This is a genomic window from Streptomyces sp. NPDC054783, assembly GCF_053611725.1.
Genome location: NZ_JBSHAY010000006.1, coordinates 57,672 through 115,342, shown reverse-complemented (window position 1 = coordinate 115,342; position 57,671 = coordinate 57,672). Strand labels below are relative to the sequence as shown.

28 protein-coding genes (2 of these 28 cut by a window edge) are annotated in these 57,671 nt (G+C 71.9%); 15 read left to right on the top strand and 13 right to left on the bottom strand.

Features of this window, described 5'->3' with window-relative positions; translation table 11 throughout:
- On the top strand, positions 1-133 hold the final stretch of the coding sequence (locus ACWGJ5_RS13660) for an MFS transporter (protein WP_453309923.1). The gene continues 1,061 nt to the left of window position 1, outside the view; only the last 133 of its 1,194 coding nucleotides appear in the window; its start codon lies beyond the left edge, outside the window; it ends in the stop codon at positions 131-133.
- Positions 134-171: 38 nt separating this feature from the next.
- On the opposite strand, the gene ACWGJ5_RS13655 is transcribed toward ACWGJ5_RS13660, so the two are convergent.
- From ACWGJ5_RS13655 to ACWGJ5_RS13640, 4 genes are all read right to left on the bottom strand, one after another.
- On the bottom strand, positions 172-1,062 hold the full coding sequence (locus tag ACWGJ5_RS13655; RefSeq protein WP_453309922.1) for a hypothetical protein: 891 nt from the start codon (positions 1,060-1,062) through the stop codon (positions 172-174).
- A complete protein-coding gene (locus tag ACWGJ5_RS13650) occupies positions 1,059-2,411 on the bottom strand; it encodes a CHAT domain-containing protein (protein ID WP_453309921.1) in 1,353 nt (450 codons plus the stop codon). Before ACWGJ5_RS13650 ends, ACWGJ5_RS13655 begins: the two co-directional genes overlap by 4 nt.
- A 3-nt stretch (positions 2,412-2,414) precedes the next feature.
- Entirely contained in the window at positions 2,415-6,026 is a 3,612-nt protein-coding gene (locus ACWGJ5_RS13645; RefSeq protein WP_453309920.1) for a tetratricopeptide repeat protein, read from the bottom strand.
- Between the two features lie 79 nt (positions 6,027-6,105).
- Positions 6,106-6,363 carry a hypothetical protein gene (locus ACWGJ5_RS13640; RefSeq protein ID WP_453309919.1) on the bottom strand — a complete coding sequence of 86 codons (258 nt, stop codon included), beginning with the start codon at positions 6,361-6,363 and terminating at the stop codon, positions 6,106-6,108.
- Positions 6,364-6,612: 249 nt separating this feature from the next.
- On the opposite strand from ACWGJ5_RS13640, the gene ACWGJ5_RS13635 reads away from it, so the two are divergent.
- From ACWGJ5_RS13635 to ACWGJ5_RS13615, 5 genes are all read left to right on the top strand, one after another.
- Positions 6,613-8,340 (top strand): fatty acyl-AMP ligase, encoded by a 1,728-nt coding sequence (locus tag ACWGJ5_RS13635; RefSeq protein WP_453309918.1) that lies wholly within the window; start codon positions 6,613-6,615, stop codon positions 8,338-8,340.
- Between the two features lie 165 nt (positions 8,341-8,505).
- A complete protein-coding gene (locus tag ACWGJ5_RS13630) occupies positions 8,506-22,212 on the top strand; it encodes an SDR family NAD(P)-dependent oxidoreductase (protein ID WP_453309917.1) in 13,707 nt (4,568 codons plus the stop codon).
- A 175-nt stretch (positions 22,213-22,387) separates the two neighbouring features.
- On the top strand, positions 22,388-24,826 hold the full coding sequence (locus ACWGJ5_RS13625; protein WP_453309916.1) for a thioester reductase domain-containing protein: 2,439 nt from the start codon (positions 22,388-22,390) through the stop codon (positions 24,824-24,826).
- The gene (locus tag ACWGJ5_RS13620; RefSeq protein ID WP_453309915.1) at positions 24,823-25,962 is read left to right on the top strand and encodes an alpha/beta hydrolase; all 1,140 of its coding nucleotides are present in this window, start codon (positions 24,823-24,825) and stop codon (positions 25,960-25,962) included. Before ACWGJ5_RS13625 ends, ACWGJ5_RS13620 begins: the two co-directional genes overlap by 4 nt.
- A gap of 756 nt (positions 25,963-26,718) precedes the next feature.
- Positions 26,719-28,374, top strand: coding sequence for an N-6 DNA methylase (locus ACWGJ5_RS13615; protein ID WP_453309914.1), 1,656 nt, complete (start codon positions 26,719-26,721; stop codon positions 28,372-28,374).
- 21 nt (positions 28,375-28,395) lie between these two features.
- On the opposite strand, the gene ACWGJ5_RS13610 is transcribed toward ACWGJ5_RS13615, so the two are convergent.
- From ACWGJ5_RS13610 to ACWGJ5_RS13600, 3 genes are read right to left on the bottom strand one after another with little or no spacing between them, the layout of a single operon-like run.
- Complete coding sequence (locus ACWGJ5_RS13610) at positions 28,396-30,531, bottom strand: UvrD-helicase domain-containing protein (RefSeq protein WP_453309913.1); 2,136 nt, start codon at positions 30,529-30,531, stop codon at positions 28,396-28,398.
- A gap of 36 nt (positions 30,532-30,567) precedes the next feature.
- Positions 30,568-31,815, bottom strand: a complete 1,248-nt coding sequence (locus ACWGJ5_RS13605) for an McrC family protein (RefSeq protein WP_453309912.1) — start codon at positions 31,813-31,815, stop codon at positions 30,568-30,570.
- Entirely contained in the window at positions 31,812-33,638 is a 1,827-nt protein-coding gene (locus ACWGJ5_RS13600) for a DUF4357 domain-containing protein (RefSeq protein ID WP_453309911.1), read from the bottom strand. The genes ACWGJ5_RS13605 and ACWGJ5_RS13600 overlap by 4 nt, the downstream gene beginning before the upstream one ends.
- Positions 33,639-34,214: 576 nt before the next feature.
- Between ACWGJ5_RS13600 and ACWGJ5_RS13595 the strand changes: the two genes are divergently transcribed.
- The 6 genes from ACWGJ5_RS13595 (at position 34,215) to ACWGJ5_RS13570 (ending at position 45,956) form a co-directional block, all read left to right on the top strand.
- Positions 34,215-35,426, top strand: coding sequence for a sigma-70 family RNA polymerase sigma factor (locus ACWGJ5_RS13595; protein ID WP_453309910.1), 1,212 nt, complete (start codon positions 34,215-34,217; stop codon positions 35,424-35,426).
- Between the two features lie 17 nt (positions 35,427-35,443).
- Positions 35,444-38,590, top strand: a complete 3,147-nt coding sequence (locus tag ACWGJ5_RS13590) for a helicase-related protein (RefSeq protein ID WP_453309909.1) — start codon at positions 35,444-35,446, stop codon at positions 38,588-38,590.
- Positions 38,587-40,470, top strand: a complete 1,884-nt coding sequence (gene drmB, locus ACWGJ5_RS13585; protein WP_453309908.1) for a DrmB family protein — start codon at positions 38,587-38,589, stop codon at positions 40,468-40,470. Before ACWGJ5_RS13590 ends, drmB begins: the two co-directional genes overlap by 4 nt.
- A gap of 5 nt (positions 40,471-40,475) precedes the next feature.
- Positions 40,476-41,588, top strand: a complete 1,113-nt coding sequence (locus ACWGJ5_RS13580) for an AAA family ATPase (RefSeq protein WP_453309907.1) — start codon at positions 40,476-40,478, stop codon at positions 41,586-41,588.
- Between the two features lie 45 nt (positions 41,589-41,633).
- Positions 41,634-42,947, top strand: a complete 1,314-nt coding sequence (locus tag ACWGJ5_RS13575; RefSeq protein ID WP_453309906.1) for a hypothetical protein — start codon at positions 41,634-41,636, stop codon at positions 42,945-42,947.
- 450 nt (positions 42,948-43,397) lie between these two features.
- A complete protein-coding gene (locus ACWGJ5_RS13570; protein ID WP_453309905.1) occupies positions 43,398-45,956 on the top strand; it encodes a hypothetical protein in 2,559 nt (852 codons plus the stop codon).
- Positions 45,957-46,081: 125 nt separating this feature from the next.
- On the opposite strand, the gene ACWGJ5_RS13565 is transcribed toward ACWGJ5_RS13570, so the two are convergent.
- The 4 genes from ACWGJ5_RS13565 to ACWGJ5_RS13550 all read right to left on the bottom strand — a co-directional run bounded on the left by ACWGJ5_RS13565 (position 46,082) and on the right by ACWGJ5_RS13550 (position 51,247).
- Positions 46,082-48,586, bottom strand: a complete 2,505-nt coding sequence (locus tag ACWGJ5_RS13565) for an Hsp70 family protein (RefSeq protein WP_453309904.1) — start codon at positions 48,584-48,586, stop codon at positions 46,082-46,084.
- Positions 48,587-48,654: 68 nt separating this feature from the next.
- Positions 48,655-49,290, bottom strand: coding sequence for a nucleotide exchange factor GrpE (locus ACWGJ5_RS13560; protein WP_453309903.1), 636 nt, complete (start codon positions 49,288-49,290; stop codon positions 48,655-48,657).
- Positions 49,287-49,571, bottom strand: a complete 285-nt coding sequence (locus tag ACWGJ5_RS13555) for a hypothetical protein (RefSeq protein WP_453309902.1) — start codon at positions 49,569-49,571, stop codon at positions 49,287-49,289. Before ACWGJ5_RS13555 ends, ACWGJ5_RS13560 begins: the two co-directional genes overlap by 4 nt.
- Positions 49,568-51,247, bottom strand: coding sequence for a hypothetical protein (locus tag ACWGJ5_RS13550; RefSeq protein WP_453309901.1), 1,680 nt, complete (start codon positions 51,245-51,247; stop codon positions 49,568-49,570). The genes ACWGJ5_RS13555 and ACWGJ5_RS13550 overlap by 4 nt, the downstream gene beginning before the upstream one ends.
- 357 nt (positions 51,248-51,604) lie before the next feature.
- On the opposite strand from ACWGJ5_RS13550, the gene ACWGJ5_RS13545 reads away from it, so the two are divergent.
- A complete protein-coding gene (locus ACWGJ5_RS13545) occupies positions 51,605-52,837 on the top strand; it encodes a restriction endonuclease (RefSeq protein ID WP_453309900.1) in 1,233 nt (410 codons plus the stop codon).
- Positions 52,838-52,887: 50 nt separating this feature from the next.
- On the opposite strand, the gene ACWGJ5_RS13540 is transcribed toward ACWGJ5_RS13545, so the two are convergent.
- Positions 52,888-53,337 (bottom strand): ATP-binding protein, encoded by a 450-nt coding sequence (locus ACWGJ5_RS13540; RefSeq protein ID WP_453309899.1) that lies wholly within the window; start codon positions 53,335-53,337, stop codon positions 52,888-52,890.
- A gap of 156 nt (positions 53,338-53,493) precedes the next feature.
- On the opposite strand from ACWGJ5_RS13540, the gene ACWGJ5_RS13535 reads away from it, so the two are divergent.
- Entirely contained in the window at positions 53,494-54,375 is an 882-nt protein-coding gene (locus ACWGJ5_RS13535) for a helix-turn-helix domain-containing protein (RefSeq protein ID WP_453309898.1), read from the top strand.
- Entirely contained in the window at positions 54,372-54,572 is a 201-nt protein-coding gene (locus ACWGJ5_RS13530; RefSeq protein ID WP_453309897.1) for a DUF397 domain-containing protein, read from the top strand. Before ACWGJ5_RS13535 ends, ACWGJ5_RS13530 begins: the two co-directional genes overlap by 4 nt.
- Before the next feature lie 494 nt (positions 54,573-55,066).
- Here the strand turns inward: ACWGJ5_RS13530 and ACWGJ5_RS13525 are convergent, their stop codons facing one another.
- Positions 55,067-57,671 carry the 3' portion of an Eco57I restriction-modification methylase domain-containing protein gene (locus ACWGJ5_RS13525; protein ID WP_453309896.1) on the bottom strand. Its footprint extends 1,514 nt past the window's final position, so 2,605 of the gene's 4,119 nt are visible here — the last part of the coding sequence; the start codon falls outside the window, past its right edge; it ends in the stop codon at positions 55,067-55,069.

The following is a 57,671-nucleotide window of genomic DNA, read 5'->3' as shown; positions in this document are numbered from 1 at the left end:
CCTCACCCTCGGCATGGCGACCGTCGCCGCGTCGGCCCTGATCGTGACGCTGACCGCGTTCCGGATCCCCTGGCCCGACCGCACCCCGGCACCCACGGCCGGGACTCCGCTCCCGGCACCCGAGAACGCATAGCGCGTCGCCCCACCGGGGGCATCCCACAGCAGGCCACATCACCTGGACATCGCGGCCAGGCTCAGCATGAGGTGCGCGGACTCCGGGCGGGCGAAGTCGGAGTGCGCTCCGGCCGGGGCCATCCGGGTCCGTACGCCGCCGCGGAAGAGGCGGCTGGCGTCCACGTTGACCAGTCGGTGGTCCAGGGCGACCGTCGGGTACCGCTCGTCCACGTCGAGCAGCCGGGCGTGGAACTGGGGGACCGGGGCCACGCCCGCGCCCGAGTGGCCGATGCCCGCCGTTCCCTCCGCGCGCAGATGCCAGAACCCCGTCGCACGGTCCCAGCGGGAGTGGGTGAGCACCAGCGGGCCGCGCAGCGGGGCGCCGGGCCGGCCGGCGGAGGGAAACAGCGAGGGGAACAGGCGGACGAAGGCGTCGCGCGGTGCCGCCATCTGGAACACCAGCATGCTGTCGGCGGTGAAGGGCCGGCCGGGCACCCGGGGCGAGCTCCAGCCCAGCACCCGCGGCCCGCCGGGAGACCCCGCCCACTGCACCGCCTCGCACAGGAAACGCCCCCCGAAGGAATGCCCCACCAGGTGCAGATACTGCCCGTTGCGGTTGGTGAGCACCGCCGGTGAGGCGGGATCCGGGCGTGCCGCGTCGAGATAGCCCAGTAGATGGGCCAGCACATGGGGAGCCTGCCCCCGGCCCGCCGCGCTCATCGCATGGGCCCGGTCGCGGATACGGCGGTAGCCGCCCAGCGAGGGCAGGCTGGAGGACGGCCAGCGAACCACCACCCCCCACGGCCGGTACCCCTTCTCCAGCCCGGGGTACAAGTCGGGCCGCGCGGTGTGCAGTTCGCGGGCCAGGCCGAGCAGGGCCGAGGCGCGGCGTACGGCGGCGGGCGGCGCGGTCTGCCAGCCGTGGACGTACACGTAGAGGTCCGTCACCTCGTCCGGGACGCGGAGGTGTCGTGCGAGGTGCTCCGCGACCCGGTCGCCTGGGACGGTATGACCGCTGCCGGGCGCGCGGAGCCGTCCCTGCTCGTCGAGGTCAACGGTGGTGAGGTGCACGGTGGGGTCTCCAGACGGCTGTCGATGCCGCAGTGCAGCGAGTACGTCAGGGCGAGCGGGTTGTGCAGGGTGTCGCGGAAGTGGTGGACGAGCGCCCGGCTGATCTCCCCGGCGGTCTCCCGGCCCTGCAGATACCGGCTGAGGAACGCGTGCGCGTACTCGGCGGCGAACAGCTGCGGGATCGCGATCTGCGGGCCGAGCACACCGTGCGCGCCGTGCTCGATGAGGGCCTTGCCAAGGTACTCGCGGCCCGAGGAGCCCGCGGCCTGCCCCGAGTGGCAGGCGTTGAGCAGGACGAACGGGCGGAACTCCAGCCGGTCGCGGCCCCGGTGTTCGCTGCGGGCGAGGTGGACCGTGTGCGCGCTGATGGGCAGGGAGTCGGACAGCCGGATGACCAGGGTCGGCTGCGCCGCGTCCTGGCCGTCGAAGGCGCCGTGGCACCAGAAGTACATGAGGTCCTCGCCGAAGTCCGGCCGGTCGAGCGCCGCGAGCAGCTCCTCGGAGCGGCTGCGCACCACCAGCTCGGACCCGGCCGCCAGCAGCTGGTGCACGTCCGCCGAGCGGCCCACACCGTCGAGGGCCTTGTCGTGGTTGAGGCTGGTGACCGGCCGCGGCCGGGCGGGGCGCGGCTGCTGGAAACTGGGATAGGACGCCCCGGTCTGCTCGATCTGGTGCCGGTGGCCCAGGAAGGAGTTCCACGGGGAGCCGTCGGTGTGTACGGCGAACAGCGGCCAGGGCAGGAAGAGTTCGGAGTCGAAACTGACGCGCAGCCCGTCCCGGGCCAGCTCGCCGAACAGGAAGTCGCGGAAGTTCACCAGGTCGTGGTCCTCCCCGGCGAAGACGGTGTCCAGGACCAGGCGGCCCGCCTTGGCGAGGTGGGCGATCTCGTGGTCCACCGTGCCCGCGTGCCCCCGCAGGTCCGTGGCGTCCGCGAGCGGGTACGAGCAGGTGCCCGGATCCCAGCGGCCGACGATCCGCGACTGCCACTCGCCGCGCAGCCAGGCCGCCCACTCGCTGATCTCGGCCGGCGTCGCCTTGAGCGAGGCACGGTGGGTACGGGTGTACGGGGTGCGCCGGCCGGCCGTGAACGCCGTGACGGTCACCCTTCCGCGGTCCACCCACAGCGTGACGGTCAGGTCCAGCGGCTGACCGCCGTGGTCGCCGGGGGCCTCGGTGTAGTCGTGGCACGGGTTGTGCGTGATCTGCACGTCGACGTCCTGGGGCATGGCTCACCGCCTCCCGGCCGGCTCGGGCGCCGGCACCTTGAGACCGGCTTCCAGGGTCTGCAGCACCTTGCCGTGGAAGGCGTCGTACACGGTGAACCGCAGCCGGTGCGCTCCGGGTTGCAGTGCGGTGAAGGAGAACACGGCGGCCGCGGACCCGGCGGTGTGGTCGAGGACCGGCGGTTCGAGGACCGCTGCCGAACGGGACGCCGCGACCACCCGGACGTCCAGGGCCACGGCGGCCGCGGCCGGATCGACGGGCTCCAGCCGGAACTCGACGGCGCTGGGCGCCCCCACCCGCAGCACCTCGTCCGGCACGGTGATGCGGGGCCGCAGTGCCGGGCGCGGCCCGGCGGGTACCGGGGGACCGGGCTCCCGGGCGAAACCCGCAGCCACCAGCACGGCCAGATCGTCGTACGCCCGCCGGGTCTCCGGGTGCAGGCTCGCCAGGTCGAGTTCGGCACCGGTGGCCAGATGCTCGTCGAAGGGCACCTGGACCACGCCCCGGCAGCGGTGCGCGAAGTGGCTGACGATGCGGTCGCGCCGGACCCGTGAGGCGTCCTGCACCCCGGACAGCACGACCACTGCCTGCCGTGCCGCCTCCGCGTGTCCGTGATCGGCCAGCCACTCCAGGGTCCGGTCGGCGACGTCGGCACCGTCGACGGTCGGCGTGGTGACGACGACCAGCTGGTCGGCGAGGTCCAGCACCCCTCGCATGACGTCGTGCAGCAGCCCCGTGCCCGCATCGGTGACCACGATCGGATAGGTCCGGCACAGCGCCTGGACGACCTGCCGGTACCGCTCCGGCCCGAAGGGCGCGGCGGCCATCGGCCCGGCGTCACCCGCGAGGATGTCCAGTCCGTTCGGGCCGGGCGAGGTGAAACGGCGGACGTCCTCCGGCCGCCGCAGGGGCGGCAGCGCGGCGAGCAGGTCGCGGACCGTCGGGCCGGAGCCCTCCTCCGCCCCGGGCTCCCGGCGCACTCGCTTGCCGAGCGTCCCGCCGTCCGGGGCGGCGCCGAGCGCGACGACCCCGCCCCTGCGCACTTCGGCCAGGGTCGCGCCGAGCACGGCCGCCGTCGTGGTCTTGCCCGTGCCGCCCTTCAGGCTGATCACCGCGATCCGGTGGCAGCCGGTGAGCGGGGCGCGCAGCAGCTCGTCCGCGGCCCGCGCCCGCGCCGCGGCGGGCCGGCCCTTGCCGGTGATACGGCGCAACATCCGCCTGGGCCACGGCAGTTCACGTACCAGGCGCGCCGAGGTGAGGCCCGCGTCACCGGCTGGGGCGGCGCGGTGCGGGGCGCTCTCGTACCGGCCCGCCGGAGGTGCGGCCGGAGCCGGCGGCAGGGCCTCCGACGGCGGAGGCCAGGCGCCCGCGCCGGCCGTCGCCTCGGCCGCGCTGCGCCACTGGGCCAGCTGGTCCCGGGTGCCGAGCACGGCGGGGTTGTCCGGACCCAGCACCCGCACCATGTCGTCGAGCAGGCCCCCATAGGCGTCGGCGGCACCGGCCGCGTCCCCGGCCAGACCGCGCCAGAGGGCGACGTTGTGCCGGGTGAGCAGGGTGTCGTGGTGGTCGGGTCCGAGCACCCGCAGCCGGTCCTCCAGCAGGGCCGCGTACGAGGTCGCCGCACCGGCCCGGTCACCGGCCTCGCCCTGCCAGCGGGCCAGGTTGTCGCGGACGGTGAGCACGGAGAGATGGTCGGCGCCGAGCAGCCGTACCAGGTCGGACAGCAGCCCTTGGTAGACGGCCACTGCTCCGGCCGCGTCCCGCGAGGCGCCGTACGCCGCGGCGAGCCGGCCCCGCGCGGCCAGGGTGTCGGGGTGCTCCGCGCCGAACCGGCTGTTCAGCGTGGCGTGCAGCAGCTCCCAGAACGCCTTGGCGCCGTGCACGAATCCGGCGGCGAGCAGATTGCGGCCGGTCTGGAAGAACACGGGATGGCACTGGCTGCGCCACAACTCCTCCCCGCCGTGCTCGGCGAGGCTGCCGGCGCCCGCCCGCAGCGCCCCGCACAGCGCGGAGCCCGGCTCCACCGCCGACGCCGTCCGCCACGCGGCCCGCAACGCGTCGGCCGCCGCGCCGACCAGAGCGCCGTAATCCTCGGGCGGTACGGCCGCACGCACGACGGCCTGCAGCGCACCGCTCACCCGAACGGTCGTGTACGGAGCCTCGCCCTCGCACTCCACCAGGCGCAGCCGGCGCAGTGCCTCCAGGGCGTCAGCGGCGTCCGGGACACCCACCGGCTCCGCCCCCGAGGCGGGTGACGGCGTGCGCCGTCGGGCCAGATGGGCGAGCGCCGGGCGGCTGGTGAGCGCGGCGACCGGGACGCCGTAGGGGTCGAGCAGGGCGGCGAGTTCGAGCATCGGCCGCGCCAGTCCGCCGCAGCGGCGGTCGGCCAGCTCGACGGACAGCCACCAGCACGCGGTGAGGGGATCGGCACCGGCCCTGGTCCGTTGTGCGAGCCGGTCGCGGTAGTCGGCACAACTGAGCCCGGACTCCGTCAGCCAGGCCGCCGCCCGGGACAGGGCGAGCGGCAGGCGCCCCAGGTCGGTGGCGAGCGCGTCGACCTCCCTGAGCTGCACGTACCGGCCCTGGAAGGAGAGGTCCTCGGCCAGCCGGAGCAACGCCGTCTCGTGTGGGTACGGCCCGACGGGGATGCGGGTGCTGCCGAGCGGGAGCGGGACCCCGGGCCGGGCGGTGACCAGCATCCGTCCGCCCGGCCGCTCCGGCGGCCACAGACCGTGCAGATCCCCCGGGTCGGTCAGCCCGTCGAGCACCACCAGCCAGCGCCGGTCGGTCGCCCGCAGCCAGGCCAGGAAGGCCTGCGCGGCATGCTCCGGCTGCCCGGGATAGGCTCCGGCGACCGCCACGCCGGCCGCCGCGAAGTCGCAGACGACCGCGTTGCGGGAGGCGGCGGTCACCCACACCACCAGGTCGGCGTCCCCCTCGTGCCGCAGGCGCCGCACGAAGTGCGCGGCCAGCTGTGTCTTCCCGGTGCCCGCGTCGCCGACGAGCGCCCAGGGGGCGGGCGGTGCGTCGAACAGGGCACCGAGGGCGTCGGTCTCGGGCCGCTGCTGGAAGGCGAGCGCCACGGAGGGGGCGGTGCCGACGACTGCGGGCGGCGGGACGGGCGGGGTGGGCGGAACGGCGGCCGGCGGGGCAGGTGCGGACAGTGGGCCGGGCGGGTGGAGGGGAACGGCGGGCGGCGCCAGTCCGGCAGAGGGCGACGGCGCGAGGGGCGGCCCGGGGGCGGTGAGGTTCCCGGCGCTCGCGCCGAACGGCTCGGCCAGGGCGTACGCACCCGCGCACACCCTCACCAACCGACGTAACTCAGCGGCTAGTTGTCCCTGACGGCCGGACCGCTCGGCGTCCTCCAGCAGATCCTCGAAGCGGGTCTGCCAGGCCGCTTCCGCCTGGATGCGCAGCCGCGCGTCGCCGGGTGCTTCGAGCAGCGTGGCCAGGGTGCGCTCCAGCCGCTCCCACTGCGTTCGCTCGCGCTGCTGGTCGCCCTCACCGAGAAGGCGCGCCGCCCGGGCACGCACGGTCGGCCACATCTCGGTACCGGCGGCCCGGACCACGGCGGTTCCGGCCTCCGCTGCCAGTGCGAACAACGAGTTGTCCCGCATTCAGCGTATCCCCGCCCTTCGCAACACCGCTTCGGCTCACGCCGTATCCATGGAAGCACAACCGCCGCGGCACCGAAGGTCAGCCGGCGCACTGGATCTTTGGACAGCAGCGGTTCTGCATGATGCCGAGGACGTTGCCGAAGGGGCGACGACCGCCGGGCTGCTCACCTCGGCCCCTGACCGGCCCACCGCCCCGGACGACCAGACCCGGGTACCGCAGGTGGAGTGCGGTGGCACGCTCGTCGGTGAGGGGAATCGGCGCGGTGAGGTGTTCGAGCAGCAGGGGCGGCGGGTGCGTGGACGGCGTGTCGGCCCAGCGAAGCCGACGGACAGCCAACTCCTGTTGGTCACACAGGGTTTACATGCGTTCGACCCGTCGACCGGTGGGACTTGTTATGGTGCTACTCGTTGGTAGCAAGTTGAGTGGGGGGACACGGGGAGACCTGTGGCCATCTCGCCGCCGGGCGAGTGGCGAGACGGATGACCTGGCAAGGGGGCCCGGTCAACGGCTTCTGCGCGTGCGCGTCACGCGGCCGTCGAACTCCAGTTCCCTCACCCGCTGACCCGGACAGGTGGGACTCGTCACATGGCTCGTTCCCTGGTCGAATTACTGACCGCACACGCCCAGCAACAGCCCGACCGTACCGCCTACCGGTACCTCCTCACCGGCGACTGCGACGGGGACATCCAGGAGATCTCCTACGGACAACTGGCCCACCGCTCCCGGGCGGTCGCCGCCTGGCTCCAGGACCGCGGCCTGGCCGGTTCGCGCGCCCTGCTCCTCCATCCGCCCGGCCTGGAGTTCGTCTCCGCCTTTCTGGGCTGCCTCGCCGCCGGAGTGGTCGCCGTGCCGGGCGTGCCCCCGCAGGGACGGTCGCAGAACCACCGCGCCCTCGTCCGGATGAAGCGCCTGATGGCCGACTCCGACGCCAAGGTGATCCTCGGCGGCCGTGAAGTCATCGGCGCCCTGCGCACATGGACCGAGCACCTGCCCGAACTGGACACGGTCCCCCGCGTCGCCACCGAGGACATTCCCGACGACGCGGCCGCCTCCTGGCACGCCCCCGACCTCACCGCCGACTCGGTGGCCTTCCTCCAGTACACCTCCGGCTCCACCTCCGCCCCGCGCGGCGTGGTGGTCACCCACGGCAACCTGCTGGACAACGAGCGGATCATCACCGAGCGGATGGGGCACACCCCGGACGCCCTCGCGGAGCACGGCCGCGAACTGATCCTCAGCTGGCTCCCCGTCTACCACGACATGGGCCTCATGGGCCCGGTGCTGAACACGCTGTACCTGGGCGCCACGGCCACGCTCTTCTCGCCCCTGCACTTCCTGCAGAGCCCCGATCGCTGGCTGACCGCGATCAGCCGTTACCGGCCGCACACCAGCGGCGGCCCCAACTTCGCCTACGAACTGTGCCTGAAGCACGCCACCGCCGACCTGGTCGACAGCCTCGACCTGAGCGCGTGGAAGGTCGCCTTCAACGGCGCCGAACCGGTGCGCGCGGCCACCGTGCGACGGTTCACCGAGACCTTCCGCGCGGCCGGCTTCCGCCGTGAGGCGTTCTACCCGTGCTACGGCCTGGCCGAGGCCACCTTGATGGTCACCGGCGGTGCGGTGGACGCCCCGCCCACCCTGCTGGACGCCGCCGAGACCGGCCCGCACGCCGGCGAGGCGGACGCGGCCGCCGTGGGCTGCGGCCGGCCCGGGACCGGGATCACGGTACTGATCGCCGACCCCGAACGGCAGGAGGAACTGCCCGAGGGCGAGGTCGGCGAGATCTGGGTCGCCGGCGCGAGCGTGGCCAAGGGTTACTGGCGCAACACCCTCGCCACCCGCGAGACCTTCCGCGCCACCCTGACCGGCCGTGAGGGTCGCTTCCTGCGCACGGGCGACCTCGGCTTCCTGAGTGACGGCGAACTGTTCGTCACCGGCCGCCTGAAGGACCTCGTCGTCATCGACGGGCGCAACCACTACCCGCAGGACCTGGAGCTGTCCGCGGAGTTGTCCCATCCGGCACTGCGGCCCGGCTGCACCGCGGCGTTCTCCGTGGACGCCGGCGGCATGCAGGGCGAACAGGTCGTCATGGTGGCCGAGGCGGCGCCCGACGCGGCCGGCGAGGCCGAGAAGATCACCGACCTGGTGCGCAGCGCGATCGGTGAGGCCCATGGCCTGGCGGTGCGGGACGTGGTGCTGGTCCACCCCGGAACCATCCCGAAGACGTCCAGCGGGAAGATCCAGCGCCGCGCCTCCCGGGCGGCCTACCTCGACGGCACCCTCGCCCTGGTCGGCGTGCCCGTCACGGGATGACCCCACGGCCGCCGGCGCCCGCCCGTGCCGGCGGCGGCCCGGCCGTCGCGCCGGCCGCACGTCCGCCCCCGGGCCGTACGCCACCCGATGTCAGCCGTACGCCGCTGCCGCATGCGGTCGTGCGGAATCCGCCCGCTTCACCGTTGCTTGAGGACACCTGCCCAGATGCCTGCGAACGAGCCCCGGAAGCAGTCCACCATCACGCCCCTCACCACCGCCGAGGACGTACGGGCCTGGCTGGGGTCGGCCGTCGCCGAGGCCGCCGGGCTCGACCCGCTGGCCGTCGACCCGGACCGGCCGATCGCGGAATTCGGGCTGGGATCACGTCAGTTGGTGACACTGGCCGCCGGACTCTCCGACCGGACCGGCCGGCCACTGGAGCCATCGCTCGTCTTCGACCACCCCACGATCGCCGCGCTGGCCGACGCGGTCCTCGGCGAACCACCCGCCACGGCGGCCGGCCCGGCCGGTGCCGAGGCTGCGCCGCGGGCGACGCAGGACGACATCGCCATCGTCTCCATGGCCTGCCGTTTCCCCGGCGGCGCCGACGACCCCGAAGGGCTGTGGCGGCTGCTCGCCGCCGGCGAGGACGCCATCTCCGAGGTTCCGGCGGGCCGTTGGGACACCCAGGGCCTCTACGACCCCGACCCCGAGGCCACCGGAAAGGCGTACACGCTGCGCGGCGGCTTCCTCGACGGCATCGACCGCTTCGACGCCCCCTTCTTCGGGATCTCGCCCCGCGAGGCCGACGCCATGGACCCGCAGCAGCGGCTGCTGCTGCAGACCAGCTGGGAGGCGATCGAGCGCGCCGGGATCGTCCCCGAGACGCTGCACGGCAGCTCCACGGGCGTCTACATCGGCCTGTACGACAGCGGATACCTCGCCTCGGCCTCGCTGGCCCAGCTCGACGGGCATGTCGGCACGGGCTCGGCGACCAGCGTGGCCTCCGGGCGCATCGCCTACACCCTGGGTCTGCAGGGCCCGGCGGTCACCGTCGACACCGCCTGCTCCTCCTCCCTCGTCGCCCTGCACCTGGCGGCCCGCGCGCTGGCGGCAGGTGAGTGCGACCTCGCGCTGGCGGGCGGCGTGAGCCTGCTGGTGACCCCGCGGGGACACGTGGAGTTCAGCAGGCTGCGCGGGCTGTCGCCGTCCGGGCGGTGCAGCCCCTTCTCGGCCGACGCGGACGGTGTGGTGTGGGCCGAAGGCTGTGGTGTGGTGCTGCTCAGGCGGCTCGCCGACGCCCGCCGCGACGGCGACCGGGTGCTCGCCGTGATCAAGGGCTCGGCCGTCAACCAGGACGGCCGCAGCCAGGGGCTGAGCGCCCCCAACGGCCCGGCGCAGGAACGGGTGCTGCGCGCCGCCCTCGACGCCGCCGGACTCGCACCGGACGACGTGGACCACGTCGAGGCGCACGGCACCGGCACCCCGCTCGGCGACCCCATCGAGGGCCGCGCACTGGCCGCCGTCTTCGGACCGGGCCGCCCCGCCGACCGGCCTCTCGGCCTCGGCTCGCTGAAGTCCAACATCGGTCACACCCAGGCCGCCGCGGGCATCGGCGGCGTGATCAAGACGGTGCTCGCCCTCGGGCACGAGCTCATACCGCCGTCCCTGCACGCCGAGACCCTCACGGAGCACGTCGACTGGGCGGGCAGCGGCCTGGCCGTGCACGGCAGCGCCCGGGCGTGGCCGCGCGGCGGCGACCGCGTGCGGCGGGCCGGGGTGAGCGCGTTCGGCATCAGCGGCACGAACGCGCACGTCGTGCTGGAGGAGGCACCGCAGGACGTCGACGCACCGGCCGGGCCACAGGCGGAGCCGACCGGTCCGACGCTCTTCCCGCTCTCCGCCCGCACCCTCCCCGCGCTCCAGGGGCAAGCCGACCGACTTCACGCACGTCTCGTCGCCCAGCCGGAGTTGCCGCTGCCCGCCGTAACCGCGACGCTGGCCCACCACCGCACCCACTTCGAGCACCGTGCCGTCGTCCAGGCGGCCGGCCGGGACGAGCTGCTGACCGAGCTGCGGGCCCTTGCGGAGGGCCGGCCCGACCCCGGCCCGACCGCCGGACCCCGGCGGACGCTGCCCGCGGGCAAGGTGGCCTTCGTCTTCCCGGGCCAGGGCGCCCAGTGGGCCGGCATGGCCCGCGACCTGCTCGAACGCGACCCCGTGTTCGCCGACGAACTCGACCGCTGCGACGCCGCCCTGCGACCGTTCACCGTCTGGTCCGCGGCGGCGGTCCTGCGCGGTGAGGCGGGAGCCCCGTCCCTGGACCGCGTGGACGTCGTTCAGCCGGTGCTCTTCGCGGTGATGGTGTCCCTGGCCGCGGTGTGGCGGGCCCGTGGCGTCCGGCCGGACGCCGTGATCGGGCACAGCCAGGGCGAAGTGGCCGCGGCCTGTGTCGCCGGCGCGCTCAGCCTCAACGACGCGGCAGCGGTGGTCGCCCTGCGCAGCCGGGCCCTGACCGAGCTGTCCGGCACCGGCGCCATGGCCGTCGTCGGCCTGCCGCACACCGATGTCGTCACCCGCCTCGAGGATCTCGGCGGCCGGGTCTCGGTCGCCGCCGTGAACAGCGGCCGGGCCACCGTGATCGCCGGTGACGTGGAGCCGCTGGAGGGCCTGCTCGCCGACCTCGACCGGGAACAGGTCTTCGTCCGTCGCCTCGACGTCGACTACGCCTCCCACAGCGCCCGGGTCGAGCCGGTCCGCGCGACGATCCTCGACGAGCTCGACGGCGTGACCACGTACCCCACGTCGGTCGTCTGGTACTCCACCGTCTCCGGTGAGCCGGTCACCGAGGAGCTGGACGCCGACTACTGGTACGCCAACCTGCGCGAACCCGTCCGCTTCGCGCCCGCGGTGGAGCGCATGGCGGCCGACGGCTACCGCCACTTCGTCGAACTCGGCCCGCATCCGTCCCTGCTCACCGCCCTGCACACGATCGGCGAGGACTCCGGCCACGAGCTGGTCGCCGTCGGCTCCCTCCGCCGCGACGAGGACGGACCCGCCTGCCTGGACCGCGCCGCCGCCGAACTCCACGTCCACGGACGGCGGACGGACTGGCGGCGCCTGGTCGCCGACACCGTCCGGGCGGACCTGCCGACCTACGCCTGGGACACCCGGCGCCACTGGATCGAACCCGAGTCCGCCTCGGGCGGCCCCGGCCTGTTCGACCGCGCCGCGCACCCGTTGCTCGGCGTCCAGTTGCAGTCGGCCGACGAGACCCGCTGGACCTTCCGCGACGAGTGGTCCCCGGCCACCGCCGACTGGCTGTCCGACCACACCGTGTTCGGCCGGACCGTGGTCTCCGGCACGACCCTGCTGGAGCTGTGCCGGGCCGCCCTCGCCGTGGCCCGCCCGGACGACCCGGCCGACGTGACCGACCTGCTGCTGCTCGCACCCCTCGTGCTGCCCGCCGCCGGCACCGTGGAGGTGTCCGTGGAGGTGGTCACCGCCGGCCCGGCACCGGAGATCACCGTACACAGCCGCCCGCGCGGCCAGGAGGCCACCGACTGGACGCTGCACGCCACCGCCTCGGCGGCAGCGGCGACCCCCGTGGCCGGGCGACCGCCGGTGTGGCCGGAGGCGGCGGAACCCGCCTGGAGCGCGGAGACCTATGAGCGGCTGGCCGGGCTCGGCCTCGGTTACGGTCCGGCCTTCCAGGGCGTACGGGAGGCGCTGGTGACCGGTGCGGGCGAGCTGCAGGCCCGGCTGTCACTGCCGCCCGTGGCCCGTGACCTGGCCCACCCCTACCCGGTCCACCCGGCGCTGCTGGACGCCGCGCTGCACGTCGCCGCCGCCCTCGAAGAGGGCGCCGCCTCCGACGGGCGGGTGCTCCTTCCGGTCGCCGTGGGCCGCGCCGCGCTGTCGCACGGCGGCGCCGACGACCTCACCGTGTCCGTGCGGCGCACCGGCACCGACGACACGGATCTCACGCTGGACGTGACGCTGTGGGACGCCGACGGCTTCCCCGCGGGCCGGCTGGAGGGCGTACGGCTGCGCGCCGCGAGCCCGGCGGATCTCGCCGGCGGTTCGGGCAACGGGCGGCACCTGTACGAGGTTGCCTGGACGGCCGCGCCCGAACCGCCCGTCGAGGGACCGGCCGGTGACTGGACCGTCGTCGGCGACCCGTCCGACCCGGACGTCGTGGCGGCCCTGCGCGGCCTCGAAGCCGCGGGGATCCAGTGCCGCGACACGGGTGGCGAGGTGCTCGTACGGTTCTGGCCGCGACCGGCCGAGGATGCCGAACCGGCCGCCACCGCACGGGAGATGGCGGAAGCCGCGCTGGCCGAACTGCAGACACTCGCCGCACAGGCGGAGCCACCCGCCCGGACCGTCTGGGTGACCCGCGGCGCGGTCGCGGCCGACGACCGGGACACCGTGCCGGGCCTCGCACAGTCGGTGCTGTGGGGCCTGGCCCGCAGTGCCCGTGCCGAGCATCCGGACCTCGGGCTGACGCTGCTCGACCTTGCAGACACCGATCCCGCGGCTGCCCTGCTCGCCGCCGTCGCTCACTTGGACGAGCCCGAACTCGCCGGGCGCGCGGGCAGCTTGCTCGTGCCCCGGCTCGTGCGCGCCCGCGCCGCCGACACCGGCCGCGCGCGGACACCCGTCGACGGCACCGTACTGATCACCGGAGGACTCGGCGCCGTCGGACGCCACATCGCCCGGCTCCTCGCCGAACGGGGCGTGCACCGCCTGCTGCTGACGTCCCGGCGCGGAGCCGACGACCCGCGCACGGCCGAGGTCACCGCGGAACTGACAGCGCTCGGCGCGGAGGTCGAGGTGGCGGCGTGCGACGTCGCCGACGCCGCGGCCCTGGCCGACATCGTCGGTCCCGTCGCCGACGAACTCCGCGGCGTCGTGCACTGCGCCGGCGTCCTGGACGACGGGGTGGTCGCCGAGCTGACTCCCGAACGCCTCGCGCGGGTGCTGCGCCCCAAGGTGGACGGCGCCGCCCACCTGCACCGGCTGACCGCCGACGCGCAGCTCGACCTGTTCCTGCTGGTCTCCTCCGCCGCCGGTGTCGTCGGCAACGCGGGCCAGGCCAACTACGCCGCCGCCAACGCCTTCCTCGACCAGCTCGCCCACCACCGGCGCGCCCTGGGGCTTCCCGCCGTGTCGGTCTCCTTCGGCGCCTGGGCGGGCGAGGGCCTGGCCGCCGAACATGCCGACCTGGAGCGGATGGCGCGCCTCGGCCACCGCGCCCTGACCCCGGAACAGGGCCGCGACCTCGTCGAACTCGCGCTGCGCCGGGGCGCCCCGCATCTGGTCGCCTGGGTGCTGAACCTGCCCCGGCTGCGCGAGACCACGGCCGGCGCGAGCGACAGTGCGGCTGCGCTGTGGCGCTCGCTGCTGCCCGCGCCCCGCACCGGGCGGGACGGCAAGGACGGACTGGCCAACCGCCTGGCCCGGCTGCCGGAGGCCGACCGCGCCGACCGCGCCCTCGACCTGGTCCGCGAGGAGGCCGCTCGTGCCCTCGGCCTGCAGTCGGCGGAGTCCGTCCGCCCCGACGAGCCGCTGCGCGAGCTCGGCATGGACTCGGTGACGGCGGTGGAGCTGCGCAACCGCATCGGTGCCCGCCTCGGCTGCCGGCTCCCCGCCACCCTGTTGTTCGACCACCCCACCCCGGCCCGCCTCGCCGAGCACCTGCTGGCCACCGCTCTCGCGACGAGCGGCCCCGCGGCCCGTCGTCCCGCGCCCGCCGCGCCGCACACCCGCACCGCGGCGCACGACGAGCCGGTCGCCCTGGTGGCCATGGCCTGCCGTCTGCCGGGAGGCGTCGGCGACCCGGAGGAGCTGTGGCGGCTGGTCGCCGAGGGCCGTGACGCGGTCGGCCCGTTCCCGGCCGGGCGCTGGGACGTCGAGTCGCTGTACGACCCCGACCCGGAAGCCCCGGGCAAGTCGTACGCCCGGGAAGGCGGCTTCCTGGACGACATCGAGTCCTTCGACGCGGGCTTCTTCGGCATCACCCCGAAGGAGGCCGCCGCCATGGACCCGCAGCAGCGGCTGCTGCTGGAGACCGCGTGGGAGGCGCTGGAGCGCGCCGGGATCGTGCCCGCCGAACTGGCGGGCAGCACCACAGGCGTGTACGTCGGCATGTTCGGCAGCGACTACCTGTCGGGCTCCCGGCTCGACCAGCTGGACGGTCATGTCGGCACCGGGTCGGCGCTCAGCGTGGCCTCGGGCCGGCTGGCGTACGCCCTCGGGCTGCACGGCCCGGCGCTGACGGTGGACACGGCGTGCTCGTCGTCGCTCGTCGCGGTGCACCTGGCGGCGCAGGCACTGCGGGCGGGCGAGTGCGACCTGGCGCTGGCCGGCGGCGTGACGCTCATGGTGACCCCGCAGACCTTCGTGGAGTTCAGCCGGCTGCGGGGCCTGTCCCCGACCGGCCGCTGCCGCTCCTTCTCCGACGACGCCGACGGCGCCGTCTGGGCCGAGGGTGCCGGCATGCTCGTACTGAAGCGGCTGGGCGACGCGCGGCGGGACGGCGACGAGGTGCTGGCGGTGCTGCGCGGCACGGCCGTCAACCAGGACGGCCGCAGCCAGGGCCTCTCCGCGCCCAACGGCCCGGCGCAGGAACAGGTGGTCCGGCGGGCCCTGGAGCTGTCCGGCCTCGAACCCGCCGACATCGACTACGTGGAGGCGCACGGCACGGGCACGACGCTGGGCGACCCGATCGAGGCGAACGCCCTGGCGCAGGTCTTCGGTGACTCCCGCGCCCCGCACCGACCGCTGTACCTGGGCTCGCTCAAGTCCAACCTCGGGCACACGCAGGCCGCCTCGGGCATCGCCGGGCTGATCAAGGTGGTGCAGTCGCTGCGCCACCGGATGCTGCCGGCCACCCTGCACGCCGGCACACCCAGCCGGTACGTCGAGTGGGACGGCAGCGGTCTGCACCTGCTGCAGGAGGCCGTGCCCTGGCCGGCGGCGAAGCAGCGCGTCCGGCGGGCCGGCGTCAGCGCCTTCGGGATCAGCGGGACCAACGCCCACGTGATCGTCGAGGAGGCCCCGCCGTTCGCGCCGGAGCGCGAGCCCGCAGGTGAACTGCCCTCCGGGAAGCGGCTGTTCGTCCTGTCCGGGCGGAGCGAGGTCGCGCTGCGCGGGCAGGCCGCACGGCTGGCACGGCACCTGACCGGGGACACCGTGCTGCCGGACGTCGCCCACACCCTGGCCCGGCACCGCAGCCACTTCGCCTGGCGGGCGGCGGTCACGGCGGGCGACTCGGACGAACTGCGCGCCGCGCTGGAGGCGGTGGGCAGCGGACGGGCGCAGCCGGCCACGCCGCGCGAGGACGTGACGGGCAAGGTGGCCTTCGTCTTCTCCGGGCACGGCGGCCAACGGCCGGGCATGGGCCTGGAGCTGCTGGCCGGGTCGGAGGCGTTCCGCGAGGAGCTGACCCGGATCGACGAGGCGGTGCAGCGGCACGTCGGCTGGTCGGTGCTCAACGCGCTGCGGGCGCCTGAGGAGTTCTCCCCGCTCCACCGGACCGAGTGCCTGCAACCGGTGCTGTTCGCGGTCAACGCGGCGCTGGCCGCCGCGTGGCGGCCCCTCGGCGTCGCCCCGGACGCCGTGGTCGGGCACAGCCTGGGCGAGATCGCCGCCGCGTACAGCGTGGGCGCCCTCGGCCTGGACGACGCCGTGGCCGTGGTGACCGGGCGGGCCCAGGCCGTCGTCCCGCTGGTCGGGCAGGGCGGCATGGTCGCGGTGGAGCTGCCGCGGTCGCAGGTCGAGGAACTGCTCGCCCCCTACGCGGACCGGCTGTTCGTCGCCGCGGTCAACAGCGCAGGCTCCACGGCCGTCTCCGGCGCCGCCGACGCGCTGGCCGAGCTGCGCCGCCGGCTCGAGGAGCGGGGGATCGCCGTACGACGGCTGTCGACCCCGTTCGCCTCGCACACCCCGCTGATGGAATCCCTGCGCACGGTGTTGCTCGACCGCTTCTCCGGCATCCGGGGCGCACAGGCGCCGACACCGCTGTACTCGACGGTGCTGGCCGAACCCGTCTCCGGCGACCGGCTGGACGCCGACTACTGGTACGCCAACCTCAGGCAGCCCGTCCGATTCGCCGACACCGTCCGACGGATGCTGGACGACGGCTACCGCTACTTCGTCGAGCTCAGCCCGCACCCCTCGCTGCTGTCCTCCATCGAGGCGGTCGCGGCGGAGGCCGGGATCGACGTGGCCGGCGTCGGCTCGTTGCGCCGTCAGCAGGACGGCCCCGACGTCCTGCTGCGCAGCGTCGGCGACTTGTACGTCGCGGGACACGCCCCCGACTGGCCGGCGCTGTTCCCGGAAGGCCGTCGCGTCGATCTGCCGACGTACGCCTTCGCCCGCGACCGCCACTGGCTCACGCCCGCCCCGGCCACCGCCGCGGGCTCCTCACCGCTCCTCGGCACGCACGTCGAGTCCAGCGACGAGCCCGACCGGCACCTCTTCCAGAGCGACGTCGACCTGCGGGACAGCCGCTTCGCCTATCTGGGCGACCACCGGGTGGACGGCGAGGTCTGGCTGCCCGGCGCCGCCTTCCTCGACATGGTCCTGGAGGCCGCCTCAACGGTGCAGGACGGTGGCCAAGTCCACCTGAACGAGGTCGAGTTCGTGCAGCCGTTGCGGATGGATCCCGAACGGCCCGTACGGCTGCAGCTGGTGCTGCGGCCCGCCCAGGACGGCTACCGGTCCTTCACAGTCGCCTCCACGGCCGCCGGTGAGCGGCGCCCGCGGTGGGAGCGGCACGTCGGCGGACGCGTCGCGGTGACCGGCGAGCAGCCCTCGTCCGACGTGCGGCTCGACGACGTGCGACTCGCCGCCGTGCGGGAGCGGTGCACGCAGGACGCGGACCTGCCGGCGGTGTACGCCGGGCTGAGCGCCCTCGGTATCGACTACGGCCCCGCCTTCCGGGGCCTGGAGCAGGGCCGCCGCGGCCACTCGGCGGCCCTGGGCCGGCTGGCCGCCAGGCCCGCCGCGGGTCATCTGCTGCATCCCGCGGTCCTCGACGCCGCCTTCCACACGGCCGCTTTGCCAGGGGACGCGCCCGAGGGCCGGGCGTTCGTGCCCGCCGGGGCGGGACGGCTGCGGTTCACCGGCCTGCGCACCACGCCTGCCTGGGCCGGCTGCGAACTGCGCTCCGTGTCCGGCGACACCGCCACCCTGGACATCAGGATCTGGGACGAGGACGAGCAACTAGTCCTGGAGATCGAGGAGTTCCGGCTGGCCGCGCTCTCGCCGCTGGACGGCGCCCTCTTCGAGACCCGCTGGCACCCTCGCCCGGTGGCGCAGGAACCGCCGGTGAAGGGCAGCTGGCTGATCCTGGCCGACGACACGGGGGTGGCGGACGCGCTCGGCGAGCGGCTCGGCTCCTCGGTGCCGCACGTCGTCGCCCGCAGGGGCAGCGCCTTCGTCGCCGAGGGGCCCGGCCGCTACGCCCTCGATCCGGCCGACCCGCACCACCTGGCCCGGCTGCTGGAGGAGGCCTTCGCGGGCGGGCAGCCCGAGCAGGTGGTCCAGCTGACCGCCCTCGACGCCCCGGCGATCGGCGACGCCGGATCGGCCGGGCAGGCGGCGCGGCTGTGCTGCCTGAGCACCCTGCACCTGGTGCGCGCCCTCGCCGGCCGTCCGCAGGGCCGGGCTCCGCGCCTGTTCGTGGTCGTACGCGGCAGCCAGGCCGCCGGTGACAGCACCGGGGTGACCAACCCGCAGCAGGCGCTCGCCTGGGGCTTCGGGCTCGCGGTGGCGCAGGAGTACCCGGAGCTGTCGACCACGCTGATCGACCTGCCGCCCACCGACGGCGTCGACGCCCTGTGGAACCAGCTCAGGCACGCCGACGACGAACGGCTCGTCGCGCTGCGCGGGACCGGCCGCCTGGTGCCGCGCCTGGCCCGCACCCGCCCGGACGACGGCGGCCACGGCGAGACCGCCGTGGCCGGCGTGCACCTGATCACCGGCGGTCTGGGCGGCCTCGGCCGCGTCGTCGCCGAGCGGCTGGTCCGCCGCGGTGCCCGCCGACTGGCCCTCATGAGCCGGGGCACGCCCGACGCGGAGACCGGGAACTGGATCACGGGTCTCGAAGAGCGAGGCGTCACCGTGCACCTGGCCCGCGCCGACGTCGCCGACCGGGAGAGTCTCACGGCCGCCCTGGACGCCGTACGGGATGCCTGTGGTCCGGTCGCCGCGGTCGTGCACGCGGCCGGAGTGCTCGACGACGCCACGGTGGCGAACCTGACCGACGAACGCGTCCTGCGCGTCCTCGCACCGAAGGTCCTGGGCACCGCTCTCCTCACCGAGCTGATCCCGGAGGCCCAGAACCTGGTCCTGTTCGCCTCCGCGGCCGGACTGCTCGGGTCGGCCGGCCAGAGCCCGTACTCGGCGGCGAACGCCTTCCTCGACGCCTGGGCACACCACCTTTCCCGCACTGACCGTCGGGCGCTGAGCCTGGACTGGGGCGCCTGGGCCGGTGTCGGCATGGTCGGCGGGTCCGGCACCCGGGCCGCCGAGACCAGCCGCTCGGGCCTGGTCGCCCTCTCGCCGCAGCAGGGCGGCGAGCTGTTCGAGCGGGTCCTGGCCACCGCCCGCCGCCAGCTCGCGCCGATCGCCCTGGACCGGGAGATGCTGACGCTCGTCCCCGACGCCGTGCGCACCCGCCCGATCCTGGGCGACCTGGTCACCGTCCCGACGGGCACGGCCGCCTCGGACGACCTCGTCAAGAAGGTGTTCGCGGCGACGACCGACCAGGACCGCGCCGCCTGGCTGGAGGCGTACGTCCGGGCCCGGGTCGGCGAGGTCTCCGGAGGAGCGGTCGACGTGTCGGCGACCACGGCCCTGAAGGAACTGGGTCTGGACTCCCTGATGCTGGTGCGGCTGCGCAACGCCTTCGTCCGCGAACTGGGCGTGGAGCTCCCGGCCGCGGACGTGTTCGCGGCGTCCGACAGCCGCGGCCTCGCCCAGGCCCTGGCCGAGCGCCTTCCGGAGCGGGGCGCCGTGGCGCGGCAGGACTCCGGCGACCTCGCCGGGAAGGTCCCGGAGACCGAACTGCGGCCCGCGCCGCGCGACGTCGTACGACTGCTGCGCAGCGCCCGGCCGGGCATGCCGGACGCGGCACACGGCATCGGCCTCGCCGTACGGCTGACCGCCCCGACCACTCGTGAGACGCTCACCGGCATCCTCAGCCGGCTCGTCGCGCGACACGCGGCCCTGCGCACCGCGATCGTCACCGGCGAGGAGGGCGTCCGGCAGCTGCGCGTGGACCGGGAGCCGGCGGAGCCGGTGCTGCGCTGGACGACCGTCGAGGGCCCACTCGACGGCGCCGAGCGGCTGCGCGCCCTGCTGGAGCCGCCGTTCGACCTGGCGACGACACCGCTGTGGCGGTTCGAGCTGCTGGACGGCGGTGCACACGGCCAGATTCTGGTGTTCGGCGCCCACCACGCGGTCAGCGACCTGCAGTCGCTGCTGCTCGTGGCCGGGGAGATCGACGCGGAACTGTCCGGCACCCCCCTCGACGCCACCGTCACCAACCGCGACCTCGCCCTCCTCGTCGAGGCCCAGCAGGGCGGTGAGGGCGCGGGCGCCGAGTGGCGCGAGCACTTCCACGGCAGCGAACGGCTCGACCTGGAGCTGGCCCGGCCGCGCCCGGCGACCCGGTCGTACCGGGCCGGCAGCGTGACCGTGACGATTCCCGAGGGGCTGATGGAACGGGTTGCGGCGGCCGCGAGCAGACTGGCCGTCACTCCCGCCGCCTTCTGCCTCGGAACCCTGACGGTGCTGCTGGCCAGAAGGCGCGAACGGGAGCGGTTCGTGCTCGCCGTGCCCGTGGACACCCGCATCCACGCCGACGCGTTCGACGCGGTGGGCTTCTTCGGCGTGCCGGTGCCGTTCCCGGCCGAGGCCCGCGCGGGCGAACAGGTCGCCGAGGTGCTGCGCCGCACCGACGCGCACCTGCAGCGCGTCCTGGCCAAGGGCGCCATGTTCTCCGACGTCCTGGCAACCCTGGCCCGCCAGGGACTGCACCGGCAGAACGCGCCGCTCGTCGAGGTCTACTTCAACTACGTACGGTCCTCGCGCCGCCTCACCCGGCTGGAGGTGCTGCCGGCCGGCACCGGCTACTCCGACCTCGACCTGATGATCACCATGATCCCGGACGCGGCATGCATCCGGCTCGACCACAACCTGGACATCCTGGACGCCGCGACCACCGCCGAACTGGGGGAGGACCTGCTGCGGTTGCTCGCAGAGACGGCCGAGGATCCGGCGGTGCCGGCGCGCGCCGGCATCCGGGCTTCCGCCGGTACGGCGCCCGCCCCTCGCCGGTCCCTGGCCCTCGCCGCCACCTTCGCCCTCGGCAACCTCCCGCTGATGTGCGCGGCAGCCGTCGAGGACGGGGCCGGGGACGGCGCACCGGCGATCACCGAGGCGCCGTACCACCACGTGCTCGCGAGCCTCCAGGACCCCTCGGGCGTCTTCGCCGACCCCGCGACGGCGGTGGGTGCGGTGCTGCTGCGGGCGGCGGACCTGGAGCGCTTCGGCCCGGTCGACGACGTGCTGCTCGCCGAGCTGCGCACCGCCTACCCGGCCGCGCTGAAGGCCCTGTCCGAACGCACCCGCAAGCCGCTCGTCGTCGGCTTCCTGCCCGCAGCCCGGCAGGAGGACCGCCTGCGGCGGTGGGAGCGCGAGGTCGCCGCCGACCTGGCACGCCTGCCCGGCATCGCGGTGCTCGGCCCCGACGACTGGACCCGGCACCACGCCGTCGGCGAACGCTTCGACGAGCGGACCGAGCGGCTGGCCCACCTGCCCTTCACCCCGCCCTTCCAGGCGGCCGTGGCGCTGCGGCTCGCCGAGGTCGTACGCGCGGTGCTGCGCCCCACGCCCAAGGTGATCGCGGTGGACGGCGACGAGACCCTGTGGGGCGGGGTCGCCGGCGAGATCGGCCCCGAGGCCGTCGACCTGACCGGCCCGCGTGCCCTGCTCGCGCGCAGGCTGCTGCAGTGGCGCGAGGCGGGCGCGCTGCTGGCCCTCGTCAGCAACAACGACGAGGCCACGGTCCGCGCCGTCCTGGACCGCCCGGACAGCCTGCTGAAAGCGGAGCACTTCAGCGTGCTGTCGGCCGCCTGGGGACCGAAGCCGGGCCGCCTCGCCGAGGCCGCGCGCATGCTCGATCTCGGCCTGGACAGCTTCCTGTTCCTGGACGACAACCCCGCCGAGATCGCCAAGGTGCGCTCGGCGCTGCCGCAGGTGCTGTCGGTGACCTGCCCGTCCGCGGACCAACTCGAGGACTTCCTCGACAGGTTGTGGCCACTGGTTCCCGTCGCGGCGACCGCCGAGGACGGGCTGCGGGCCCGGTTCTACGCGCAGGAGCGGGAGCGGGAGGCCGTCCGCGAAGCCGCCGGATTCGAGGAGTTCCTCGCGCAGCTGGAGCTGGAGGTCGACATCCGGGCGCTGTCCGAGGCCGACGTGCAGCGGGCCGAGCAACTCGTCCGTCGCACCAACCAGTTCACGCTCCGCTCCCGGTCGGCCGACGGCGGAGACGTGCGCCGGTGGCGGGAACGGGGCGAGGTGTGGACGGCGGAGGCCCGGGACCGGTTCGGCGACTACGGCCAGATCGCCCTTCTAGCCCTGTGCGCGGACCGCGACCAACTCGAGGTCCTGGGCTGGCCGATGAGCTGCCGGGCACTCGGCCGAGGAGTCGAGGAACGCCTGTTGCAGTGGCTGGCCGACCGTGCCGAGCAACTGGGCTGCGCGAAGGTCCGGCTGACGGCGGAGCGCACGGAGCGCAACGTACCGGCGCGGCGTCTGGTGGCCGCGCTCGGCGGTGGCGACCAGGACGACGAGCGCCTGGAGGCCGTGGTCACACCGGACCACCTGAGGGCGTTCCGGTCCTGGGAGCAGCAGTGAGGACGTGCCGCAGCAGGCAAGTGAGGACTTCCTCAGGTGCGAGGGACATCGTCGGGAGCGAGGACCTGTCGGGAGCAAGGACCTGTCGGAAGCAAGGACCTTGTCGGAAGCAAGGACCTTGTCGGAAGCAAGGGAAAGGACGCGCACATCGTGGTGAAGGGCTCTCATGCGTGACATGACCGAGGAATCCGGGCAGCGGGCGACCGCCGAGGCGATCGAGCGCGGTGGCGGCGGGCTCGGCGTGAACGACCTGCTGGCCAGGGTGATGCAGGCCGCCACCACTACGGACTCCGGCGCCGCCCCCGCCCCGCCCCGGGACGTGGAGGGCGTGGCCACGGCCATCGCCGCCGCGGCGGGCCGCTACCTTCCCGCGGGACACCTGCCGCCCGACGCCGACTTCTTCGACGCGGGGGGCACGTCCGTGCACGTCGTGGAGCTCATCGCGGAGCTGGAGGGCGAGCTGGGCATCGAGTTCGATCTGGACGAGGTGTTCGCCGACGCCCGTCCGATCAGTCTCGCCCGGCGCTGGCTACAGGCGACCGGGGCCGAAGCGTCGAGCGAGGCCGCCCCGCCGGCCGTGCCCGCAGGCACCCCCGCGCCCACCGCCCAGGGCGCTCCGCCAGTTCCGGCCTCCGGCGCGCCGGTTTCCGGCGCGGGTGCTGTCGCGGTGGCGGCCCCTGGCACCCTTCCGCTCCCCGCAGCGGGCGCTCGTGGGACCACCGCCCCGCGCACCCCACCGGCGCTCCGCCCCCGTGCCGGCAGTGGCGACGACCGGAATGCCAGGGCCCGCAGCGAGGACCTCGAGCAGATCCTCGCCGATCTGAGCCTCGCCGACCGTCTGCCGTTCGCCGACGTGCCCGAGCCGCTGCCGCCCCGCCGGATCCTGCTGACCGGCGCCACCGGCTTCCTCGGCAGTCACATGCTGCTCGACCTGCTCCGGCACAGCGACGCGCATGTCCATTGCCTGGTGCGCGCGGCCGACGAGGAGGCGGCCGTCGCCCGGCTCGGCGCGGCGCTGAAGAGTTACCGGCTGCCCTGGTCGTCGGAGGTGCGGCGCCGGGTGACCGTGCTGCCCGGCGACATCCGGCGGCCGCGGCTCGGCCTGTCCGACGAACTGTGGCACACGCTCGCCCACGAACTGGACGGCGTCGTCGGCGTCGCCGCGGCCGTGGACTTCCTGCGCGGCTACCAGTCGCTGCGGGCGAGCAACGTCCTCGGTGCGCTCACCCTCGCCGAACTCGCGGCCACCGGCCGGCCCAAGCCGCTGCACCACATCTCCTCGATCGCCGTCTTCAACGAGGTCGGCATCACCTCCATGGGCGAGGACGACCCACTCGCCCACATCGACCGGCTCGTCTCGGGCTACGACCAGTCGAAGTGGGCCGCCGAGGTCGCCCTGCGCCGTGCCCGCGACCACGGCCTGGTCGTCACCGCGCTGCGCCCCGGCGGCATCGGCGGCCACACGAAGACCGGCGCCTACAACCCGCAGGACCTCAGCAGCGGCCTGATCTCGGCCTTCGGCCGCTTCCGCACCGTACCCGCCTTCCGCCACCTGAACGCGGCCCCGGTGGACTGGGTGAGCCGGGTCGCCGTCGCCGCGATCTGCGAGCCCGACGCCTGGGGCTACGACTACAACCTCACCGGTGTGCCCAACACCCTCGACGACGTCGTACGTGACATGGCGCTCGGAGGCATGCACGTGCGCATCCAGGAGTGGGACGAGTGGCGCACCGACGCCCTGGCCCGCCTGGAGGCCGATCCGGTTTCCGAACTCGCCTTCCTGACCAGGGTGTTGCAGAGCCCCACCGCCCTCAAGCTGTGCGAGGCGACCCTGAAGGGCCCGGCGGCCGGAGGCGCACGCACCGCCGCGCTGGTCGAGGCTCTCGGGCTGCCGCTTGCGGCCCGCTACGACGCGCAGGCCCAGCTGAGGACCTTCGAGCGGCTCGCCGAGGACGGCCTCGCCAGGCTGCCGCACAGGGACGACCAGCCCTACCTGTGGTTCTCGGAGGCGACAGAGGGCAGCGTGGGGCCGGTCGACGGCCCCGCCGACAGCCCCTGTTCCATGGCGCTGACCCTCTCCATCGCGAGCATGTACCAGCTGGTGAAGGAGCGCCGGGTGGACGTGACCGGCGACGTCGTCTGCACCGCCGTACATCCCGAGCCGCTGACCGTCGAGCGCGGCGACATATGGATCCGCCCCGAGGAGGGGATACCGCAGCAGCACGGGCTCGGGCACCAACTTCTGCGGTACCGGCTGCGGTTGCGCGACGCCGACGGCGGCCACTGGTGGCTGGAGGGCCACAAGTACGCCCGGGCCCGCCGTGACCTGTGGCGGCAGACCCGCGCACTGACCGTGCGGATCGGCCGCGAGGGCGAACCGGCGAGCCTGGCCGGCGAGGTCGTCGTGCCCGCGGACTCCTACGTCCGCGACCAGATCGACGGCATCAAGGTCGACCCGCGTCTGACCAGCCAGGAGAAGCGGGCCGCCAAACTGACCTGGCTCGGCTGGTTCGGCCTGGAGATGGGCCGTGGCCTGCTCGGCCCCTTCGCCCGCGCCGCTGCGGACCTGCTCGACCTGCGCCGCACCCCGACCCTCACGGAGCACCACCGATGATCTTCAGTACGACCACCGCCCGCGCCGGTCGGCGGGCGCTGCCCCGGGTCAGGACCACCGCGGCCCTGCGCCCGCTGCACCACCGCCTCGACCCGGCCTCCGTCGAGGAGATCCCCTTCCGGGCGGACGACGGCGTCCGACTCGGCCTGACGCGCATACACACCGGCGCCGCGGACCGCCCCGCCGTGCTGCTCCTGCACGGACACACCGCGTCCGCCGACATGTTCCTGCTGCCGGAGACCCGGAATCTGGTCGACGTCCTCCTCGACGACGGCTACGAGCCCTGGCTGCTGGACTGGCGGGGCAGCTGCCGGCTGCCGTACAACGAGACCGGCCAGAGGTACACGTACGACGACGTGGCCCTCTACGACATCCCCGCGGCCGTCAGGCACGTCCGCGAGCGCACGGGCGACCGCCCGCTGTTCGTGGTCGCCCACTGCATCGGCTCGCTCACGTTGTCCCTGAGCATGGCGGCGGGACTGGTGCCGGGCCTCGCCGGCGTGGTCTCCCAGGGTGTGTTCCTGACGCCGAAGCTCGCCGGCCGGACATCGCTGCGGATGTCGCTGGCGGGCGAGCTGCTGAAGACGCGGATCGACCACATCCCGGTCGACTTCCGCAAGGTGGGCCTGTGGTCGAAGTACACCCCGCTGTTCGCACTGGCGTCACGGAAGGCGAGCTGCCCGGACCCGACCTGCCAGATCCTGCACAACTCCGCCTGGGGCACGGGCGCCTCGCTCTTCGTGCACGAGAACCTGCCCGAGGCCACCCACGACCGCCTCGCCGACCTCCTCGGCCCCGCGCCGCTGTGGATTTTGCCCCACCTGCGCCGCATCGAGCTGGCCCGCAGCGTGGTCCGCTGGCATGACGCCGACCACCGCTACCGTGCCCTGCCTCCCAATGCGCTGGACGCGGCCGGCCGTATCGACACCCCCGTGCTGCTGCTCGCCGGCAGCGAGAACGGGCTGTGGCTGGACTCCCAGCGGCTCTGTCACGACGTACTCGCCCACCGGCAGCCCCAGTTGGACGTGTCCTACGCCGAGATCCCCGGTTACGGCCACCTGGACACGTTCCTGGGCCGGGGCGCCGCCCTGGACGTCTTCGGCCACATCCTCGATTTCCTCGGCGGACGGCGATGACGGCCGGTGGGCCGGCCACCGAACTCGCCGGTGACCGGACGACACTCCAGGAGGCGCCGCGTGACGCTGACCCGGGTGGATGGTATTTCGGCAGTTTCACATGCGTGTCCATGTGTGCAGCCGGAAGTCCCGGCAATGTCCCAGGGGGATCACACCGCGGACGGCAGCCATCTTGCCCTGCACTGTGAGGGTGTGCGGGCGCTCGAGGATCGGTATGTCGTGACAGCGCGTGCCACCGTGAAAAAGGCTCCAGCGAACCGGCGTTCGCTGAACGCCCCTGACGAATTGAGGCCTCCGGAGTATCCGAGCCGCGTACCACCTCGCCTGAGTCGTCGATGGCGAGCAGAAGCACGGCAGCAGTGCGGCGGACGCTCTCATTGACGGCGATGCCGGTGGTGCGCGACATGGGTTCGCACCAAGGGGCCTCGGTGCGTTCCATCCCGCAGGTGATGTACACGGACGGGACCCCGAGTACCTCCGGTAAATGTGGATCGGCACCGAGTCTGTCCAGAAGCTCGAGGTCAAGGGCGTACAGCATGGCCTCCGGGGTGGGGGCGACGCCGGTCAGCCGGTAAACGGTGCGTACTGCGGTGGATGCCAAGGGGTGCCTCCGTGGACGGTTGTGGCTGGGATGCGCGCCGCGGCGTGCCAGCTCAGAAGAGAACTAGGTACACACGAGAGGGTGTTGTAGGCGTGTGTACGTTGTCAACATACTTAGGTCTGGCGGGTGAGTGTCGTTCCGTGTACGCTGGTGTTATGACGGACAACGCCGCTCCATCGGTCGCCGCACTGGTCACCGGCGCCGAGATCGCTCGGCTGGCCGGAGTCACTCGGGCTGCTGTCTCCAACTGGCGTCGGCGGTACGACGACTTCCCCGCGCCGGCGGGAGGTGGTGCGAACAGTCCGCTCTACGCGCTCGCGGAGGTCCAGGAATGGCTGGACAAGCAACGCAAAGGCCAGGAGGTGTCACCCGAGGTCGAGTTGTGGCAGGCCATGCGGGCCGTGTACGGGGAGCAGATGGTCGAGGGCTTGGCACAGGTTGCCGCGGTGCTGGCTGGAGAGACCGGACCCGGGCTCCCGGATGACGTCGCCACCCGAGTACAGGGACTCGCCCGGACCGAATCGCCCGTCGACCTCGTGAATGGACTGACCGAACGGTTCATGGACTCCGCTCGGCGCACGGGTTCCGATCAGGTGACCCCCGAGCGCGTGGTGCGTGCCGTGTGCCACTTCGCTCCGGAGCTGGCGTCCGACGCCACGGTCTTCGATCCCGCCTGTGGAATCGGGGTGCTGCTCCTGTCCCTCGCTTCCGAGGCCGGGATGCGCTGCCGTGGCCAGGAGATGGATGACGACAGCGCCCGCTTCGCACAGCTCCGGGCAGACCTCCTGGGCCGATCAGGCGTGCGCATCGTGGCAGGTGATTCCCTGCGCGCGGACCAATGGCCGGACCTCAAGGCTGATCTGGTCGTCTGTGACCCTCCGGCGGGCGTGACCGAGTGGGGGCGGGAGGAACTGCTGCTCGACTCCCGCTGGGATCTCGGCACCCCGTCCAAGGCCGAAGGGGAGCTCGCGTGGCTCCAGCACGCCTATGCGCACACTGCGCCCGGCGGCCAGGTCCTCATGGTCATGCCGGCCTCGGTCGCCTACCGCAAGGCAGGTCGCCGCATCCGGGCGGAACTCGTACGCAGGGGCATCGTGCGCCAAGTCATCGCCCTGCCACCGGGGACGGCGACCTCGCACGCCCTGCCCGTCCATCTGTGGTGTCTGCAGCGTCCCGTGAGCCCGGGAGGCGCAGACACAGGCCACACCGTGCGCATGGTCGACCTGACGGACAACAGTCCCGACGGGGATCTGGAACCACGCTCCGACCAGGTCGCCGACGTACCGCTGATCGAACTCCTCGACGACACTGTCGACCTGACACCTGGGAACCATCTCCGTTCCCGGCACCGCGACTTCCCCGGTGAGTACGCTGCCCTGCGCAAGGAGCTGGAGGACGAGATCCGCCGGCTCGCCGCCCTTCTGCCCGAGCTCGCTCACGGCGGCGGGCCGGGCTCGCTGGACGGCGCCACCACCAGCGTCGCGGATCTCGCCCGTGCCGGGCTCGTGGCGTACGACGGTCCGGAGCCGGTCTCGGCCAGCGAGCAGCTCGACACGGATTATCTGCAAGGATTCCTGCGCAGCTCCGCCAACGCCCGCAGGTCCACGAGCGCGAGCGGGTCCTATCGGTTCGACGGCAGGGGTTCACGAATCCCCCGAATGGGCATCGACGAGCAGCGCCGGTACGGCTCTGCCTTCCGGGCCCTGTCCGCCTTCGAGGAAGGAATGCGCAAGGTCGACGAGCTGAGCCGGCAGCTTGCCGAGGTCGCCCGTGACGGTCTCGCTACGGGCGCCCTGGCACCGGAGGAATGAGGGACTCAGCCGTGCGGCCGATCAGGCGACGTGCGGAAGAAACGGGCTCGCAGGCCCGCTCCACGTCACACTCAGCGTCTCGCGGGCACGCGTGCAGGCGACGAAGAGCAGACAACGCTCACGGAGCAGGTCGGCATCATGCTGAAGCGGGTCCGCCTCACGCGGGGTGATCTCACGGGCGAACGGGACAGTGCCTTCGGCGACACCGAGCACGGACACCGCCCGGAACTCCAGGCCCTTCATCGCGTGCATGGTCGCCAACCGTACGCCCTCGGACCCCTGCACGACCTGCCCTTTGACCCGCAGCACCGGGATACCGGCGGCCTTCAGCTTCTCCTCGGCCGTGTCCAGGGAGAGGTTGAAACGGGAGCACACGCCGATCTCGTGCGGCGCGAGGCCCTCGGCGAGCAACGTTCGGACCCGCTCCACCAGCGCCTCGGTCTCCGCCTGCCGGGTCGCGTACCCCTGCACCTGGGGGCGGCGCCCGTGGAGCAGGGAGCGGTACCCGGCCAGCGAGTCCGTCCCCTCGCCCTCCAGCGCGTCGACGGTCACGGGTGCGAGGAGGCGAGCCGACCAGGCGAGTATCTCCTCCGTGGAACGGTAATTGACGCGCAACCGGAAGCTGCGGCCGGCCGTGGTGATGCCCAGCGAGCCGAGAGACACCCGGGAGTCGTAGATCCGCTGATGCGGGTCGCCGGTGACGAACAGGTCGTCGGGGCCGGGGGAGACGGCGGCCCGCAGTACACGCCACTGCGCGGGATGCAGGTCCTGTGCCTCGTCGACGACGACATGGGCGTACGGAGCCGGCCGGTCGGTGAGGAGTTCCGCCGCGTGGGCGCAGATGCGCAGGTGTGTGGTCTCACCGCGGTCGCGCAGGAACTGCTCGAACCGCTCCACGCCGCTCCATACCTCCCGGCGGCGCGTGGGCCCGAGTCCCGTGCCGCGGCCGCGGCGGCTCGTGCCGAGGTAGGCGTCGAGACCGCGGAGGTTCTGGCCGAGGACGACGTGCCGGTACTCCTGGGCCAGGAACTGGGCGGTGAACGGCAGATCGAGCTGCTTGATCGCCTTCTCCCACAGCTGCCGCTGTTCCCGGTCCCCGATCGGTTTGGGCACGGCCGCCGAGTTCGCGCGCACGACGCCGTTCGCGCAGGCGTCGACAGTCGTCACGTCGACCCGCGCAAGCAGCTCCTCGTCCCCGTCGAGGAGCAGGCCGAGCATCTCGCGCAGTCCGGAGGCGAGCGCGTTCGTGTACGTGGTGAGCAGGACGCGGCCGTCCCCGGTGCGGCCGAGCAGGTGCTTGACCCGATGCAGGGCGGCCACAGTCTTGCCCGTTCCGGGTCCGCCGGTGACCTGGACGGGACCGCCGTACGAGGTGCGGTAGGCGACGCGCCGCTGGGAGGGGTGGAGGAACACCCGCCATGCCGCGAACGGCTTCTCCAGCATCTCCTCCAGATCCTGCGGCCCGGTGACCAGCCGGATGCGCGCGGGGGTGTTGGCGATCACCGTGGCCAGGTCCTCGACCGGCTCGGCGGGCGCGTCGGCGGGCCTACGGACGGCGACGACATCCCGGTAGACCTCTTCCGGACTGAAGCCCTCTGCGAGGTATTGCAGGACCTCCAGCTGATCCTCCGGCAGGAGTGTGGCGAACGCCTCGAGTTGGGCCTTGTCCACCAGGGAGCGCGCGGCGCGCAGCACCTGGTCGTCGATACCGAGTTCGCGCAGTGTGCCGTCGGAGACGTCTGCGAGCAGCAGCCGAGGAGCCGTGCGCGCGGCCGTCTCGTACAGCGGTGTCAGCTCGTCCAGGGCGACGGCGTTGCGCACCTCCAGGGCCCGCGTGGCGGAGTTGGCGCTGTACAGACGCTTCGCTGCCCATGTGTAGGCGTCGTCGTGCTGCAGGACATTGACCAGGAGGAACATGTCGCTGCCGTCGTCGGGTGCGAGGACGACGCCCCGCCAGTAGTCGGTGATGCGAATCGTACGCATCCGCGGGTCACGGGCGTTTTCCACGGACTCCAGGTGCAGACCCTTGTCCGCGTTGAGTTCGGCGACGCTCAAGGCCTGGAACTTCGCCATGGCCTTGCGTACTCCGGCTCGGACGGGCTTCTCCAGGGTGTCGTAGCCGTCCCAGAAGCTTTGGGCGAAGGCGAGCCGAGGCATGAGGTCCCTTCCTTTCTGCAAGCTGGTTGTTCATGATCACGAATGGGAGGCGTTCACGGTCAGCCGATCGGTGATCTCCCGGATTGCCGTGAGGAGTTGTACGGGCTCGCGGGAGAGATCGAGACTGTGCTGGTACAGCCGCATGCCCCGCCCGTCCGGCCCCGCCGCCGTTCCTCGCACCTCATGGAAGCGCTCCGGCTGTCGTCCGGCCGCGTACACCAGGTGCGCCTCGGGCAGCCCGAGCACGGTGGCGTAGGCGAGCGCCTGGTACAGGTCGGCGTTGAGGAGTCCGTCGGCTTTCTCGACCTTGTACTTGGCGTCGACGACGGCCAGCGGAGCACGGCCGTCGCCGGTACGGACGACCAGGTCGGGCCGGATGCGTACGAGACCGGCTAGGTCGAGGTGATGGGGGTCCTGGAGACGCGCGGTCAGGCCGCGCTCCCGAAGAGCCTCGCGCAGGGCGGAGGTGACGAAGTCTTCGAACAGCTTGTTCATGTCGAGCAGAAAGCCGTCCACGGCGAGCGGATCGGCCCCGGCCGGCCGGTGCTCCGGCGAGGTGCCGTGCAGGACGGCCTCGGCGAGCCGCAGCGCGGGCTGGTACCGGGAGTTGAGGCGTGACGGCTGCCAACGTGGCAGTTCCTGCCCCCGTATCAGCGGCTTGACATCGGCAAGACGCACACGCTGATGAGCGAGGCGCCGCCGGACGGGACCGGGAACGTCCGGCAGCCGCAGCATCCGCTCGGCGACGGCGCGCAGGATACGGTTCTCGGCGGTGTCGGCGGTGTACGCGTCGTAGACGATCTCCACGGGCGGCGTACGGCCGAAGTGCCGCCGGATCTGCTCGGCCTCACGCAGTCGCCCGCGCACGACCAGTGCGGACTCCTCCACTTCCCGGTAGCCCTGGAGGATCCCCTGCCGCAGCGCCCTGTCGATCTGTCGCTCCACGGCGTGCGCGATTGCGGGGACGACGTCGTCGTAGGCGCCGGTGTCGACGGTGCCCTCCCCGCTGTCCCGCCAGGCGCGGGCCGGGTCGAGGCTGAACCCGAGGAGGAAGAACAGCCGGCTCACCGGGGTCTTGGGCATGATCCGTACGACGGGACCGCCGGGTGTGCGCACGGCGCCGACCCGGCTGCCGGCACGCAGGAGCCAGTGCCCGCTCCGGCAGGGGTCGGGGGTCGCGCTCTGCAGGATGCCGGAGGCGGCCAGGGCCCGCCCGGCCTCGGCGCTCAGCGGGACGGAGACGGCGGCCCCGTGTTCGCGCAGCGAGACGTCGGGCACGGTCACGGGCGCTGCTCGCGCAGGGAGTCGAGGCCGTAGCGGGCGGCGACGTCGAGGCCCTCGCCGTAGTGGTGTTCCTCCAGCAGAGGAAGGATCTTCGTGCGCCAGGTCCGTTCGAGCCCGCCGTCGCGGTACACGCCCGGCTTCATCAGGTACGACGGCCCGATGGCGAAATCGGTGTCGTCGATGAGGGCGTTGAGGGCGTCCAGAAGGCGGGCGGGCTCCAACTTCCTGCCCTCGCGCTCCAGCCAGCGCGCGAGCAGGCCGGCGGTCGGTTCGGTGCGCGGGGACAGCTCCACGAACGCGAAGCGGCGCCGCATCGCCGCGTCGACGAGGGCGATCGATCGGTCTGCGGTGTTCATCGTGCCGATCACGAAGAGGTTGGGCGGCAGCGCGAAGTCGTCCCCGGAGTAGGTGAGACGGACCGACTTCGTCCGGTACTCCAGGAGGAAGTACAGCTCGCCGAAGACCTTCGCCAGATTGGCACGGTTGATCTCGTCGATGATCAGGAAGTGCGGGATGTGCCGGTTGCCCTCGCGGGAGGCGAGATCGGCAAGCTCCCGGAGCGGGCCCGCCGTCAGCCGGAAGGCCACATCGCGCGTCTCGGGGTCCTCCACGGGCCGGAACCCCTCGAAGAAGTCCTCGTAGGCGTACGAGGGATGGAACTGCACGATTTTGACCTGCTCCGGACCGCCACCGAAGTACTCGGCCAGCTTCATCGCCAGGAAGGTCTTGCCGGTGCCCGGTGGGCCGTAGAACACCAACTGCCTCTCGTCCAGGAGAAGTTCACGTATCTCGTCCAGCCAGGCGCGGTCGTGGACGAGGAGGTCGGCCGCGAGCGCCTCGGTGCTGTGCGGCAGCGACAGCTCTCGCTGGATCGGCCGTTCCTCAGCGGGGTACTCTCCCGTGTCGCCGGTTGCCGCCGGGGCCGTGCGCTCCGTCTGCCCTGTGAGTCCGTCGAGCGCGTCCAGTACGCCGGTCAGGTCGACGACGTCATGCTGAACGGACAGCTTCTGCTGCACCTCTTCCGGCAGTTCCTCGTACGCATGGCTCTGCGGCAGCCAGGTGACGGTCCTGCGCAGATTGGACAGTCCGCCCGGCGACGAGGTCTGCACGCCCTCGCCGGTGATTCGCCCGATGTGCAGCCTGCCGTCGCCGATGGTGGCGACGGTGTCGCCGACGCGCATCTGCGTCAGGAAAGCGTGCAGCTCGTCGACGAGGCCCCGCTTCTGGCTGTAGGAGGCCGCCCCCTCGTAGCCCTCCTCCACGAAGCGGCGAAGCGTGCTCTTGGTCGGATCGGTCTCTTCCACGGGCGGCAGATGCGCGGCCGCGAGAGAGATGAAACCCTCCTTCAACCACAGCTGTCGAACCAGGTTGTGCCCGGATACATTGGAGCCGCGCACCAGCCACGCTTTGCGTGGAGGGCGCCAGCCGGTGGACAGATAGTCGGCGAGTGGGTGGCCCTCCACCGTGCGCCACGACTCGGGTCCGGAAGCGGCGTAACCGTAGACGAGAGCGGCGGCGGCCGAGGAGGAGTTGCACTCGATGTCTCGGGTCGCCACCCAATGCGGTGGCGCCTCGGTCCGGTCGGGGTCGGCGGGAGCGCCGGCGAACCCTCCGTTCGCGCGCAGTTCGGCGCGCAGCCGACGCGCGTGGTCGCCGAGACCCGGCCATGCCTCGGCGACCACTGCCGACCCCTCCAGCAGGAGGAACTTGTGCGTGCCGTTGTCGCCGAACTCGGTGAGCAGGTGTCCGCGGGCCTCGCCGGCCTCCTTGGGGAGCTTGATGCGGAACTCGGGTGTGCCGGGGAGGCGGTCGAGCTGCGGCATGGGCGACCTTCCGGGATGAGCGAGGCCTGCACGAACGCGCTCACCCTACCTGTTGACGTCGTCAATTGACCCTTATCGAACGCGTAAACGGATTGGGTGAATGTGTTGACGGTGTAAACGCACCAGTTCTAGAGTGCTGCTTGCGCCCGGCCGACTGTTCGCCGGAAGTCCGGGTGCTCGAACGCTCAAGTGGGGGGCACTATGGGTGGGGAACCGGCGGCCGAGGCCAGACGGCGCACGATCGAGGCGGAGTTGCCGTCGCTCATCGAGAGGCTGAGACATTCCGCGTCTCATTCGGGCCTCGTCAGTCATCGGGCCTTCGCCCTGGAGGCTGACCGGCTCGGGCTCACGAGTGACGAGCAGCAACGAAGGCTGCGCAACGGACTTGCCGCTGTCGGTCTTCACGTGAAGCCCTCGCGCCGGAAACGATGCCGGACCACCGCCGCGGAACCTGTCGTGGTGTCAATCCCGCAACCCAGCGGCCCCGTTGTCCGACCGGGGGCGCAGCGGAGAGCCGCCCCCGAACCCGCGCCCGTCCCCAGCGAAGCGGCCGGACGCCTGGCCCAGGCCCGGCGCATGCTGGCCCGCTACGCCGATGCCGACGGCAAGGTCGGCAAGCTGGCCCACGACGGCGTCGTGCGGCTCCACGGGCTCAGCCCTGCCGAAGCGCGGGAGCTGACCGCGGACTTCCCGATCACCCGCCCGGGTCTGCCCCGCTCGGTCGCCCAGGCGTTGACCGGTGGCCAGGCGACCCGCTCGGCGAGGCCGGCGTCCCCCGCCGCGTCGGGAACCGCGTCGCCGAAGCCGCCGACCGGCAAGAAGCGCGTAGCCCGCTCCGCCGCTTCCGCCACGGATGACAGACTGTCCGACGCCGTCCGCGCGGCCCGGGCCGTGCTGGAGGAAGACCGGTGGCGGCGGAATCTGGACAAGGTGCTGCTCAAGGCGGAAGAGGAAGTGGGCCTCGCCGTTCTCCTGCGCGGTGGCCTCGACCACCTCGGCCGCGATGTTCCGGCGGAGGAGATCAAGGCGCTGCCTCGCGACAGCGAGCGGTGGCATGCCTACGAATGCCTGGTCCTGCACAACCAGCGGCTCGTGTGGAAGATCGCGCACGGCTACCAGGGGCACGGACTCGACATCGAGGACCTCGTCCAGCACGGAATCCTCGGACTGATGCGCGCGGTCCGCAAGTTCGACGCCACCAAGGGCTTCAAGGTGTCGACCTATGCGACGTGGTGGATCAAGCAGGCCGTGACTCGGGCCATCGCCGACGAGGGCACCATGATCCGAGTGCCCGTGCACATGCACGAAAAGGTGAGCAAGGTTGCCGTGGCCGAACGCAAGCTGATGAGCGAAGGCCGCGCGAGGACTATCGACAATGTGGCCTACGCGACCGGCCTTACCTTCGCCGAAGTGGAAGAGGTGCGCAGGATCAGCCGGTCCACCGACTCCCTGGACCGGATCATCGGCGACGACACGGTCCTCGGTGATTTGATCATCGGGCCGAGCCGACTGCCCGGGCCCCCGGTCGTGCTGCTCCGCAAGGAGCTTCAGGAACGCCTGCGGCACGTCCTGGGGCACCTCTCCGAGCGTGAGCGGCACGTCCTCGTCCGGCGCACCGGACTCGACGGCGACGAGCCGGACACGCTCGAGGACATCGGAGTCGTCTTCGGCGTCACCCGCGAGCGCATCCGCCAGATCGAATCGAAGGCCAAGACCAAGTTCCGTGGCCAGCTGATCCGCCACGGGCTGGTCCCGTCGCACCTTGTGAACCTGCCGCATCTCACCTGATCCGAAGGAACCAGAAAATGGACCCGCGCCAGGAGCTGGTCGACTACCTCACCCGCCAGCTCGTCGGCCCCGTCGGCGAAGACGACGAGGTGCTCGACGCGCCGCCGGACCGGCAGTACCTGATGGGCACGCTCTACCCGCAACAGGCGGACCGCCGACGCCTGCTCGACCTCGCCGCCGACGACCCCGAGGCACCCGGTGCCGAGCAGGACGCCCCCGACGTGGACCCGGCCCCCGACCCCGTGCCCGAGACCAACAGCTGGCTGCCCGCTTCCCTCGGCATCAGCTTCTACACCGATGCCGTAGACATCGAGGTGAGCTGTGCCGCCGCCCGCTATGAGACGCAGCGGAACGAACCCGGGCGCGGGCGGCGCTGGAAGCGCGTCCCTCTCACGCCCGAGACACACACGGTCGGCCCCGACCGGGAGGAGGTCCCCGTCCTCGACGGCCGCGCGAAGATCCAGCTGACCCGCCGCTCCTACGGCGCGGGCACCCTCATCACCGTGGCCCTGGTCAACGACAAGCACCACGACGCTGCCGACGACAAGGCGCCGGACTGGGACGACATGCTGTTCCAGTGCCGGCTCAGCGTCCGCCCCGCCGACGGCGCCGTGCTGCCGTATCCCAGCGTCCGGCTCGCCAGCCGCGATCCCGAGGAACGCGAACTGCGCCTTCAGTACCGGCACGTCGTCACCCATGCCGTCGGCCACGGCTGCGCCGTCCGCGAGGACCGCGGCGAGGACGGCGGTGTCGAACTCCTCGCCTGCGAAGCCCTGCCACGCGCCGAGGTGCCCGCCATCCGGGCCGGCGGCCCGCTCGACGCCCCCGCGCTCACGATCTCCCACTTGGCCGACCCGGCCGTCGTCAGGGATCAACTCCGTGAGGAACTGGCCGAGTTCGCCGCCTCGTACCACGCCTGGTACGTGGGCCAGCGATCCGTCGAGGTGCCGCCCTGGGGCCGGGAAGCCGCGGAGCGGATCCTCGACCGCGTCCACCAGGCGGTCACCCGCATCGAAGCGGGCGTGCGCACCCTGTGCGACCCCGACCGCCCCGAACTCCTCGACGCCTTCCGCATCGCCCAGCGCGCCATGCTGCTGCAGATGCGGCACTCCGCCCCCGACCAGGCCGGTCAGCGGCGCCATCGCGCGGACCCCGTGGCCCTCGACCCGCCCGTCGACCCCAAGGCCACCTGGCGCCCCTTCCAGCTCGCCTTCTTCCTCCTCGCCCTCGACGGCGTCGCCGACCCCGGAGACCGCGACCGCGAGACCACCGACCTGATCTGGTTCCCCACCGGTGGTGGCAAGACCGAGGCGTATCTGCTCCTGGCCGCCTTCACCATCGCCCTGCGCCGGATCCGCGGCGAAGGCGGCGGGACCACCGTGCTCAGCCGCTACACCCTCAGCCTGCTCACCACCCAGCAGTTCCAGCGCGCCGCGACCACGATCTGCGCCCTGGAACACCTGCGCCGCACCGAACCCGAGCTCGGCCTCGGCGGACCCATCACCATCGGCCTGTGGGTCGGCGACACCACCACCCCGAACAAGTTCGAGGCGGCCAAGATCGCCTTCGACGAGCAGCGCGACGCCAGCCACCCCGAGGACGTCTTCATCCTCGACCGCTGTCCGTGGTGCGGCACCCGCATCCTGCCGTCGGCCTGGTCCAGCGTCCGCTCCGACTACGGAGTCCGCGCCGAGACGGACGAGTTCGCCTTCTACTGCACCCGTGACGAGTGCGCCTTCCACGACGTCCTGCCCGTCGCCGTCGTCGACCAGCACCTCTACGAGGATCCGCCCACCTTCGTCCTCGGCACCGTCGACAAGTTCGCCCGGCTCGCCTGGGAGCCCGACTCCGGCCGTCTCTTCGGCGCGGGTACCGGCAACCGACCCCCGTCCCTGATCATCCAGGACGAGCTGCACCTGCTCACCGGACCGCTTGGCACCATGGTCGGTCTGTACGAGGCGGCCATCCTGGAGCTGTGCACCGACCCGGACGGCCGCCCGCCCAAGATCGTCGCCGCCACGGCCACCATCCGGCGGTCCGCCGAACAGGTCCGCGCCCTGCACCACCAGGACGTCCAGCTCTTCCCGCCGTCCGGGCTCGACGCCCGCGACAGCTTCTTCGCCGTCCCCGACACCGGTCGCCCCGGCCGCCTCTACCTCGGCGTCATGGCGCAGGGCCACACCGCGGGCCGCGGTGCCGTCGCCACCACGGCGGCCATGCTCCAGGGCGTACACCAACTCCCCGAGGAACACCGCGACGACTACTGGACCCTCGTCGCCTACCACCACAGCCTGCGCGAACTCGGCCGTACCGTCACCGCGGCCGGCGACGACATCCCCGCCCAGCTCCGCGGCCTCGACGAGGGCGCGGGCACGCGCGAGCTGGTCGGTGAGCAGGTGCAACAACTCGACAGCAGCGTGAAGCGCGCCGATCAGCCCATCCTCCTCGACCGTCTCGAAAAGCCCTGGACGGACCCCCGGTCGGTGTCGTTCCTGCCGTGCACCAACATGCTCTCCGTCGGCGTCGATGTGAAGCGGCTCGCGTACATGCTCATGCAGGGCCAGCCCAAGACCACCGCCGAGTACATCCAGGCCACCAGCCGCGTGGGCCGCCACCACGTACCCGGACTGGTCGTCACCTACTTCAACGCCACGCGCCCGCGCGACCGGTCCCACTACGAGACCTTCATGGACTACCACCGGGCGCTCTACCGCTACGTCGAACCCGCCAGCGTCACTCCCTGGTCCCTGCCCGCCCGCCGCCGTGCCCTGCACGCCGCGCTCGTCATCCTGGTCCGCCACCGGCTCGGCCTGGCCGCCGAGAACCGGGCCGGACGGATCACCGATCACAAGGAAGAGGCAGGGCGGATCGCCGACGCCCTCGCCGAGCGTGCCGCGACCGCCGAGCGCGGCGCCACGGGAGCCGACGCGGACGCAGTACGCGCCGACGTACGAGCGGAACTCGGCTACCTCCTGGACGACTGGTACCGGCAGGCCGGCACCGCCGCCGCCGAGGGCAAGGACCTCTACTACCGCAGCCAGGGCAAGGGCCAGCACAACCTGCTCAAGGCCTTCGAACAGCGTTACGGCCTGTGGGAGACCCTCAACTCCATGCGCAGCGTCGACCGCGAGTGCCAGATCACCGTGACGGGAGCGGGAAAGTGAAGCGCAAACTCCGGGTCCGCCAGGCGCAGACCGTGCTGCCGTTCGGCGTTGGCTCGGTGCTGGACGTCCAGGGCGAGTCGTTCGTCGCCGCCGGCATCGAGAGGTGGCCGGACCTCAAGACCCCCGTCCCCTCCGAACGGCTCGCTGCCCGCCTCGGCGTCAAGGGATTCTTCGCCGCGCCCCACACCCTCAACGACCGCTACGACAAGCCCGACCGCCCCGGCGTCCCCTATGTGCGCTTCCCCGGCTGGCTGTTCTGCGGCTCCTGCCGGGCCATGGTCCGCTTTCTGCGCGAGAACGAGAAGCCGGGTGAGCCACCCGTCTGCACGTCCTGCGCCGCCGCACCCCGCCTCACCCCGATGCGGTTCGTCCGCATCTGTCCGGACGGACACCTCGACGACGTCGACTGGTGGTACTGGGCCCACTCCAAGCTCGCGCCCGAACTGCGGGAGGCCTGCTCCGAGTCGAAGCACGCCTGGAAGGCACGCCGGCTCAGCTTCCGTGTCGCGGACCGCGCCTCCGGACTCGAAGCGCTCTCGGTGCGCTGCGGAGCGACCGGGCAGGGCGGCAAGCCCTGCGGCGCCGAACGCGACCTGCTCGACGTCCTCGGCCCCCAGGGTGGACGCTGCTCGGGCCGCAACCCCTGGCAGCACTGGGACGCGAGGGCTTCCTGCGGTCAGCAGGTGCACATCGTGCAGCGCACCGCCGGCAACGTCTACTACCCGGTCGTCTACTCGGCCCTCGACATCCCTCAGACCGCCGAAGCCCCGCGTGCGGAGCGGAACATGGCGGAGGCCGTCCTGGCCCATGGCTACTGGAGGAACCTGATCGACGCGGTCGGTACGTCCAGGGCCGATATCTTCCGCGGCATGATCAAGGAGGACACCGACGCTTCCGACGGCCTCATCGACCAGCTCGTCGCGGAGGCCACAGGCGCCTCCGCGCAGCCGCCCACCAACCGGCCGGAGCCCGGAAAGTCTGGCAAGATCGACCTGAGCCGCGACGAGTGGTACGCCTTCGATGCCAGTCAGCTTCCCGAACCCACGCCGGAGTTCGCGATCCGGCGCAGCGGACTCGGCCTCGACGGCGAGAAGGAGGAGCCCTGGGCCACCCTCGACGGGCACATCGACGGCGTCGTCCTCGTCGACCGCCTCCGCGAGGTGCGGGCGCTGACCGGCTTCCGCCGCCACTCGCCGGGCGGCACCCTCGTACCCGCCGACACCGGCGGCCGCCTGCGCTGGCTCCCCGCAACCGAGGTCTACGGCGAGGGCATCGTCCTCACCCTCGACGAACAGCGCCTCACCGCCTGGGAGAACGACCCCCGCGTGCGGGCCCACGTCCACGGTGTCCGTACGGACCTCGACGCGTCGTTCCGCGACGAACAGCTCGCCGAGACGACCGGCAGCGAACTCTCGCCCCGCTTCCTGCTCCTGCACACCGTCGCCCACCTGCTCATCCGCCAGCTGTCCTTCGACTCCGGCTACACCACCGCCAGCCTGCGCGAACGCGTCTACGGCCGCCCCGAATACGGCCAGCGCGGACTGCTCATCTACACGGCCGCCGGTGACGCGGAAGGCACCCTCGGCGGCCTGGTCCGGCAGGGCGAGGCACCGCACTTCGCCGAGACGCTCATCCGCATGCTGGAGGCGGCCGCCTGGTGCTCCGCCGACCCGCTGTGCGCCGAGCACACCGGCCAGGGCTTCGGCAACCTCAACCGGGCCGCCTGCCACGCCTGCACCCTGCTGCCCGAGACGAGCTGCCAGACCGGCAACACCCTCCTCGACCGCGCCCTGGTCGTCGGCTCCGCCCGCGTCCCCGGCTACTTCACCGACGTCCTCACCGCGAGCCGCGAGTACGCCGCCGCCATCGCCCAGGGATGACACCCATGACCACCGCGAACACACCCGTCCTCCACCCCGACCTCACCCCCGCCCAGCGCGACTGCCTGGACGCCCTGCCGCTGACCGGCAACCACGTCGTCAGCGGCCCGCCCGGCAGCGGCAAGAGCCTGCTCGCCGCACACCGCGCCGTCCACCTCGCCCTCACCGGCCGCCCCACCCTGCTGCTGTCCCGCTCCAACCTGCTGCGCCAGCTCCTGGGCGACACCCTCCAGGGCCTCACGGTCCCGGGCGCACCTGTCGAGGCCGCCACCGTCCACGGCTGGGTCCTGCGCCACTTCGGATACGGCGCACCACGCACCCAGGACGGCTGGTTCGACTGGGCGGCCCTCACCCAACAGGCCGCCGCCGCCCTCGGCGAGAACGAGGAGGCCACGCCGCACCTGGTCATCGACGAGGGCCAGGACCTGTCGCCGGGCTTCTACCGCATGGCCCGCCTCGCCGCCGCTTCCGTGACGGTCTTCGCCGACGAGTGCCAGCGCCTCACCGAGACGAACTCCACCCTCACCGAGATCACCGACGCCCTCGGCCGCTCCACCGGACGTGTCGAAATCTCCGGCAACCACCGGAACACCCGCGAGATCGCCTCGCTTGCCGAGCACTTCCGCACCGGCGGCGCCCGCCCCGACATCCCCTTCCGCAGCGGCACGCTGCCCGTCGTCCGCCACTACTCCGGCATCAAGGAGCTCGCCGACGACATCGCCACCATGGCGGCGAGGCACCCGAGGGACCGTATCGGAGTCATCGTCAACTCCCTGCGCACAGCCGCCGATCTTATGCGCCGCCTGGAGCGCGCCGGCCTCGCCCAAGAACCCCAGCTCTACAGTTCGGCGGCGTCCTCCGGACGCTACCGCGACCTCGACCTTGCCCGCCCCGGCGTAGTCGTCGTCCACCGGGCCAGCGCCAAGGGCCTTGACTTCGACACCGTCGTCATCGCCGACGCGGAGTCCGACTCCGCCACGGATCCCACGGAGGCGACCCTGCGCATGGCGTACTACGTCATGATCACCCGTGCCCGGCAGCGGTTGGTGCTGGGCTGGCAGGGCAGTCGGCTGCCGCGGCAGCTGGAGGGGCTGCACGGGTGGGTGCACATGCGGTGATGGCGACTGAGGCTACGAGCATGTTGGAAAACACAAGGGGAGACGATGACTGACGACCGTAAGACGACCGTGCCCGTGTGGACGCTGGCGACCGCTGACGTCCGGGTGCCGGCGGCGCTGACCGCGGGTGAGTCGATGACGGCCGAGCGCCTGGCCGAACTGCGCGGAGTGCTGGCCGTCATGGCCGACGAGCCGATCGTCACGCTTGAGGTACATCCGCTGCCCGACAAGATCGACCGCCGCCGTGGCATCCCGCTAGACGCCGCGAGCCCCTTGGCGCAGCACCTGTCGCAGTTCATGACGCAATCGACGCGCAGTTCCCTTACGGCGGCCAGGGCGACCGCCTCCGGCGAGAACCTGTATCGCATGGTGGTCCCGGCGAAGGTCGCGGCCCAGTTCGGGAAGGGGCTCGTCCGGCCGATGGTGCCGAAGGGCGCGACCGGTGGCATGTATGGCGCGCTCGTGAACACGTCGGGCAAGATCGCCGCCCAGGCGAAGTTCGTGCCGGTCGGAGGAGCGACAGCGGCGGGTGCGGTCGGAGGGGCGGGTGCGACCGCCGGTGTCGCGGCCGCCGGCGGCACGGCGCTCACCGTCGCCGCTCCGCTCGTGCTCATGGCCGTGGCGGTGGGGGTGAGCGCGCACGCCGACCGTCAACGCCAGCAGGCCATCGAGCACATCACGGAACTGCTGGAACAACTTCAGCAGGACAAGCTCGACGACGAGCACAGTGCGCTCAACGGCTGCCGTGCCGCCATCGACAAGGCCACGGCCATCCTGCTCGACGAGGGCAAGCTCGGTGTCTCACTGGGACTCGACTCGGCGGTGCACACCATCGACACGGCACTGGGCAGAGCCGACATCCGCCTGGCCCAATGGCAGAGCGCGCTCGACAGACTGCCCGAGGGCGAGGCCGTCGAACTCGCCACGTTGACCAAGTCGTTCCCCGGCATCGACGACCAGGGAGGCACGTTCCGCACCCACCTCGAACTCGCGTCCCTGGCCATCGCGCTGATGCGGCGGGTCGTCGTCCTCCAGGCCGTCGAGCACGCCCAGAGCGACCCCGACAACCCGTTCAAGAACTTCACCCGCGCACTCAAGCGCGATCAACAGCGCCTCGACGAACTGGAGTCGGGCATGGCTGGTGTCCTGGTACGCCTGTCAGCCCTGGAACTGGCACGCCCTAACGGTCTGCGACCCGTCTTCACGACCGGTGAGGTCGATCGCCTCATGAGCGCGGCACACCGGATTCACCAACTGGGCCGTGGCGTCACGGTCAGCGATCGCCCGAGGGACGTGGCGATCGAGATCGCCCGCGACAGGGACGGCTCCGTGACGGTGTTCCCCGCGCTGCCCGTGTAGGCGTGGACGCGCTCGCACTCACTTGGTGAGTGGTGCGGGTTTGCCCGAAACCTCGAGCGCGGTTGGGTTCTCTTCGCATTGTTCGGCACCGTGACCGACGGCAGGGCGGGCCGGGCTGTCTTCGCCGAGGGCCCGCGCGAGGATCTGGCGGCCTTCCTTCACCACCGGCTGCCGGCGGAGCAGTGGCCCGTTCTGCGTCGCCTGGTCAGCCCTCCATCCGCGAGGTCTGGGAGGACGCCTTCCCCGAGCTGCCCCGCCAACCGGTACACCAAGGACCTCATCGAGGCGATGAAAGCGGCGCACAATTGACGGAGCGCGCGGACTCCCTCCTGACCAAGGCGCGGGCGGACCTCCAGTCCCAACGCGGGCGGAAGCAACTCATAGCCATGGCCGACGAGAAGGCCCGCGAAGCCGCACGGTCGTCTCACGTATTCATTGGAGGACCCAGAGTTGGGGCAGATCGACACCCGTCTCATCCAGACCGAGGTCATCGGAGGCCGCGACTCGGATCAGCCGGTGATCCTCCCTGAACAGCCGCACAACCTTGACGAGTTCCTCCGTCAATTCGGGAGGGACGACTTCTGGTGCGGCACGCTTCTCGGCGGCTGTGGAGAGCCGCTGCGCCCCAAGCGGTATGTGACGAGGGTATGTCACTTCGCCCACGAAGCCGACCCGGGCCGTGGGGAATGCCACCGGACCACCCACAGCGCGGACGGCGCCGACCACTTGTTCATCAAGGCCCATGTCACTCGCTGGCTCTCGGCGCAGGGACATGCGGTCCAGGGCGAGCTGCGCAGCTTCGGGCACTGTCAGGGTGATGCCGTGGACTTCTGGCTGCGTCGTACGAAAACGCACCTCCGGTTCGAACTCCACCCGGAGGACTACCGGAGCTGGCGCAAGGCGGCGGACAGCCTGGGCGCGAAGGAAGGCCGTATCGAATGGGTCTTCGGCCGGGACGACGCGCTCGCCCGCGACACGGTGGCGCGCCGAGGCTACGCGCTGCTCGTGCGGTGCGAGACCGAGGGCAATGACCGTCGTGTGTTCATCGGCACCGTGACCGACGGCAAGAAGACCCCTTGGGCTCACCTGGAGCACTGCCGGATGACCGAAAGCGGACTCGTCACGCCCGCGCTCGAGGAGCTGCGTGCCGAGGGAGCGGTCCGCGACGACGGCATCGGCTGTGAGCCGTTTCCCAGCAGCGTGGCCCTTCCCGGCGGACAGGTCGTGTTCGCGGTGGACGCGGAAGCGGCACCCGTGTCCTCCTCGTCGTTGGACGTGCCCGGCAGGCGTCTGGTCCCTGGCTTCGTCAAGCCGGCGGGAAGCCGCATCGTCCGGGCCTGTCTGTCCCTGCCCGACACGGTGCCGGCTCCCACGGACCAGTACGTCTACCGCCTCGCGGGTTCGGTCCGGCTGCTGGTCACGGATGTCGTCGAGGGAAACGGTTCCTCGTGGGCGGTGCGGGCCGACGCCCTGGTACGGCTCAATGGCCTGGACGCGGAGCGCACCGGTCTGTGGCGTCCCAGCGTCGCGCTCGACGAGAAGCACGTCCCGGCGCCTCGCGTCGCCGGCGCTTGTGAGCGAACCCCGCTCACCGAACCCGTGCCCAGCGGGCCGAAAGCATCGGAGACCGCACCGGGACGGACAGCCGACGCGCTCAGGAAAGTGCTGGAGGAGGTCGCGGCGAAGGGCGCCACGATCACGTGGAGCGAGCTGTCCGGGCGGCTCGGCCGGTGGGTCTACGACCTGCCGAACCCCAAGCGCCAGGAACTGCTGATCGAGGTGGACAAGCCTCGCGTACCCGACCGCCCGCTGCTGAGTGTCCTGGTCGTCACCCACTTGGGCAGGCCCCTTCCGTACCTGGGCCAGGTACTGAGCCGGCTCGGGGCCGCTGAGCCGGCTTCGGAGTTCGCTCTGCAGCAGTGGGCGGCGGCCGAGGTCAAGAAGACGCATGAGGCGTACGGGAGCCGGGAGACACGCGTGTCGGCCGCTCCGCCGCCTGCTGCGAACCAGCCCTCCGTCAGGAAGCAAGCACCCTCCGAGAGCGACTTGCGTCAGGCACGTCAGAGGCGTGCGGAGATGCGGGAAAAGCTGGAGGAGGCGGCAAGGATCCGAGCTCGGACGAAGGGGACGCGTGCCCAGCGCCTGTCGGAGGCGATGCGACAAGGAGAGGCGCATCTCCGTCGGTATGAAGAAGTTCGCGCCCACAAGCGGGACCTCCGTGTGTGGCTGATGGAGGGTGACCGTGTTCTGGACCTCCTCGACCGTCTGATCGGGCGCCCGATCACCGTCACCCCGGCCAAGGCGGAGCATCGGACCGTGTCTCCCGAAGCGAAGCCGGCCAAGGCCCTCGAACCCAAGCCGGTCGAGAAGACGGATCCGAACCTCAGGAAGATCAGACGCCTGCTCGGTGAGCTGGGCCAGACCCATAGGCAACGGTCCACCCGGGACCTGCAGCGGGTGCTCGACGAGATCGGGAAGCAGTGCGACCAGTTCGCCCAGCCGCTACCGGTCGCGGAGGCCAAGCACCTCAGGCGGTGGCGGCGCGTACTGGAGGACCGGATGTCCGCCGAGCGATCCGCCCAGCCCGCGCCCGTCCCGCGGAACACGTCGTCGACGGCCGGCCGCACCGCCGAGCCACCGCAGGACGACCGCCTGCCGGCCGAGAGGATCGACAAGCTGGCCCTCACGGTCCGCGGCATCCTCGAGGAACTGGCCCGCGTCGACGGCACCCCCCTGAACTGGGGCGACCTCCGACTCAGGTCGGGCGGGCAGGTGCCGTTCCTGCACCTCGACGATCAGGTCGCATTGCTTGTCGCGGCTGACCGGGGCACACCTGCTGATGAACCGCTTTTGTCGACGCTGGTCGACAGCTCCGTCGCCGCCCCGCACCGGCTCTATCGCCAGGTGCGCCTCGGCCTCGGCCGGGAGCCCGTCCCGGATTCCGAGCTTGAGACCCATCGAGCCATGGAGGCTCTGCGGCTGCGACAGATCTGGCGTTACCGACGGTGAGCAGGCCGCACGCTTCGACCGGCGTTGTGAGCACCGCCCGGACGGACTTGCCGCTGCGTGTGGCCCGTCGGGGCGTGCGGTGCAGGGCAGAACGTGCCCTGCACCGTGCCGCATCCCGCAGCCTGTCACCGCCTGGACGGCAGAACGCTCCCGGTGGCGGAGGGGGTGCTCACCTCCGCGAACTGGCCACGGCCCTGTTCGCCGAGGCGTACGAGGCGTACCAACTGGGTGTCCTGCGCGGCCTGGTCACCACGTTCCACGGCACTGCGCAGGGCGTCGCGGGCGTCCAGGATCTCCTTGCGGAGGATCGTCGGGTATGCGTCCTGTTCGGCGAAGCGGATGGTGAGGATCGAGGTGCGGACGGCGCGGTCGAGCCCGGTCCACAGCTCCTCGGCCCGCTCCGTGGCGGCCCGCATCGCGTCGGCGTCCATGGCCCTGCGTGCGTCCATGACCGCCTCCGCCGCTTTCCGCAGGTCCTCCAGGAGCGGTGGTGGCAGCAGTCCGCGTCCGCCCCGTGCGGCGACCGTCGCCCTGGCGGAGGCACTTCGGGCCTGTACGCACAGCTCCAGGGTGTCGCGGGCCGAGTCCAGCAGGCCATCCAGGGAACGGCCCACAGGCTCCCCCTTGCTGAGGGCGTCCAGGTCAGTCAGGACCTCGGTGAGGGCGTCACGCTCGGCGGGGGTGACCTCCTGGTCCCACGTGTGCAGGAAGTCGGCGTAGCGGGCGTGGAGTTCGGCCGCCTTCCGGCCGACGGCGGTGGAGACCATGCTGCGCCGCAGCCGGGCACCGCGCCAGTCGCCAGAGCCGATGCGGTACTTCAGTTCGATGGTCCGGTCGGCGTCGAGCCGTACCTGGAGGTCGAGTGGTACGTCTCCCCGGAGTCCATCGGTGTGCTCGTCGACGAAGCCGCCGCAGAACTCGTTGCGCTGCGCCGAGCCCAGGTGTGGTCCCTCCCAGACCTGGAACCGCACTGATCTGCCGTTGCCGCCGCGCACCACGAGGTCGTCCACCCGGCGCCAATCGGTCGGGAAGGGCGTACCGCCGGGGAAGAGGAGCTCCACGGTGCCGTCCTCCAGCTCGAGTCCGAGGTGCTGTGCCGTGACCTGTTCGGCGGGAGCGGTGCCGAAGTCGCCACCGCAGAACGAGCAGGTGCTGAGACCGGCGGCGTTGACCATCCCGCAGCCGGGGCACTTCAGGCCGCCCGCGTCCAGCGGCGCGTCGCAGTCGAGGCACACAGCCGCGGAGGCGGGGTTGTCGGCACGGCCGCACTCCGGGCACTCCACGCGGGTGGCCACCGGAGCTTTCGCGCGCAGTCCGGACAGGTCTGCGCTGCACACGGGACAGGTGGCCGTGGGCTCGGGGGCGGGGACGTGGCAGACCGGGCAGTCCACGGTGGCCGTGCCGAGCAGCGAGGTGGCACAGTCCGGGCAGGCGTCGGCGGTGACGGGAATGCCCTCGGCGGTACAGGTCTCGGCGGGGCAGTCGAGGGTGCCGAAGAGAGCGGCCTCCACGGCGGCGCCGTGCGCGACGGCCATCATGGGATCCACCGTGTGCGCCACCGTCTCCTCACCGAAGAGGTCCGCCAGTTCGCGCCGGACGGCCGGGATATGGGTGGAGCCGCCGACGAGCAGGACGCGCTGGACGTCTTCCGGCAGGGCCTCGCCTTCCTTCAGCACCGACTCGACCGTCTCCCGCATCCGGCGCAGGTGCGCGGTGAGGAGCCCCTCGAAGACCGTGCGCCGCACCGCCCCGGACCAGGATCCGCCCTGGCGGCCGAGCGGAGCGAGGGTCACCTCGGAGACGTCCCGCGCGGACAGTTCGATCTTCGCGCGCTCGCCGGCGGCCCGGATCCGGAAGGCGTCTCCTTCGCCGCTGTGGTCGCGTCCTGCGAGCTGCTCGCGCAGGTGGTCGTCGAGCAGTGCGTCGAAGTCGGCGCCGCCGAGGAGGTTGTCTCCGCCCAGTTCGCTCACCGAGAAGTAACCCGGACCGATCGTCAGCAGCGACACGTCGAAGGTGCCGCCGCCCAGGTCGAAGACGAGCACGGTGGCGTAGTCCGTGGTGCCGTTCTCGCCCGCCCTGACGCCGAAGGCGTGCGCGGCGGCGGTCGGTTCCGCCACGATCCGCGCCACGTGGAAACCGGCCAGTCGTCCCGCCTCACGCACCGCGTGGATCTGTGGCTCGGCGAAGTACGCCGGCACGGTGATCACCGCACGCCGGAACGGCACCCCCGCAGTGCTCTCCGCATCCTCCTTCAGCCGGCGCAGCAGGACGGCGGAGACCTGCACGGGGGACAGGTAGTGCTCGCCGAGCCGGATCTCCACCGAGCCGTCGGCGCTCGCCCGGACCGGCGGCGCGTCGCGGGGCCGAGCCTTGAGCGCCTGCTGCACGAGTTCGTCGTCCCAGCGTCGCCCGATCAGCCGCTTGACCTCAGTGATCACGGAAGTGGGATCAGCGACACGCCAGTTGAGGGCTTCGTGCCCGACCAGCAGGGCACCCCGGGAGTCGAGTCCGACGGCCGAGGGGGTGGCCTGATCCCCGTGCCGGTTGGGCAGGACGACGGGGACGCCGTCGTGCAGCCAGGCCGTGACGGAGTTGGTGGTGCCGAGGTCGATGCCGAGAGTCCGGTGCATGGAAGGTTGCTTCCTGATCGTCGTGGGGCGTCGGACGTAAGGACGGGGGAGGTGCGGTGGCCGCCGGGTCAGCCGCGACGGGAGCGGCGTCTCCGCCCGGCCGAGGGCTTGCGCGGGAGCTTCCGCTGGGAGCGGGAGGTACGCCGTGGCTGCGCCCGCCCGCCACCGGCCGGGGGTACCTCGGAGGCCGCCGGATCCGGGCCGTCCTCGGCTGCCGGAGCCGGCTCGGATTCCGGTGCGGGGCCCGGCACCGCGATGACCACCTGTGCGGGGCGCAGGATGGACGCGCCCAGGCGGAAGCCGCTGACTACCTCCCTCAGGACGGTGCCGTCCGGGGCGGAGGCATGGGCTTCCGTGCCGACGACGCGCATCTCCGCCGGATCGAGGGCCCTTCCCGCCGCGTCCATCAAGCTGACGTCGTGCCGGGCGAACTCACCGCGCAGCATCAGGTGTGCCGCGTCGATCTGCTCGCTCAGCGCGACGGCGGCCGAGGTCGCCTCGCGGGCGGATCGCGCCTCGTGCAGGGCACCGGCCCGGCGGCGCGTGTCGGCGAGCAGGTCGTCCAGCGGCAGCAGGGAGCTCAGCAGAGTGCGCAGCCGCGTCTCGGCCTCGTCACGTTTGCGGGACAGCGCCTCGACCCGGCGCCGCAGTTTGTCGAGTTCGGTCGGCGGACCGGCGGGAGCGGCCGGGGCGGAACCGTTCACGGAAGTTCCTCGGAGTCGTGGCGGGGCAGGGGCGGGGTGAGCATTTCGGCGACGAGGGCGGCGACGGCACCGCGGGAGGCATGGTCGGCCCGGCGGATGTGCTCCTGCCTGACCGGATCCTGCCGGGCCGCGGTGAGGGCCTGCCCCACCTGTCTGCGGAGGACCGGGGGCCGGGTACCCGGCGGGCTGTCGGGGACGAGTTCGTGGAGAGTGGGGCCGAACCAGGGAATCGGGGGTGCTTCGGCGCCCCGGGCGCCCGAGGCGGGCCTGTCGACGTTCAAAAAAGAGTGTCCTGTCCGAAGTCGTAGTGGTGGCGTGGGCGGATCCGGGGAGCGGGACCGAACAGCAGTCCCTGATCGGGCAGTTCGGCACCGATCTGTTGCGCACACGCGCGGTCGCGCCGCGCTCCGCCGAGGTCGCCTTCCTCCTCGCGGGTCTGGGCGCGGCGCAGGTAGGCGGCTTGCACGGTCTGGTCGAAGCGGGCACTGACACCGGTTCGCATCAAGTCCCGCAGGAACAGCTCGATGACGTCCGACGGGGACGCCGTGGCCTGGAGATACTCGGCGAGGTCGAGCACCGCCGCCTCGTATGTCTCCCTGACCCGGTCACGGGCCGGGCCCGCGATGCCGATGGCCGTGTTCAGCAGGTCGACGCCGCGTTCCCGTCCGGCGCGAGTGCCTTCGGCTCCGGAGAACCCGGCCTCGTCGACCAGGAGGTCGACGAGCACGCTGCTGACGAGTTCCTCTCCGTGCGGGCCCTGGCCGCCGTCGTACTGGATCACGTGGCGCACGGCGGACCGAGCCGCTGCCATGTGCCCGCTGGACGCGGCGGCCACGGCCCACTCGGCATTACGATCTCTCAGCCACCTCCGGGCCGGTGCACAGTCCGGATCGCGCCGCAGCAGGTCCCGCACCGCCTCCGCGTGGATCTTCTCCTGGGGCTGCGCCCCGTCGAGCGCTCGGCGCAGGTCCCCTTTCAGATGGTCGTCGAGGCCGGACCTGGCGTCCCGGTCACCGGGCGACACGACCAGGGCCCGCGCGAAGCGGTTCCTGCTCTGCCGAGGGTCGCTGTCGAAGACCTTGCGGCCCTGCCGCACCAGCTCGGCGGTCAGCTCGGCTGCCAGCGAGCCGTCCCCGGGCAGCAGCGCGTTGGCCAGCTCCAGGCCCTGGATACGGGTGACGGGGGAGTAGTCGCGCCCGGTGCGGCTCCGCCCGACGTTGTTCCCCGCGCGGAGTACGGCCGCCCGGTCCTCGGCGCCGAGGGTGTGGCCGAGCCGCGCCGCCGTGCCGAAGTCCGCGAGCGCCCCGCTCCACTCTCCGGCCCGCACCTGGTTCCGGCCCCGTTCCGCGAGGGCCTGGGCGAGAGGGCCGGCGCACGCACGGTGGTCGGGCGGGTCCGCGGCCCAGGTGGCGGCGTCGGGGTGGCGTGCGGTGTAGGCGTTGAGGAGGGCCTCGCCGCGCTCGTGGCTCACGAGATGATGGGCGGCCTCTCCGAGCGGGATCAGGCCGTCGGGCCCGGCGTCCGAAGAGAGGACCGCAAGGACGGCACGCTCGGCCTCCCAGGCCGTCTCCCAGGCGGCGAGGGCGTCCCGGCCGCCCCGGACGTCCAGGGCGTGCAGCAGGCCGGTGATGCGCCCGAGCAGATCGCCTCGGGCCCCTTCCCAGAGCTCGTCGGGCACGGGAGCGCCGCGCCGCTCGGTGAGGAGCGCACGGAAGTCGCCGGGGTCGTCCTCGTCCAGGAGATGCGCCCACAGCACGATCGCGAGGGCCGCGGTGCCGAAGTCGGTGTGCCGCCCACCCTCTTCACCCAGTCTGCGGAGGGCGCTCACCGCGAGGGCGTGCACGACCCCCGTCGCTGCCAGGTCCAGGCTGGTGTCGGGGCACCGCCGGACCGCCTCCGGCCAGTTTCCGACCCGGGCGGCCAAGGCGGCGCGAAGGACGGCGTACCGTACCGCCATGTCCTCGGCGTCGGGCGTGCCGAACTCGTCTTGGACGCGGCGCAGAAGGGGCCTTACAACGGCGAACCTGCCGTACAGGAAAGCATGTTCGGCATCATTCAGCAGGAGGTCAACCGCGACGGCTCGGCCGGGTTCATCGGTGACGTCGACGCCCACTCGCCCGTTGCCCCCCCCTGATCCCCCAAGTGTCAAAAGCCACCGTAGATAAGTCTGTTGGCGGGGGCAACGCGCTTTTGGCGTGCTGCCTGGCCGGCCCTGGCGTGACGTCCACCGCTCTGGCCGGTACGACCGTAGCCGGTCGCCCAATGTCCGCGGCGGGACCCCTACGTCCCGCATCGGGAGTTGATGCAAGATGGCATGGTGTCAAGTCTTCGCCGAGACCCTCGCACCTCCGCTGCTGCCCGCGGCAGCGGCTGGGTGGGCAACTCGCCGGAGGCCCAACAGCTACTGACGCACCTGGCGCCCGGTGAACGGGTCGAGCTGCTGTTCACCACCCTCCGGTTCCACGGCGCACTGACCCGTCGGCGACTCCTCCTGTGGCGGGGCACCTTCAAGGTGCAACACATGGAACTGCGCCGCCCCCTCACCGTCCTGGGGAGGGGGAGTCAGTCCCGGTTCGGCGAGGCGGTCGTGCTCGACGGCCCCGAAGGCGCGATAGAGCTCAAGGCCCTGTCCGCGGCCGTCGCCCGTGCTCTGGTCGCCGCCGGCCGACAGGGCGGCGGCAACGGCCCGGCTGCTCCTCCGCGCGCCGGGCAGGGCCACCGCGGTGCCTCGGGAACGTCCGGCGCACACCGGGCGGGGGCCGGCCGGGCGTCCACACCTCCGCGTGCGGAAGAAAGCGCCGGCTCACAGGAGAGGGCGTACCACGCGAGAACCATCCGCACGTGGCAGGACGCCGAACTCGCCGCCGTCGACCACATGCGCAGCCTCGGCTTCATCGACGCGCGGGTGACGGGCGCCGGCGCGGACGGGGGCGTCGACGTGATCGCTCGGGACGCCATCGCGCAGGTGAAGCACTACAGCCAGCCGATCGGTGTCGGCCCAGTCCGAGAACTGCGTGGAGTGGCGGACTCGCACCACCGCCTGCTGTTCTACGCGTCCGGCGGCTATACGGCCAAGGCCCGGCAGTTCGCCGACGAGAAAAGCGTCGCGCTCTTCTCCATCCAGGCGCTCGGGCACATCACTCCACTGAACGCGACAGCGGCGCGCCTGTCCGCTCGCCCGGCGCCGACCGCGGGACGGAGTCAGACGACTCCCAACTGGCGACGAGCGGCTTCGGGCCCCGGCCAGGCGCCGAACCCACGCGCGGCTCAGCGTGCCGCCGAGCTGGAAGCCCAGCGGCAGACCGTGCTCCGCCTGATCACTCGCGTCCGTGCGCACACGAGTGAGGTCCACGCGCTGCCGTCCAACCGGTACACCAAGGACCTCATCAAGGCACTGAAAGCGGCGCACAAGCTGATCGAGCGGGCGGACTCCCTCCTGGCCAGGTCGCGGGCGGACTTCCAGACCCACCGCGGGCGGAAGCAGCTCATCGCCATGGCCGACGAGAAGGCCCGCGAAGCAGCCCTCAAACTGGGAATGCGCGCCTGACGGGCCAGGCAGGCACCTCACGAAGCGCGGCCTCGCTCCCGCCGACGTGATCACGCGACGGTGTCGATCAGCTCGGCCCGGACGGTCTTGCCGCTGGGTGGAAAGGGGAGTGTCTCCCAGTGGTCGGCGACCGCGGCGACGAGTGAGAGGCCGCGCCCGTCGGGGTGGAGCGCGTTGCCGGGTGCGGCGCTCGTGGGGCGATCCTGCGGCCACCTGTCGCCACGCGCGTCGGTGACGTCGATGCATAGGCGGCCGGGCGCGGCGTCGAACACGAGGGTCAGGCGAAAGCTGCGACCGGGCAGGTGGCCGTGGAGTACCGCGTTGGCGGCAAGCTCCGCCACGACGATCTCGGCACGCTCCGTGAGGTCCTGCGGGGTGCCCCAGGAGCGCAGCTGGCTCACGCAGAGCAGTCGGGCGAGCCGGGCACCGCGCCGCGTGGACGACAGCAGCTGAGTGAAGGTGACTGGTGAGGTGGCGAGTTGGGGAGAGGGTTGCTGCATGGCGCCAGCGTGACGGTCGGGTGTGACCGAATGCGAGCGCCGATCCCCGTACGCGGAGTGAGCGTACGGGTGCGTGGAGTGGACAGTACGCGTGTCCAGACGTCACGCTGAGTGTTGAAGTGTGCGGGCCCGAGGGGCTGGAGAGAGGGGCGGCGGATGGACATCGTCGAAGCGGAGGCGGCCGAGGGTGTCAGCGCCCGGACGGTTCCGGCGGGGGAGGGGGAGCGGGAGCCTCATCCGTCGGACAGTCTGCGCACGTTCGGCGCAGTCGTCCAGGCGTTACGCGAGCACGCGGGGCTCAGTCGGGAGGAGCTTGCGGCTGTCGTTCAGTACTCCAAGCACACGGTGGAGTCGGTGGAGTTGGGGCGCCGGATGCCGGATGAGGCGTTCGTGGAGCGTGCGGAGGAGGCGCTGGGGAACACCGGCGCGCTGCGGAGGGCTGCGCGCCATTTGAGTCGGGGCGAGGTGGGCCTTGCGGCATGGTTCCGGCGGTGGGCGCGGCTGGAGCGGGAGGCGGTGAGTCTGTGCACGTACGAGTGCCGGCTGGTGCCGGGGTTGTTGCAGTCGGAGGGGTATGCGCGGGCGGTGTTCGAGGGCACGATCCCGCTGCGGACGGATGCGGAGCTTGAGGCGCAGCTTGCGGCGCGGATGGAGCGGCAGGCGATGATGCGTGAGCGGCCGACTGTGCCGTTCAGCTTCATCGTGGAGGAGCATGTGTTCCGGCGGCGGTTTGGCGATGTCGAGGCGATGCGTGAGCTGCTTGACCAGGTGCTGGAACGCAGCGCTCCGCGTAACGTGACGCTGCAAGTGGTTCCGCTGGAAGCTGGGTTGCACGCGTGTCTGGATGGACCGGTGCGGATCTTGGAGACCCCTGCGGGGCAGCGGCTCGGGTATTCCGAAGGGCAGAAGAACGGGCGGCTGATCTCCGACGTGAAAGAGGTGAGTGCGCTCTGCCAACGCTATGAAACACTGCGCTCGCAGGCTCTGAGTCCCAGTGAATCCCGGGCCTTGCTGGAGCAACTCCGAGGAGAGCTATGAGCGGCAGTACGACGGATCTCGCCTGGTTCAAGTCCAGCTACAGCGGCAGTGAGGGTGACGACTGCGTGGAGATCGCGATCGCCGAACAGGCTGTTCATGTACGAGACTCCAAGGACCTGGCCCGCCCGCCCTTCGCCGTGGGCCGCGAGGGCTGGGCGCCCTTCGTGAGGTTCGTATCGGGAGCCTCGGGGGCGTAACCGAGCGAAGCACGGTTGATGAAGCGGTCGCCGAGGTCGGGTGTCGACTTCGGCGCGGCCTTCTGTGGTGTGAGCTTCGCGGCCGTCTTCTTGCCGCTTGCCCGCGCCGCTGGACCCGCCTTCGCTTTGGCGGCGCTCATGGCTGCCGGTGTGCCGCGTGCCTCGAACTTCTTCCGCAGCAGCGAGAGCTGCTCGCGTTCCTTGACGGTCTGCTCGGCGGGCAGAGCGTTGACCAGGGCCCGGGCGCGGCTGAGCATGTAGCGCGCCTGGGCCCAGCGCTTGGCGTTGATCGCCGTGCGTATCAGCCCGAGAGACTGCTGCAACGCCTTGACTTTCGCCGCCTGCCGCCGGGGCATCGGGAACTCGGCCCCGTTGCCCCGGCGTTGCCCGGCGGCACGCGTCCCCCAGTCCGCGCCCGACGTCAAGACGACGGCCGAGCGCGGGTTGCTGGTCTGGCTTCGACGTACCACGGGGTGTTCGGTTCCTCGGTGGGATCAGGCGTGGCGGGGACCCTGGCCGGGGGGCGGGGTGAGGGTGGAGCGGTAGGTGCCGGACTCGCCCTCGGTCAGCGGGTTCTCCAGGGTGAGGCCGGCGGCGGCCATGCGGTCGTATTCGGCGAGGATCAGGTTCTTGGTGCGGTACTCGCCGTGCGCCTTGATGTCGTTGTCGCGGGTGACGTTGAAGGTGTCCAGGATGTAGGCCGTGTCGTCGCGGGTGATGCCGTAGAGGTGGAAGAAGAGGGCGTCTAGCTCGGCGCGGATGACGGCGCGGCGGTCCTCGTCCCAGAGGAAAGGAGCGCCGACGTCGCCGAGGTCGCGGGCGAACGCTCTCATGTCGTGTGCGGTGTAGGTGAGTTCGAGGACATGAGGGGTGATGAAGCCAGAGTGGGGAATGACTTGTTCGGGTGCGATGACTGGTAGTTGGTAGACCGTGAAGAACTTGAGATGGGTACCGCCGACCTTCTGGCGTGCAGTGAAGTCGAGAACGAAGGAAGAAAGGCATGCCAAGAGCCCATCGACTGGATCCGCATGGGGCAGCATGAGCAGGGTGCCGTCCGGCACGGCGACTCGTGGAAAAGTGAAGTCGATCATTGTCCGCTCATTGCCCGTGTTCGTGATGTCCCGCCATCCAAGCAGCCAATCCCGGTCCCACCTCCTCCTGGCCAGGCGCGTGGTGACGCCAGCTTCCTTGATCTCCTCGCCGGTCTTGTCGAACTTACCTGTCGGCACATCCTGTTCCGGGACCCAATACCGAGGAAGAGGCAGAGCAGATGCGTCTTGGTGTTGATCCAGGGTGAGGCGGGGGAGAGTGCCCACTGCCAGTTGCTTCTCCGTGGCGTTCTCATAAGTGGAGAAGCGATGGTCGTAGTGGTGGAGCATCTTCGCCTCGTAAAGAGGGAGCAGCCGTTCGGCGCCGCGGATTAGGACATTGCCGTCGAGATGCCAGCCACTGTTGAGGAGATCATCGAAGGTCTCGCCGCTCTGGGCGTTGGGGCGGAAGAGGTGTGACTCATGCGACATGTGGAACATCGTCATGAACGACAACCCCCAGGGATTGCCGTCAGGCTCCTTCGTCTCGTCATTCAGGACCGGGACGCGGCGGTAGATGCCGAGGGTGATCTCGGCGTCACGGCGGCTGCGGAAGACAGGGCAGGTGCCGGTGTTCGGGTTAAGGAGCTGGATGTCACGGCCAGACAGGGTGTAGGAACGCTCGGCGATCTGTTCGACCTGGCGGACTCGGAAAGCGATGGAGATGGGGGTGTCCGGGGAGCCGGAGCCCTGCATGCAGAACAGGAGGAACGGCCGGTCATGATGAACGGCAGGGAAGATCCGTTCCTCATTTTCGAAGCCATAGATGGCCGTAAGATGGCCTTTGGTGACCAGATCCTTGAAGAAGTACTGCGTACGTGCGTCTGTCGCGATACCGGTCGGGATGATGACGCCAGTGCGCCCGCGAGTAGAGGTGAGGATACGGTCGCCCTCGGCGAATAGTGCGTAGAGATTGAGATTTCCCTGTCCGGTCAGGGGGTAGCGGCTTGAAGCGCGCCAGAAGTGACTCTCGCCGTAGACCTTGCGCTTGGCAGACTCGTAGTCGCTGTACAACTGGGCGGTGTCCGGGTTGTCCTTGAGTTCCCGGATCTTCTTCTTGCGGGCAGCCGTGTTGTTGGTCGCTGCGATCTCCGGAGCACGCACCGCGAAGAACTCGGTCTCCGGAAGGTTCACACTGTCCCACGGCGGATTTCCCACTACCGCGTCGAACCCGCCAGCCCAGCCCGTACCCCGCTGAACCCCAACGCCCGACTCTGGAACGAAAAAGACCTCCGGAAACTCCAGGTGCCAGTGGAAGAAGCGGTACTGGCGCCGCAGCCGCAGGATCTCGGCATGCGTGGCATCCGGCACAGCCAACTGGTCACGACCCCGCAGCGCACGAAACACCTGGTCGGTAGGCGCCTCCGGCGCACCCTCGTGCTTGGGCCAAACAAACGCGGCGCACCATGCGTCGGCGGCATGCAGGTCGTGCACATAGGCAGCCGACTCCGAGTAAGCCCGGTATGCAGACTCCTGCGCCCGCACCTGCTTCAGGGAATCCGCGGGTGCAGCGGTGATCCGAGCGAGTTCGGCGGCGTACTGCTCGTTCCCCGGCAGGGGTTCCGCATCGAACAGAAGCTCATCCTGCCCGCCCCGCTGGGCCTTGTTGCGCTTTACGAGTCCGGCCGCGTACTTCCGGTCGTCACCCTCGATCGGCTTGAAGGCGTCGTCCGGGACACCCTCAGCCAGCAGCTTGGGCGTCGAGCCGATCAGGCCATTCCCGTGCTTGACATGGGCGTCCAGGAAGCCGAGCGGCTTGCCGGGCTCCATGGCCTCGATCCACAGCGAGACCTTGGCCAGCTCCACAGCCATGGGGTTGAGGTCGACGCCGTAGATGCAGCGTGCGACGACCTCATGCAACGCGTGACGCATGGCGTCGACCGTCGGCTCAGGGTTGCGCTCACGTACGGACGCGACCCGCTTGGCGATGCGGCGGGCCGACGCGACCAGAAAGTGCCCCGACCCACAGGCAGGGTCACAGATTGTCAAAGACAACAGCTCGTCGACGATG

Excerpts from the sequence above, each read along its gene's own strand:
- ACWGJ5_RS13650 (WP_453309921.1), bottom strand. The coding sequence starts at position 2,411 with ATGCCCCAGGACGTCGACGTGCAGATCACGCACAACCCGTGCCACGAC.
- ACWGJ5_RS13645 (WP_453309920.1), bottom strand. The coding sequence starts at position 6,026 with ATGCGGGACAACTCGTTGTTCGCACTGGCAGCGGAGGCCGGAACCGCC.
- ACWGJ5_RS13635 (WP_453309918.1), top strand. The coding sequence starts at position 6,613 with ATGGCTCGTTCCCTGGTCGAATTACTGACCGCACACGCCCAGCAACAG.
- ACWGJ5_RS13630 (WP_453309917.1), top strand. The coding sequence starts at position 8,506 with ATGCCTGCGAACGAGCCCCGGAAGCAGTCCACCATCACGCCCCTCACC.
- ACWGJ5_RS13625 (WP_453309916.1), top strand. The coding sequence starts at position 22,388 with ATGACCGAGGAATCCGGGCAGCGGGCGACCGCCGAGGCGATCGAGCGC.
- ACWGJ5_RS13620 (WP_453309915.1), top strand. The coding sequence starts at position 24,823 with ATGATCTTCAGTACGACCACCGCCCGCGCCGGTCGGCGGGCGCTGCCC.
- ACWGJ5_RS13615 (WP_453309914.1), top strand. The coding sequence starts at position 26,719 with ATGACGGACAACGCCGCTCCATCGGTCGCCGCACTGGTCACCGGCGCC.
- ACWGJ5_RS13610 (WP_453309913.1), bottom strand. The coding sequence starts at position 30,531 with ATGCCTCGGCTCGCCTTCGCCCAAAGCTTCTGGGACGGCTACGACACC.
- ACWGJ5_RS13600 (WP_453309911.1), bottom strand. The coding sequence starts at position 33,638 with ATGCCGCAGCTCGACCGCCTCCCCGGCACACCCGAGTTCCGCATCAAG.
- ACWGJ5_RS13595 (WP_453309910.1), top strand. The coding sequence starts at position 34,215 with ATGCTGGCCCGCTACGCCGATGCCGACGGCAAGGTCGGCAAGCTGGCC.
- ACWGJ5_RS13590 (WP_453309909.1), top strand. The coding sequence starts at position 35,444 with ATGGACCCGCGCCAGGAGCTGGTCGACTACCTCACCCGCCAGCTCGTC.
- ACWGJ5_RS13580 (WP_453309907.1), top strand. The coding sequence starts at position 40,476 with ATGACCACCGCGAACACACCCGTCCTCCACCCCGACCTCACCCCCGCC.
- ACWGJ5_RS13575 (WP_453309906.1), top strand. The coding sequence starts at position 41,634 with ATGACTGACGACCGTAAGACGACCGTGCCCGTGTGGACGCTGGCGACC.
- ACWGJ5_RS13565 (WP_453309904.1), bottom strand. The coding sequence starts at position 48,586 with ATGCACCGGACTCTCGGCATCGACCTCGGCACCACCAACTCCGTCACG.
- ACWGJ5_RS13550 (WP_453309901.1), bottom strand. The coding sequence starts at position 51,247 with ATGGCGGTACGGTACGCCGTCCTTCGCGCCGCCTTGGCCGCCCGGGTC.
- ACWGJ5_RS13545 (WP_453309900.1), top strand. The coding sequence starts at position 51,605 with ATGGTGTCAAGTCTTCGCCGAGACCCTCGCACCTCCGCTGCTGCCCGC.
- ACWGJ5_RS13540 (WP_453309899.1), bottom strand. The coding sequence starts at position 53,337 with ATGCAGCAACCCTCTCCCCAACTCGCCACCTCACCAGTCACCTTCACT.
- ACWGJ5_RS13535 (WP_453309898.1), top strand. The coding sequence starts at position 53,494 with ATGGACATCGTCGAAGCGGAGGCGGCCGAGGGTGTCAGCGCCCGGACG.
- ACWGJ5_RS13530 (WP_453309897.1), top strand. The coding sequence starts at position 54,372 with ATGAGCGGCAGTACGACGGATCTCGCCTGGTTCAAGTCCAGCTACAGC.